A 55,843-nucleotide genomic window follows, 5' to 3' on the forward strand; every position below is an offset into this window, starting at 1 on the left:
GGCTCTGTCCCAATTACGTGTTGAAAGGCTAATCTTGAAGTAGGCCATCACCTTGAGGTCTACCATCATGGATACCCCAGCCTTTCAACACCTGTTGTCCCTTTTTCCCCAGTTAACCCTGCGCCAGCGCCGTGTTGCTCAGCAGGAGCTTACTGCACCCCACACCATTACCTCGCTCAATACTCAGTTACCGGCATGCAGTGGCTGCCCCCATTGTCAGGCCGATGTTACCCAGCTGGCGCCTTGGGGATGGAGTCGGGGACTGCGCCGCTACCGTTGCAAACTGTGTCTGCGCACCAGCACCGTTCTGACCAAGACGCCCTTGGCCAGATTGCGTAAAGCACAGTGCTGGGAAGACTACGCGCAAGCTCTCATCGAAGGACTGACTGTCCGCCAGGCCGCGCGGCGCTGTGGGGTCAGCAAAAACACCGCGTTCCTCTGGCGTCACCGATTCTTGCGCGCGATGGCAACCCATCAGGCCACCCGGGAAGAGGGCATTGTTGAGGTGGATGAGACCTTCTTCCTTGAATCGTTCAAGGGGCAGCGGGGACTGCCGCGTCCACCACGTCATCGCGGTGGTAAAGGTCGAACTCGTGGAACCGGGCCAGATTACATCCCGGTGATGGTGGTACAAGACCGTGCAGGCCACCATGCGGATTTCCAGTTGGAGAAAATAAATGCCGATACGGTCATCGCAGTGTTGAAGCCGTTGGTGTCACCGGATGCGGTGCTGTGTAGCGATGGGGCGGGTGTGTATGCCTGTTTCAGCAAGGAACAGGGTATAACCCATCAGGTGGTGCGCAATCGTCAAGGCGAACGGGTAGTCGGTGCGTATCACATCCAGCATGTGAACGGATATCACCATCGGTTGAAAGAGTGGATGGAGCGGTTCCATGGCGTGGCGACGCACTACCTGAAGAACTACTTGGGTTGGCGCCGGATGCTGGAGCGTTACGGAAAAGGCGTAAATATCAAAACATGTTTGCATGAGGCGCTGGGGCGCCCCATGCAACACGTAATTGGGACATAACCTTTTTTATCTGCTCCCCCTGAATGACAGCAACCCTTCGCTATTACTCCATTGGCGGCAAGAAGCGGCGCATCACCTCATCCGTATGCCCCCCTTCCTGAAATGCCACCAGAGACTGATTGAGGATATTCACCAGCTGGTGGCCGCGCGGGGAGCCCTTGCTCACCAGCAGATAGAAGCCCTTGCGGCTGGGCAGGGCGAGATTGAGCAACCCGCTCTCGCTGCGGTAGATGCCAAGGCTGATGCCTGCCACCAGAGGTTCGATTTCGCTCGGCAGAAAGTCGCAGCGATCCCGCTCCAGCATATCGAGCGCCTGCTGCAACTGCTTGACCCGGCGTGGCTCCTGCGCAAGCCCGTAGGGGGTGTAGTTGTAGCCAATCACCCCGCACACCCGGGAGCGATTGACCGTCTGCAGATCCGGCGGTTCGGGGTAGCGGCGCTTGAGATAGAAAAAACCGAGGTGGGTGTAATAGAGGGGAACGCTGTAGAAGGCAAACTCGGCCCGCTCCGGCTTGTAGCTGGCATCCCAGGTCAGCTCGCACAGACCATTCTGGCGAAAATCCGCCAGCTCCTGCTGCACCCGCGCCCAGGGCAGATAGCGGATCTGGTGCGAGAGCCCGCTCTGTTGCAGGGCATCGAGCACCAGCGTTGTCGCCGAACCGGTCAGGCGGCTGGTATCGGGCACCCCGTCCTTGCGCTCCCAATAGGTAAAGGGGGCCCACTCATTGCCCTCCCCCAGACAGATCTTCACTGGTGGCTCTTGCCCCCATAGCGCGGGGGACAAGATGACCATCGCCAATCCCGCCCACCATGTTACCGCTCGTTTCATCTCCCGCTCCCGAACTGTTTATCCCTCTTGCAGCTTAGCCCAGAAGGGATTTTGCTCACTTTGCAGGGGCGCTTTCATGCCACAACGCCAGCAAATTGGCCGGAATGGCACCATAACGGAGCTGCGGTGTCTGGTGCCAGTCAGCCAGCTTTTGCAGGGCTTTCGCCAGATCCTGTGCAAGGGTGCGGGTCACTCTCACCCCGGCCTCCAGATAGAGGCTCTTGATCTCGAAGATCCCCTGCTGACGATGAGCCTTGGCATCCATCCTGCCCACCAGCTTGCCGCGATGGAGCAAGGGCAACACGAAGTAGCCGTATTGACGCTTGGGGGCCGGGGTGTAGCACTCGATGCGATAGTCAAAATTGAACAGTTCACTGGCCCGCTTGCGCTCCCATACCAGCGGATCGAACGGCGACAAGGCGGTGGTATGGGTCGCCTTGAGGGTGCCCGCCTGTGCCCTTGCCAGCTCATCGGCCAGAGATACGTGCACAAAAGCGCCGTGCTGCCATCCCTCCACTCGTACCGGCAACAGCTCCCCCTCATCCGCCAGTTGATGGAGCAGGTCATCGTATTTGCCACGCCGCAGCCGGTAGTAGTCCGCAACCCAGCCAGTTTTGACCAGCCCCAGCGCCCGGCAGCTGGCGCGCACCATATCCCGCTGGGCATGCTCGACGCTTGGCAGATCCCGCTGGTCACTCCACTCGGGGATGACCCGCTCGGCAAGGTCATAGACTCGCTGAAAGTTGCGCCGCTCCCGCACCATCAACTGACCGGTGGTAAACAATACCTCCAGATGGCGCTTCTCCGGCTTCCAGTCCCACCAGCCATTCCCCTTGCCGGTTGTACGCTCAAAGTCGGCCGCCCGCACCGGACCATGCTGACGAATGCGCTCGATAAGCCGGTCGATCTCCTGCTGATGGGTGGTGAGCCAGTTGGCCGAAAACTTCCAGCCCATGGCGGCGGGGTCGAGCATCCGGTGGCGCAACAGCCGGTAATCTTCGCGGGGCACAAAGCAGGCCTCGTGGGCCCAATATTCGAAGATCTCGCCGTCAGCCAGCAGTTGCTCCAACCAACGCTGTTCATACTGGCCAAGCCGGCTAAAGAGCACCAGATAGGGGCTGCGTGCCACCACCGAGATGGTATCAATCTGCAGCAGCGCCATGCGGCGAATGGTGGCCAACAGATCGGCCGGGGTCGCCTTGCAGCGACGGGGGGCAAGCAGCCCCTGCGCCGCCAGTTGCAGATGACGGGCATCTTGCAGTGACAAATGGGTAATCGACATCAACAACCGCTCCCTGGTATCTGGCTATCGCGCGCCCGGCGGATAGCCAACAAAACAGGGGGAGGCACCACGCTGGCATGCCTCCCCTCCCTTGTGTACCTGCGCCGCTATGAATGGGCCGGGGGCAAGACCAGCTGATTGACCACCAGCATGATCTCTTGATAAGTGGCCTCTACCGCTTCGGGGGTCGGCTCCAGAATAAGGTCATCGGCATAGCCGTTGATGAGCGAGGTGATCTGGCGCGCCAGTCGCCGGGCATCGCCCGCTACAAACTCGCCGCTGTCGATCCCCTTTTGCAGGATCTGCTCTAGCACCTCCCGCCACGCCAGAATGATTTTGCGGTAGCTCTCGGCAAACACAGGATCGCGCAGTGACTCGTTCCAGGCATCCAGATAGATGGCCCAGGAGGCATCCTGACTGGTCGGCAGGTTGTCCCGCACAAAGAGCGGCAACGCTTCGCGGGCTGGCAGCGGCAACAGCCACTCCCGCTGCTCGGCGATCTCCTGATAGGTGAAACGCTCCACGGCGCAGAGGCAGAGCTCCTTCCAATCCTTGAAGTAGTGGTAGACGTGACTGCGCGCCAGACCGGTGCGCTCGGCAATATCACGGGTTGACGATGCCGCCATCCCCTTCTCTCGAAACAGGGCCAGTACGGCCTCGATGATCATCTCTTTGCGCTGTTCTGCTGATGGGCGTGCCATCTGACCTCCTGCGATATCAATCGATCTGCTTGACTTTGAGCACTCGCTCAAACTAAGCATTTCCGACATCTTAGGAGATAACCCATGACAACACCAACCACTTCGGCAGCCAGTTGCGACGAGCAGGCCACGCCGTTGCCACACTCGGCCGGTCGTTCGCTGGGGGCGATTGCACGGGCCAATCCCCTCAAGCTGGCGGGCACCTTCTCGCTGGTGGCCCTCGAAAACATCCTGCTGGTGGTCTATCCCCTGTTCGCCGGCTTTGCCATCGACGCCATCGTCAAGGGCCAGTGGTGGCAGGCTTCAAGCTACGCCCTCATCGTGCTGCTGTTCTGGCTCATCGGTGCCCTGCGCCGGGCGGTCGACACCCGCACCTTTACCCATATCTATGCGGCACTGGCGGTGCCGGTGATCCTGACCCAGCGCCAGCAGCAGGAGGGGCAATCCACCATAGTGGCGCGGGTCACCCTGGCGCGGGAGTTTGTCGACTTCTTCGAGAAACATATCCCGATCCTGGCCACCAGCTTGATCTCCATCGTCGGGGCGGCCGTGATGCTGATGGTGATCGAGTTCTGGGTCGGCATCGCCTGCATGGGGGTATTGCTGCTGTTCGGCCTGCTGCTGCCCGGCTTTTCGCGCAAGAACCAGCTACTGCACGAGTGGCTCAACGATCGACTGGAACACGAGGTCAAGCTGGTCACCCATGCCCAGTCAGCCAGTCTCGCCCGCCACTACCGCGCGCTGGCCTGGCTCCGCATCCGGATTTCGGATCGGGAGGCGCTCGCTTTTCTGGCGGTCGGCATCAGCGCCTCACTGCTGTTCCTGCTGGCCATCACCATGCTGATGGCCCAGCCCCAGGTCTCGGCAGGCCATGTCTATGCTGTGATGACCTACCTCTGGAACTTTGTCACCAGCCTGGATGAGGGGCCCGGTCTTGCCGATCAGCTGGCCCGGCTGCGAGACATAGGTCGCCGGGTCAATACCGCCCAACCCGATGAACTGATTTGACATTTTGTATCTGTAACCGGAGTAGAAGATGAATCCGCCCCCCCTTTACCAACGAGCGTTGACCATGTGTATCAGCTGTTTTTTCCTCGCCGCCTGCGGCCCCAAGATGAGCGACTTTGAGCCCAACACCAGCTACTGGTTCAAGGAGAAACCGACAGAGGAGAGCGCCCCGCTGGCACAAGACATGAAGGTGGATATCGCCATCGTCGGCGGCGGCTACAGCGGCCTCTCCAGTGCATGGCATCTGGCCAAGGCCAACCCATCGCTCAAGATCGCCATCTTCGAGGCCAAGCAGGTGGGCAGTGGTGCCTCGGGCCGCAACGGCGGCATGGTATTGCCGGGCTCCGAGGTGATGGATCTCTACGAGGAGGGGGAGGCGAGCAAGCGCCACTACGACCTCACCGTCGCCAGCATGCGCAAGCTGCAGGCGCTGGTCGCCTCAACCGGCGTCGAGGCCGATCTCAAGCTCGATGGCTATGTGGAGGCGATCCTCGATGAGGAGGATATCGCCGAGTACCGCGACTATGTGAAAACCGCCAATCGCCTCGGCATCCCGCTCCAGTACTGGAACGCCGATACCACCGAAGAGAAACTGGGCACCGACCGCTATGTGGGGGCGGTCTACGACCCCAATGGCGGTCAGGTACACGCCATGAAGCTGGTCAATGCCCTGCGCAAGGCGGTGGAGCAGGCGGGCGTCACCATCTACGAGCAGAGCCCGGTTCTCGGGATCAAGGAGGGCAAGCAGATCGAGCTCAATGTGGCCGACAAGTACAAGGTGGCCGCCGACAGCATAGTGCTGGCGACCAACGGCTATACCTCAAAACTTGGCTACTTCAGCGGACGGGTCTTTCCGGTGCACGCCCAGAGCGCCGTCACCGAGCCGCTTACCAAAAAACAGCTGGCCGCCATCCAGTGGCAGAGTCGGATGCCCTACTACGACACCCGCAACATCCTGTTCCATCTGGTATTGACCCCGGATAACCGCATCGTCATCGGTGGCGGCAATGCCGAGTACGTCTTCAACGACGGCCTCAACTACAAGGGCGATCTTAACCGGGTCAGCAAAATGATGATGACCGAGCTGGTGACCCTCTATCCGGCCCTCAAGGGGATCAAGTTTGAACAGGTGTGGGACGGGGTACTCGGCATGACCGGCGACAGCACCGAAGCGGTGGGGGTAATGGGGGATCACAAGAACATCTACTACGCCCTCGGCTACAACGGCCACGGCATCAACCTCTCCTTCCTGTTTGGCGACATCGTGGCCAGCCTCTATCAGGGCAAGGAGCATCCCTGGTTCAACCACGCAGAGCAGACGCTGCCAATGTGGCTGCCGCCAGAGCCGTTCAAGTCAATCGGCGTCAAATCTGCCCTGATGTACTACCAGTGGCAGGACAAGGGCTACAAGGAGTAGCGTCGGGCGAACCCGACGAGTAACAGACGAAGGCACGCCTCAGGGCGTGCCTTTCTGCAATACCGCCACATCTGCGTGGGGGAAGCTGAGTTCGGCCTGCCAGCTGGCGGCCAGCACCTGAAACGATGCCTCGGCAAAGAAGACAATGTGGGTCGGGTCGTGGCGATAGCGCCAGTTTTTAAACCGCTCGTCACTGAGCACCCGCTGGGTCTGCAGCACCAGCAGGCCACCGGGCTTGAGGCAATCCCACAACTGCGCCAGCACCGTGCGCGGCTCGGCGATATGCTCGATCACCTCGGTACTGGTGATGAAGTCATACTGACGCGTCAGTAACTCGGGAAAATCGGCGTAGAACTTGTCATACCCCGCCATCTGGTAACCCGCCTCGCGCCCCATCGCCACCAGCGCGGGGCCCGGGCCACAGCCAAAATCGAGGCCGCAGGCAGGAGTTGGCACCCGACTCAGTACCTCGCCAAATGCCCGCATCAGAAAGGTGCGATAACGGGGATCATCAACCTGGTTGTCGTGACCGTCATAGACCGCCTTCTCCGCCGCCTCATCCAGATGATCCGCCAGATCCAGCCAGACCAGCTCGCACGCGAGGCAGCGATGATAGCGTTTGCCCGCCACCGGCAGGGGATAACTGCGATGGCTGGCACACAGGGGGCAGCTGACGGTGGATGACATGGCGGTTCCTCTTGGGGGATTCCTGTTGGATAACAGCGGCGCAGATTGCCTGCCCGTCGCGTCGCTGACAACTTTTTTTGCTCCTTAAGGGTTTCTTAAGTTTGCCCTTTTACTCTCAAACCATCGCAAGAGAAGGAGTCACCCATGACCATCGAGATCCAGGCCCCCTACCGATTGCTGCTAGCCAAGTCCCCGCAGCAGGTCATGGCGCTGCAAACCTATATCCAGGCCGCCTATACCCTCGAGTTCAACGCCCGCATCCCCCATTTTCTCCCCTGCCTGCTGGGGCTCTATCGGGCGGACGGGACGCTGGTCGGTGCCTGTGGTCTCAATCATGCCAGTGAGGGGCCTCTCTATCTGGAACAGTATCTGGAGCAACCCATCGAGGCCGCCATCAACACCCGCCTCGGGGTCTATCCGGCACGCAACCGCATTATCGAAGTAGGCAATCTGGCCTGCAGCGAACCGGGCAATGCCCGCCTGATGTTCGCGGCCCTGTGTCGTCTACTGTGTGAAAACGCCCTCGACTACGTGGTCTTTACCGGCACGGCCAAGCTGCGCAACAGCTTTGCTCGCCTGCAACTCAACCCGGTGGAGCTGGCCCCCGCACAGGCCCATCAGGTGGGGGCCGACGCCGATGCCTGGGGTGAGTACTACCGCTGCCAACCCAAGGTGATGGTGGGTGACATCAATCAGGGGCGCGAGGTGCTCGCCCAGAGCAGCCTGCTGCTCAATCTGCTGGCCCCCATGCCAACCATGTTTGACGATGCCGGCGAGAGCAGTGATAACCAGACCCATCAAAAAAGGTGCGCCCAATGAGCCTGTTCGACGCCATCGCCAAACATGCCCGCGAGGATCCGCAATCCCCAGCGCTGCTGAGCAGCCCGCAGCGTCTCGATTACCAGACCCTGTGGCAACAGATCCAGCGTCTGGCCAGCCAGCTGCAACAGCTCGACATCAGCCGTCTGGCGCTGCAACTGGACAACGGCCTGCCCTGGGCGCTGCTGGATCTCGCCTGCACCCGCGCCGGTATCGTGGTGATCCCGGTGCCCCACTTCTTCAGTCAGGCCCAGCAGGCCTGGTTGCTGGAGAGCAGCGGCGCCGATGCGCTGGTGGGCCCATATCATCAGGGGTGGCATGCCGCCGAGCCGCTCTCGCTGATCACCGGCGAGCTGCCGCTGTGGCGCCATACCCCGGCCAATCGACTGGCGCTGCCCAAGGGCACCGCCAAGATCACCTACACCTCCGGTACCACGGGCCAGCCCAAGGGTGTCTGCCTGTCACTGACCCAGATGATGGCGGTGAGCCATGCGCTGGCCGAGCGAGTCGCGCCAGCCAAGGTGGAAAAACACCTCACCCTGCTACCGCTGGCGACCCTGCTTGAGAACATCACCGGCCTCTATGTGCCGCTGCTGACCGGCGCCTGCAGCCGCATTCCGTCCCTCGGGGAGCTCGGTTTCACCGGATCCAGTTCGCTCAATCCAGCCATGCTGGGGGAGGCGCTGCTACGCTGGTCGACCCACAGTCTGGTGCTGGTGCCCGAACTGCTGCGCCTGCTGCTGGCGCTCTGCACCAGCACCCCGACGCTGGCCCAACAGCTCAAGAGCCTGCGCTTTATTGCCGTCGGTGGCGGCAAGGTGGCCCCCGACCTGATCAAACACGCCCGCCAGCTCGGCCTGCCGGTGTATGAGGGATATGGCCTCTCGGAGTGTGGCTCCGTGGTGGCTCTCAACAGCCTGGATGCTGACAAGCCCGGCAGCGTCGGCCGCCCCCTGCCCCACTGTCAGATCACTATCGCCAGCGATGGCGAAATTATGGTGAGCGGCAGTGCCATGCTGGGCTATCTCGGCAGCAACGAACCGGCTCCCGAACAGATCGCCACTGGCGAACCTTCTGCCATGCAGATCGCCACAGGCGATCTGGGTCATCTTGATGATGAGGGCTACCTCCATATCACCGGGCGCAAGAAGAATGTCCAGATCACCGCCTTTGGCCGCAACTTCTCGCCAGAGTGGGTGGAGGCCGAAGCACAGCTCTGCCCCGCCATCGCCCGCATCGTGGTTTTTGGCGATGGTCAGCCTGCCAACGTGGCGCTGATCCAGCCCCTGCCGGGCAAAGAGGCGGATCTGCCCCGCCAGATCGCCGGTCTGAACCAGCGACTGCCCGATTATGCCCGCCTGCACCACTGGTTGCCGGTGGCGCTGGATCAACATCCCGGCCTGCTGACCGCCAACGGGCGCCCCCGTCGCAACGAGATTTACCAACACTTTTCCCGGCAAATCAGCCAATGCCTTACAGGAGAATCGTCATGAGCTTCTACCAGACTCTGCAACAAGCCACAGCCCAGGAGCGTGAGCATCTGTTCAACGCCCCCATCATCGAAGCCTGCCGCCGTGGCGATATCAGCCGTGACACCTATCTCGCCTTTCTGGCTCAGGCTTACTACCACGTACGCCACACAGTTCCACTCCTGATGGCAACCGGCGGCAAGCTGGGTCAGGAGTACGAGTGGGTGCGCGGCGCCATTGCCGAGTACATCGACGAGGAGTATGGCCATCAGGAGTGGATCCTCAATGATATCCGCGCCTGTGGCGGTGATGCCGAGGCGGTGCGCCACGGCCAGCCCGGGCTGCCCATCGAGCTGATGGTCGCCTTCCTCTACGACCAGATCCAGCGCGGCAACCCCATGGGCTTCTTCGGTATGGTGCAGGTACTGGAAGGCACCAGCGTCGCCATCGCCCTCACCGTCGCCGACCAGCTGAAAAAGGGACTCGGCCTGCCACCGCAGGCGATGAGTTACCTGAGCTCCCACGGCGCCCTGGATCAGGAGCACCTCAAATTCTTTGAATCCCTGATGGATCGGGTCGAGAGCCCGGCGGATCAGGCAGCCATCATCCACGGGGCCAAGGTGGTCTACCGCCTCTATGGCGAGATGCTCTACAACCTCACCGCCACACCGTAAGTTGGCAGCGGATCAGCAGACAGCAAAAAGGGAACCCACACCATGAACCTTGAAGGGAAACTCGTGCTGCTCACCGGCGCCAGCGGTGGCATAGGTGAGGAGCTGGCACAGGAGCTGGCGGCCCAGGGGGCACACCTGCTGCTGCACGGTCGTCGCGGCCCGGCACTGGAGCGGCTGTGCAAGTCACTGCCCCATCCCGAGCGCCATCAGGTGGTGCTCGCCGACCTCGGCTCTGCGCAGGAGCGGGCCAAGCTGTTGCAACACCCTGCGCTGGAGGACGGGATCGACATCCTGATCAACAACGCTGGCTGCAACCAGTTTGCCTGGCTGGAAGATCAGAGCTTCGAGCAGGTGGAGCGCCAACTGCTGCTCAATATCGAGGCGCCCATCCAGCTCACCCGTGCCCTGCTGCCAACCATGCGCAAGCCGGGGATCATCATGAACATGGGCTCGAGCCTGGGCAGCATCGGCTACCCCGGTTACAGCGTCTACTGCGCCAGCAAATTTGCCCTGCGCGGCTTTAGCGAAGCACTGGGACGGGAGCTGGAGGGGAGTGGCATCAAGGTGCTGCATTTTGCCCCCCGCGCCACCCGCACCAAGCTCAATTCTGAGGCCGCTTACGAGATGAATGCAGCGCTCGGCACCCAGACCGACAGCCCGCAGGAGGTGGCCGAAGAGGCGGTCATCGCCCTGCGCAACGAAACCCGCCGCAGCTGGCTCGGCTGGCCGGAAAAGCTGTTCGTGCGGCTCAACGCCCTGCTGCCCGGCATCGTCGACAAGGCGCTGGCCAGACAGCTGCCGATCATCAAACGTTATGCCCGTCATCTTCAGCCAGGGACGGCTGATGCCGGCGCAAACAGTGCGCCACAACCAGACTTGTCCCGCCCGATCCCGACCAAGAAGGAGCATTAATATGAATTTTGTCCGTCAATCAGTGACCTCTTGTGCCATCGCCATCCTGCTGGGGTCCTCCTCGGTCATGGCCGCGGGTGATGCCCTCGTCCCCATCCAGCAACAGTGGGCCGTCTGCCAGTATCAACAGACCGGCAAGGCAAAAGAGAACTGCCTCGAAACACTGAGCACTCAAGCCGAAGCGGCCAGCGCCAAGGAGCCTTTTCGCGCCGATCTGCTGATCTGGTCGGCCATCGTCAAGAGCACCTGGGCGGGGGCCAAAGGGGGGCTGGGGGCACTGGGTCTGGTGAAAGAGGCCAAAGCCAAGCTGGAGCTGGCACTCAAACAGGATCCCAAGGCGCTGGACGGATCCGCCTACACCAGTCTGGGCTCCCTCTACTATCAGGTGCCCGGCTGGCCGGTCGGCTTTGGCGATGACGAAAAGGCAGAGCAACTGCTCAAGCAGGCGCTGGCCATCAATCCGGATGGCATCGATCCCAACTTCTTCTATGGCGACTTCCTGCTGGATCAGGGTCGCAAGGCCGAGGCCAAAACCTACCTCGACAAGGCGCTGGCTGCCCCGGCCCGCCCGGGTCGCGAAGTGGCCGACGAAGGGCGCAAAATGGAGATCCGCGATCGGCTGGCCAAGCTATAAAACCCTGATGGATCAAAGAACTATTTAAACTCTGCCCACCAGCTTGCATACTGGTGGGCAGGGTTGTTTATGCCACGGCACACCCTGGCGCTGAGCCAGATCGCCACACCCAACAAACAGGGAGAAAAGAATGCGGATCCTGCTGGTGGAAGATGATGTGATGCTGGGGGATGGTATGCAGGATGCACTGCGCCATAGCGGCTATACGGTGGACTGGCTGCAACAGGGGTTGCCCGCTCTGGCAGCCCTCAAGAGCGACGAGTTCGCCGCCCTGATCCTCGATCTCAATCTGCCCGACATCGATGGCCTCAGCCTGCTGCGCAAGTTGCGGCGTGAAGGACACCAACTGCCGGTGCTGATCCTCACCGCCCGCGATGCGCTGGACGATCGGGTGGTCGGCCTCGATGCCGGCTCCGACGACTACATGGTCAAGCCCTTCGCCCTGCAGGAGCTCAACGCCCGCCTGCGCGCCCTCGTTCGCCGCAGCAAGGGACAGGCGCAAGCGGTGCTGGAGTATGGCGACATCCTCATCTATCCCGAATCCCAGCAGGTCACCTATCAGGGGGAGGCGGTCAAACTCACCCCCCATGAATACAAGTTGCTGCAGGAGCTGATCAGCCAGAGCGGCCGGGTGCTGAGCAAGGATCAGCTGCAACAGAGCCTCTACGGCTGGGATGAAGGGGCCGAGAGCAACGCGGTGGAGGTGCATATCCACCATCTGCGCAAGAAGTTCTACAGCGACCTTATCCGCAATATTCGCGGGGTCGGCTACATCATTCCTCAGCTCGAACAGCCAAGCCGGACACCCGCACGATGAAACGTCCCCGCTCCATTCGCCGTTTTCTGCTCACCGGTATCCTGACGCTGGTGAGCCTGAGTCTTACCATCAGCGCCTTTATCGGCTACATGGAGGCGAGCCACGAAATGGAGGAGCTGTTTGATGCCCGCCTCGCCCAGTCGGCCCGCATCACCAACCAGCTGCTGGCCCGCTATATGGCCCAGCAGGGGCAGTTGCCCGCCAACGGCACCGTCTATCAGGAGTGGGAGGCACAGAACCCCGATGAGTGGCAAAAAGACCCCAGCCTCAACCTGACCGGCGAGGATCGGGAGATCACCCCCTACGGCCACGAGTTCGAACGCAATCTCTACTTCCAGCTGCTCGATGAAAAGGGCGGCTTGCTGCTGCGCGCCCCCAGCGCCCCGGATCAGCCGCTGGTCACCCTGGCTATCGGCTTTGACACGGTCGAAAAAGATAATCACCAGTGGCGCACCTTCACTCTCTACAACCAGCAGGAGCAGACCTGGCTGGTGGTAGCCGAGCGGGACGACGAGCGCAGCGAACTGGCCAGCAAGATGGCAACCCTCACCATGCTGCCGCTGCTGATCACTCTCCCCTTCCTGCTGGCCCTGCTCTGGTGGCTCATCACTCGCGGGCTGGCCCCCCTGCGCCAGCTGGCCCAGGCCATCAGCGAGCGTCACCCCGCCAACCTGAGCCCCCTCAGCCTCAAGATAAGCGCTCAGGAGCTGACCCCCCTCACCAACGAGATCAACCGGCTGATGCAGGCACTGGCGGAGACCATAGAGCGGGAGAAGCAGTTCACCAACGAGGCGGCCCACGAGCTGCGCACCCCGCTGGCGGTGCTGCGGATCCACAGTGAAAATGCCTTGGCTGCCGATGATGACACCAGCCGCCAGCACTCCCTGCACAAGATGCTGCAGGCCCTCGACCGCAGCGATCGGCTGATCCGCCAACTGCTGACCCAGGCCCGTATCGACAACCAGCAGGGACTGGTACTGACCGAGCTGGAGGTGGGCCACCTGCTGCAAGGCACCCTGGCGACGCTTGCTCCCATCGCGCTCAAAAAGGATCAGCAGCTGTCGCTGGAGTGTGAATTGCCGCAGCTGGTGATGGGGCAGGCCACACTGCTCGAGCTGCTGTTCAGTAATCTCATCGACAATGCGCTGCGCTACACCCAGCCGGAGGGCGAGATCAGGGTGCGGGTTCAGCGAGAGGGCAACCGGGTGAGGGTGGATGTGAGCGACAACGGCCCCGGCATTCCCGCCAGCGCCTTGCCCCGGCTGTATGAACGCTTCTTTCGGGTCAATCCCCAGCAGGGGGATGGCGTGGGTCTCGGCATGGCCATCGTTTCGCGCATCGCCCAACTGCACGGCGCCGACCTCGATGTCCACAACCGGCCGGAAGGGGGGCTGGAGGTGAGCGTCTGGCTACCGACCCACACCCACTCCCAGCCCTGATCCGAAAATGACAACGCCTCCAGAGGGAGGCGTTGTTTATAGATAATTAGCACGCTGACGCTACGCGACTTGTTGCGGCGCCATCACCGGCAGATCAGGCAAGCAGCGCATCCAGACCTGCCGTCACCGCCTCCATGCGATGCCCGCCAGAGTGCTCAATCACATAACGCTTGCCCACCTGGGAAGAGGCATCCAGCCCGAACACACCGTGCTCCACCTTCTGGCTCAGCGGATCCCCGCTGGTGTTGACGTGGGTGACATTGGCATCGTCCAGCTTGTGAGCGAGGCGATCCCGCAGCCCAACATGCAGCCCCATGCTGTTGAACGCCGTAACCTTGAGTCCATGCTTGATGCCGGCATACTGCGCCAGACCGCCCCCCAGCGAGTGGCCCAGCACCTCGACCTTGCCGCCATACTGCTGGGCAAAGGCCTTGACCAGCCGGTCGGCATCTTGAAACGCGCTGTCCTTGATGCCAAGGGCCGCGCCAGCATCGCTCTTCAGGGTGCCGGGGCGTTTGGCAGGCTGAGTGCCCACAAACGAGAGCACCATGGTATCGCCACGCTTGTAAACGGCGACCTTGAGCGCAGACCAGGCATCACCTGTCAGGATAAAGGGGTCATTCTCGTTCTTGTCCGGGGTGACATGAAGTGTCAGGGCACTCCCGGTGCCACCGGAACCATCTTCACGGCGGGCCAATATCGAAGGGGGAATATCTGCCAGCGTGGCGTGACTGTAGCCTGCCGGCATCTCCCGATAACTGCTGGAGCAGCTGACCCGCGCCAGCTGGGCCGCATCCATCACCGCTCTCGCCCCCTCGGCAGTCAGCGGTTCCTGCTGCGCCTTCGCCACGAAGGCCGGTTTGATGATCCCCTTGGCGGCACTCAAGGCCTGCTGTGAGCCCTGTTGCAACCGCTCTGACATACCGAGCGGCAGATGGGAGGCCCCCTTCATCACGCTCCCCGCCAACCCCAGAGAGGAGGATGCCACCAGACGCGCCGCTGACTCGCCAAGGTTTTTCACCCCGGCCACTCCTGCCGTCACCGCACCGCTGGCCACGCTGCTGACACCACCGGTGATATTGGCCAGCCCTTTGATGATGGCGCCAGTCCAGTAACGAGCTTTGCCCTTGGCGCTCTGGGCATGGGAGTCATGGCCGCCCTGGATGGCGATGCCAATCTTGCGAGCCGGGGCACTGAGGGTCAACCACTTGAGCGAGGTATTCAATACCTTGCCCGGCTGAACCCGGGAGCCGAAGCCGAGGCTGGTATAGTGAGAGGCCAGATTGTGATGAACCGAGTGCTGGCGAGATGAGGATTGCACCTCGCCATGCTCATGAGAGGCCACAGCGGTAGCGCGCTGGGGTTGTCCAATGCTTTGAATAGACATCTTCTACTCCTGATTAATACCAATGACGATCCATCAACACGGGATCATGGCGCCAGATAACGGGGAGGGAATGGCAGCTGTCTCCTGCCGGGCGCTCAACGCCTGCAACTGCGTCTGCAAGGTGACGCCGAGATCAAGAAATTCACCCAGGGTTTGCATAAACAGGGTTTTATCGAGCATCTCGATGAGAGAGGAAAAGGTCAGCACCAGATGATTGCTGCGACTGTCCAGACTGATCTGACTTCCCCCCGTGGCCAAACCAAACATGTTCAGCTCAAGGGCCGAGCGGGTCAGCTGCAACTGACTGACCGCATCGTCAGGCAGACGCAGCAAGGGGATATAGAGGTAGCATGCCTGCAGCTCATCGTTATCGGGCACTTCGACCAGGCACTCGCCATCCAGACCGAATGGCACACGACAGTGGCCATCGCTGCCCAGACTCAAGGCTACGCCCTGCTGTTCGCCCGCGAGCAATAGCCATTCAGATACGATTTGTTGATAGGGTTTCACTATGATGCACTCCACGCTCAAGCCCTTGCTGGCGAACGAGCTCGCACGCTTCAGGGTATGGTGGAGATGCTACCTCTGGTAGAGGGGCGGGGATTTAGCTGTGAAACGGCGTTTTTTAGATTCACGCCGAAATTGCCCCTAACGGCAGGCGGGCTGCAGGGTAAAGGTTCGACTGGAATCCACCGGGCCCAGCTCCGCCAGCAGACGTCGGCCCAGCAGCACCGGATAGATCATCTTGCTGCGATCCCGCAGGGTGAACCACTCCTCATACACCTTGTCCCCCAGACAGATGGACATGGTCACCGTTGGCCGCTGCTCCATGCCGCCCGCCCCGCGCACCGTCACGCTGCGCTCGACCCTCCGTTCGAACTGTTGTTTGACCAGTTTGCCGCTGTCGGCATCAGTTACCACCAGCATGAAGCGCACCCAGGGCTTGCCATCCCGTTTGAATCTGGTGATGGCGCGAGCATCGAGGGAAGAGGTGAGCGCCCCGGTGTCGAGTTTCATCTTCACCGCCACGCCGGTGGGCAAAATAAGTCCCTTCTCGATCCAGCCATAGCTGGTCGGGGTCTCTGCCAGCACACTGCCACACAGTGCCAGCATCAGGGTGATCCCCACCATCATCTTGCCCATTTTACTGCCCTGCCTTGTCAATCCTGCGCCCAGATCTACCACAGTCCTATTGTGGGTCAATCCGATTTATTTCAGCTACTTGGATAATATCTGGCAGGTCAGGAGAGAGACGACAAAGAGTGGCCGAACGGCGGCCCAAGCGAGCGGGAATATCGTAGGAGAGCAAGGCACCGAACGGTGCTGGATGAAACTGGTGGTTAACCTCAGGTTGTGACGCCAAAGGCTACCACAAGGATTTACAAATTATCAGTCTTGTTCTAAAGGGATTTTTGCCTACACTGTTGTAAACCGGAGGGCCTGAAAACCACCGGTTTTTTTGCGCCTGCCGAAAATTTGCCACTGCAAAAGTGACTTTCAACAAGGCTCAATAAGGAATTTGTAATGCGTATCGAAGAAGACTTGAAGCTCGGTTTCAAGGATGTCCTGTTCCGCCCCAAGCGCTCTACTCTCAAGAGCCGTTCCCAAGTAAGCCTGACCCGTCAGTTCACCTTCAAACACACTCAGACCCAATGGCAAGGCGTACCCGTCATCGCCGCCAACATGGATACCGTCGGCAGCTTTGCCATGGCGCGCACGCTGGCCGGTTTCGAGATGATGACCGCGGTACACAAGCACTACAGCCTTGAGCAGTGGCAAGCTTTCGTCAACGAGACCGACCCGGCGCTGCTGGGCCATGTGATGGTCTCCACCGGCACCTCGGCTGAAGATTTCGCCAAGACCCGCCAAATCCTCGCCATGTCCGAAGCGCTGCGCTTCATCTGTGTCGATGTGGCCAACGGCTACTCCGAGCACTTCGTCGAGTTCGTGCGCAAAATTCGTGAAGCCTGCCCCAACCACGTCATTCTGGCGGGCAACGTGGTGACCGGCGAGATGGTCGAAGAGCTGATCCTCTCCGGCGCCGACATCGTCAAGGTCGGCATCGGCCCGGGCTCCGTCTGCACCACTCGCGTCAAGACCGGCGTCGGTTATCCGCAGCTCTCCGCCATCATCGAGTGTGCCGATGCGGCCCACGGCCTCGGCGGCCAGATCGTCGGTGACGGCGGCTGTACCTGCCCGGGCGACGTCGCCAAAGCCTTCGGCGGCGGTGCCGACTTCGTGATGCTGGGCGGCATGCTGGCTGCCCACGAAGAGTGCGGTGGCGAGATCGTCGATGTAGACGGTGAGCCCTTCATGAAGTTCTACGGCATGAGCTCCTCCAGCGCCATGGACAAGCACGCCGGTGGCGTCGCCGAATACCGCGCCTCCGAGGGTAAAACCGTGCTGCTGCCCTACCGCGGCCCGGTCGAGAACGCCGTGCGCGACATTCTGGGCGGCGTGCGCTCCACCTGTACCTACGTCGGCGCCAGCCAGCTGAAAGAGCTCACCAAGCGCACCACCTTTATTCGGGTACGTGAGCAAGAGAACAACGTCTACGGCAAGGAGTAACCTGCCGCAGCGACCGTCACACGCTGACGGTTAGAAGCCAGTCAACCGGTGTGCTACCCTGCGCACCGGTTTTTTTGCATTTGGAACCCCGAGCCATGACCACTCCCCTGCCCCCGTTTGACTGGGACATCTTCTGCTGCGTCGTCGACAACTTCGGTGACATCGGCGTCACCTGGCGACTCGCCCGCCAGCTAAAACGGGAGGGGAATATTGCGGCACATGGCAATGAGGTTCAGGTGCGGCTCTGGGTCGACGATCTGCCAAGTTTCGCCCGCATTTGCCCCGGACTCGACCCGGCGCAGGATGGCCAGTGGGTCGATGGCATCTATATCCAGCACTGGCATGAGACCCTGCCGACCGACATGACCCCGGGCAAGGTGGTGATCGAGGCCTTTGCCTGCGAACTGCCCGCCCCCTTCATAGAGCTGATGGCGAGCCAACCCAGCCCCCCATGCTGGATCAATCTGGAGTACCTCTCGGCGGAGAGCTGGGTAGAGGATTGCCACGGCCTCGCCTCGCCACAGCGAGTTGGCAACCAGAGCCTCAACAAATACTTCTTCTTCCCGGGCTTTACCGCTAAAACCGGCGGCCTTTTGTGCGAGCACGACCTCATCGCCGAACGGGAGCAGTGGCAGCAAGATGATGCGGGACTGGCAGCCTACTGGGCAAGCCTCGGTTTGCCGCCCAGACAAGATAACGAGCTGCGGGTCAGCCTCTTTACCTACGAGAGCGATGCGCTGCAAAGCTTGGTCGAGAGCTGGTGCCAGAGCACCACGCCCGTCACCCTGCTGCTGCCGCTGGGGCGTTCTCTCAACGATGTGCTCACCGGCGCCGGTCTGGCAGATGCCATCCCTGCGGCCAAAGCGGGGGAGCTGCTCCACTCGGGCAACCTCACCATCAAGCTGCTGCCGATGACCGATCAGGCCGGTTACGATCGACTGCTGTGTAGCTGTGATCTCAATCTGGTGCGCGGGGAGGACTCCTTCGTGCGGGCCCAGTGGGCAGCTCGTCCTTTCCTCTGGCATATCTACCAACAGGAGGAGGAGGCCCATCTGGTCAAGCTGGAGCAGTTCCTCGACCACTATCTTGCTGATCTGCCTGCCGATTGCGCCCAATGGCTGCGCCGCTTCAATCTGGCTCTCAACCGTGGTGAAGATTGCCGCGAACTCTGGGCCCAATGGCCGCAATACAGCGCGATTTGGCTGCAACATGGGCGACTCTGGTCACAGAAGCTGCTCCGGGATGGGGATCTCGTCACGAGGTTGGTGAAATTTCTGGAAAGCCGTATATAATCTGGCAGTTTTTATCCGTCCGTTTCACGAACAGGAATTTTTTACATGAAAACCGCTCAGGAAATCCGCGCTGGTAACGTAGTCATGATCGGCACCGAGCCGATGGTGGTCCAGAAGGCTGAATTCAACAAATCCGGCCGTAACTCCGCCGTGGTCAAAATGAAGCTGAAAGGCCTGCTGAACGGCAGCGCCACCGAGACTGTCTTCAAGGCCGACGACAAGCTGGACGTTGTTCAGCTGGAGCGTAAAGAGTGCACCTACTCCTACTTCTCCGACCCCCTGTATGTCTTTATGGACACCGAGTACAACCAGTACGACGTCGAGAAAGACAACCTGGGTGACGTGCTGAACTACCTGGTAGACGGCATGGAAGATCTGTGTGAAGTGACTTTCTACAACGAGAAAGCCATCTCCGTAGAACTGCCGACCACCATCGTGCGTGAAGTTGAGTACACCGAGCCGGCTGCCCGTGGCGACACCTCCGGTAAAGTGACCAAGCCTGCCCGTCTGAAAGGCACTACCTACGAGCTGGCTGTTGCCGCTTTCGTAGAGATCGGTGACAAGATCGAAATCGATACCCGCACCGGTGAATTCAAGCGTCGCGTCAACTAATTGACCACGTTGAATTGATTGCAAAAAAGCGAGCCTCCGGCTCGCTTTTTTATTGCCTGTTCGCGGCCATAACGCCGCCTCCCCCTTCAGAAAATCCCGCCGCCGCCGCTAACCCAGATAACCGGGGGAGCACACTATGGCCAGATTATCCTTATCACTGCTGTTATTGACCTTGCTGGCTGGCCATGGGGCAGAGGCGAGCGAGGTCGCGCCCCCCGTTGCCGAGCCACTCCCCCTCGATCACTGGCAAGCGAGCGACTGGAAAGGGCAACCCGAAGCCACCCAGATCGACAAACAGACGGTGCTGTTTGCCAAGCACGATAGCGACAACTATGTGGGTCTCGCCATCCTACTGCCCGACTGGCAGCGCAGCGGTCAGCTCTGGCAACTGACCCGCGCCCTCAGCCAGCTGGGCTTTGATACCCTGCTGCTGCTCCCCTCTCCCCAGCAAACCGAGCTCGACCCCGCCGCCGAGAAAAAAGCCAAGGAGAGCGATGCCTTTCGCAAACAACTGGCCGAGCGGATCAGCAAGCTGGCCGATGCCAAGCTGCAGGAGGGGGGCTTCAAGCTGATCCTGGCGCAAGGCACCGGTGCAGCCTGGACCGCCAACCTTATCGCCAGCGAACAGCTGCCCGCCCCCGATGCGCTGGTGCTGCTCGATGGCTTCTTCCCCGACCAGCAGAGCAACCAGATCCTCGCAAAAGAGATAGCGCAGGGCACCATCCCTACTCTGGATCTCTATCAGGAGGATGGCGGCCGCTGGCCGCTGCTGGCGGCCGAGGCTCGCCAGACCGAGAGCCGGCGCAGCCACAAGCTCAACTATCGTCCTTACGCCCTGATGGAACTGGGCGAAACCCCCACCCGCATTCAGGGGTGGCTCAACCATCTGGGCTGGCTCTGACCAGGGCCACAAAGCACGCGCAACATCACATCTGCCGGAGAAAGCCCACCCGCCATGGCGCGGCATACTGGCTCTGATGGCGCCCTTTTTGGCATCATGACGGTTCAAACCCGAATATGGCAGGAAGGTACATGCAGCAGATTGTGTTTCTCGACAGCGATACCCTGGATGCGGGCATCACCCTGCATCATCCCGACTTTCCCCACCACTGGCAGAGTTATCCCAGCACTGCCCCGGAACAGGTGGTCGAACGGCTGAAAGATGCCAGCATCGCCATCATCAACAAGGTACGTATCGGCGCCGCTGAACTGGCACAGTTGCCGGAGCTCAAACTCATCGCGCTTGCCGCCACCGGCAGCGACAACGTGGATCTGGAGGCGTGCCGCGCGGCCAACGTCGGGGTATGCAACATCCGCAACTACTCGGGGCCCTCGGTGCCGGAACACGCCATGGCACTGATGCTGGCCCTGTCGCGCAACCTCTTCTGCTGGCGCCAGTCGCTGCTGGAGGGGCGCTGGCAACAGAGCGGCCAGTTCTGCTTCTTCGATCACAACATCATGGATCTGCACGGCAAGCAGCTCGGCATCATCGGCAAGGGAACCCTGGGTCAGGCGCTCGGCGAACGGGCCAAGGGAATGGGGATGACGGTGCGTTACGCCCAGAGCCAGATCGGTGGCAGCCATGACGAGGATCGCCTGCCGCTCGACGAGCTGCTGCAGAGCTCGGATGTGATCAGCCTGCACTGCCCGCTCACCCCCTACACCCGCAACCTGATTGGCGAGCGGGAGCTGGGATTGATGAAACCGGGCGCCCTGCTGATCAACGTCGGCCGCGGCGGTCTGGTGGATGAAGAGGCGCTGCTGCGGGCGCTGGCCAACGGCCGCCTCGGCGCTGCCGGTTTCGATGTGGCGAGCGTCGAACCCCCGCCCCCCGACCATCCCCTGATGAAGGCGCTGCAATACCCCCACTTCATCCTCACCCCGCATGTAGCGTGGGCCAGCGAGGAGTCGATGCAGCGGCTGGCCGACCAGCTGATCGACAATATCAACGCCTTTGCCGCCGGTCGCCGCCAGCACCGGCTGGTGTAACCGCACGAGCGAGTCACCGCAAAATCGAGTGACCACACAATGCAAAACGGGGCCAACAGGCCCCGTTTTGCATCTTTCGCACTCACTGCGCGCACATCAATCGTCGTCGTGCCATCTGTGCTTTTTGTGCTTCTTGTGGGGCTTGTGATGGTGATGATCGTCGTCATCGTAATAGCGATCCTGGCTCTTGTGGCCATCGCCCGTCTTGGCACCGATGGCCGAACCGCTCGCCCCGCCGACCCCGGCGCCGATCAGCTGACCGGTATCGCCACCAACACTCTTGCCGATGGCAGCACCGCCCAGCGCCCCCACCGCGCCGCCAAGGGCCGCTTCATTCTTGTTGCCCTTGTTGGCCGTCGCCGCACCACCAGCTGCGCCGCCAATGGCCGCACCAACCAGCGCACCGGTATCGCCCCCCAGCTCCTTGCCGATCATGGTGCCCGCTACCCCGCCTGCGCCACCACCGAGAATGGTGTTGAGGGTCTCGGAGGCGTGCACGGTCGTGCTGCCAGCGAGCAAGGCGCCCAACAGGGCCAGTGTGCGAAGCGCGCGCGAATTCATCTCCATGGGTACTCCTGTCCAATCTGATTAATTTCCTCTGCACTATACAAACCGGCAGGCAGCAAACCAGTGGGTGACTAGCGGCAAGCAGATCCTCACTTGAAACCCGGCAATAGGCGTGACCGGCAAGCCCGAATTCAATCTCTTGAATAACCACAAGAAATTTTTTATTTCACAGGTATGGCGTGTCCCTCGGCAGGGGTGGGAGGCTGTCGCAGCCCCACCCCAACTACTGGCGATCGGACAGCTCCTGTCACCTGCGCAGGGTTGGGTGGCGCAATCTCAGCTGGGCTGGCAGTTCAGCGCGCCTCAACCCCGTTCACTGGGGAGCAACAGGATCGCCTATGTGCGGGGTGTTAACCCTCAGTTGAAAGTGTCACCACTACATGTAAACGCCCGGAAGATAATCGGGTGGTATAGTCTATAGCTTGAACAACAGGGGATGGCTGGCCACAAGGCTGGCGCCCGGTGACTATCAAGCAAAGGAGATGTTATGAGCAGTCCGTTTATCGAGCAGATCAAAGCACGTCGTACCATCTATGCCCTGGGTGACCAGGTCTCCCATACACCGGAGCAGCTGACGGCACTGATCCAGGATGCCGTCAGACACAGCCCCTCCTCCTTCAACTCCCAGAGCTCCCGTGCTGTCATCCTGTTTGGCGCCCAGCACCACAAGCTGTGGGATATCGTCAAAGCCGAGCTGAAAAAGATTGTGCCGCCGGAAGCCTACGCCCAGAGTGAGGCAAAGGTGGATGGCAGCTTCCGCGCAGGCTTCGGCACTGTGTTGTTCTTTGAGGACACCGACGTCATCAAGGATCTGCAGCAAAAATTCGCCCTCTATGCAGACAACTTCCCCATCTGGTCGGAACATGCCACCGGCATCGCCCAGTTTGCGGTCTGGACGACGCTGGCGCAGGAGAAAGTCGGTGCCTCCCTGCAGCACTACAACCCGCTGATCGACGAGGCGGTACGCAAGGAGTGGAACCTGCCCGCCAGCTGGCTGCTGCGCGCCCAGATGCCCTTTGGCAGCATCAAGCAACCGGCAGGAGAGAAGACCTTTATCGACGACGCCACCCGTTTCCGCGTCTTCAAATAACAGTCAGATAGCAAAACGCCCCCGCATCTCGGGGGCGTTTTTATTGCAACATAGAGTGCGGATAGCGATGGTTCATACTGCAATCTGCGGTCGTAATACGCTCTATCCACCACTCAGGTGAGCAGCATCACCAGCAGGGATTCGCCTTCCCCCAACTCAATCTTCACCTCGCACCAGTCGCGGATCACCGCCACCACCGCCGGATTGAGCGGCGCATCGCCTCCTACCTGCACCACGGTGCAACCTGCACGCAGGGCACTCTCGATACCGGCCGGGGCATCCTCGAACACCAGACAACAATCGGGCGAGACGCCAAGCCGTTCAGCCCCCAGCAGATAGGGCTCGGGATCGGGTTTGCCATTGATCACAGCTTCGGCCCCCACCAGTACATGGGGCAGCGGCAAACCGGCACAACTCAGGCGATGGCGGGCAACCTGCTCACTGGCGGAGGTCACAATGGCCCAATGCTCTGGCGACAAGCGGCCCAGCAACTCGCCAGCCCCTGGGATGGCATCGCCGCCGGTATGCAGCATCTCCAGCTCGTCGAGCCGCACCGCTTCCCGCTCCACATCCAGCTGCGGGGCCAACGCCCGGATTACCTCACGTGAGCGCATACCGTGGCACATAGCCAACACCGGCTCTGGGGCAAGCTGATGATGCTGGCACCAGAGCCGCCACACCTTCTCCACATCACCGGTCGAGCAGACCAGAGTGCCATCCATATCGAGCAGCAGGGCGGATACCGACAGGGTGAGCGTGTTCATGCCAGCACTCATACAGGCATTCATACAGGCTCTCATACAGACACCCCGGCCAGCTCGGGCAGAGAGCCAGAGAGCGCATCGGCAAAGGCCTGCTGCTGGGCGGCACGCTCATAACAGGCCAGCGCCTGCTCGGCACTGCCAGCCCACACTTGCAAGGGGCCGACCACAAAACCCTGTTGCAGCAGGCTGACGAGCAGATCCCCAGTCTCCGGGGCCGCCAACGGCTGGGCCAGCACCAGCTTGCCCTTGATCAAAAACAGATAACGTTGAGTGGACATGATATGGCTCCTTATTCCGGTTCAGAGGAGGGCGATTCCCCCCTTGCCGAGCCATTAGAACAAGGCGATTAGATAATTTATAATCAATAAATCGCCACTTTGGATAACCAATTGGAATGAAATTCGACTTGAGGCAACTGCAGGCGTTTGTGACGCTGGCCGACACCGCCAACTACCGGGAAGCGGCCAGCCGCCTCTTTATCACCCAACCGGCCCTCACCAAGCAGATCCAGGGGCTGGAGCAGACGCTGGGCTGCACCCTGTTCAAACGGGGCCGCCACGGCGCCGAGCTGACGGCGCTCGGCGCCCAGCTGCTCACTCAGGCGAGTGCGCTGGTCGAGCACGGTCGGGAGTTCGAAAGCCATGCGCTGGCGGTGACGAGCGGGGTAGCCGGTCGGCTCAAGATTGGCTTCGGTCTGTCGAGTTTCGCGCTTGCACCCTCGCTGGTGGCCCGCTTCAAGCAGCAGGTCCCGGACGTGATGGTCCATCTGCAGGATATGCCCTCCGCGATCCAGCAGGAGCAGTTGCTCTCCGGCCAGTTGCAGCTGGGCTTTATGCGCAGACCTCAGATGCCGCAGTTACAGGAGCACAGATTGCTGATCGACCGGCTGGTGCTGGCGGTGCCGACACGAATGACCGAACCAGACCCGGCCGCATTCGACGTCCAGCAGGCACTGACCAGTCAACCCCTGTTGCAGATGGTGGGCCACCGCTGCCCCGGTCTCAGCCAGCAGATCGCCGGTTTTCTCGGCGCCAATCGGCTGACCGGCATGGTCCAGGAGGCCGAGGATATCCAGACGCTGGTGGCATTGGTCGCGGCGGGCATAGGCAACGCCATCCTGCCGCGCAGCGTCAGTTTTATCGCCGGGCCCGATGTCACCCTCTATCCCCTCTCTGGTCCCAGCTCCGAGTGGGAGGTCAGCATGGTATGGAATCCGGACTTTGCCGACCCCATCAGGGATCACTTCGTCAGGCAGGTGATCGCCAGCCATCCCCTGCCGGTGTCGGCCACACCCGAGCGCTGAAACCAACGCTCGCTGGTAGCTAACATCGTGCCACGTCAAAACAGTGCGCCCCCATCAAGGGGGCGCAAGCAGGACAAAAGCGGCAATGCGGCTCAACAGCTGGCGCAGTGGCTACGGTTTTTACCCGCCCCCTTGGCGCAATAAAGCGCCGCATCGGCCGCAGCCAGCAACGCCCCTTCCCCCTCCAGCGGTTGCTCTGCCGTGTAGGTGGCAATGCCAATACTGGCGCTAAGCTGAATATTATTTGCCACCACGATGTCGAGATCGTTGATGGCCTGGCGGATCTCCTCTCCAATCCGCTGGGCCGCATCTCGATCGGTATTGCCGAGGATCAGGGCAAACTCATCACCACCAAAACGGCAGGGCAGATCCGCCGGACGCTGGCAGAAGGATTGCAGAAGATGGCCCACCAGCTGGAGGGAGCCATCCCCCATCTGATGACCAAGATGGTCATTGCACGCCTTGAAGTTATCCAGATCCAGCATGATGAGGGAGAGCGGTGTGTGTTCACGCATGCTGCGCCGCCACTCGTTATGCAAAAAGCTGTTGAACAGCCGCCGATTGGCCAGTCCGGTCAAGGGATCGTGTTGGGAGAGGCTGGCAACTTCCAGCTCCAGCAGCTTGCGCTCGGTGATATTGATATGGGCGATGGAAAAATACTCGGCATCAAGCCCGGGTACCGGCGCTACTCGCATCATAAACCAGCGCTGGGTGTCGGGGCTGTGGCAGGGGTATTCCAGATAGAACTTCTCCTGCTGATGACGGATAACCCGAAGGATCCCCTCCACGGCAGCCAATCCAGAGGGCTCGGATTCAGCGTCACAAGCCCCCATGTAATTGACTCCGAGCCAGTTATATCCCTTGGGCATGCCATTTTGTTCACCAAACAGCTCCCAGGCGAGATTGGTGTAATGGATCACGCCATCCCGGTCTATCACCGATATCTGGTCTTCCAGCGCAGCCAGATAATGAGCCCGCTCGGAGAAGTGACTTCGCGGCCTCTGTATATCATCCACCATGATGGCCATCCTGTGGCAAAAGTGGCATACCGCCATCTATTAACAATAAAGCCAGCAGATAGAGTAAAGCACCCCATTCCCACTTAGCCAACTGAGACCAAATTTCACCATCGAACACCATCCGGCAAGGTTTCAGGCCAGTTTCCCTGTTCCGGATAACAAGAGCACATCATGAGCATATGTATCTGATAAGTCACAATTAATGACCACACCACTGATTTTCGCAGGGGATACCATCGCCCTCTCCGTCCATTTTGGTGTTCGGGCAATGTTGCAAAAACCAGGTTGCCTCCTCGCAGGAGGTCATCTGGGAGCAATGCTGCCGACCATCACACTGGCGAATAAAGGTCGTTGCCTGTGGCGTGCTGACCTCCTCCTGATTGAAAGAGGAGACCGGCAATGGCGCCATCGACTCGGCCGAGAAACGGGAATAGATGGAAAAGAGGCCGACGAGCACCAGCAGAGGGATCAATTTGCCACTCCAGCTGCTCTTGCGACGTCGATAGGGGTTACTTCTCTCTCTGGTCAAGGTAGGTCGTGGCGGCTGACTTGTCGTCCGAAATGATGGCGCCGCTGATGATGTGGCTGATCTTGTTGCTGATGGTGCGGCCGACGGCACGGCATCCGCCAACGTGAGCGGGCGATCGGGGAAAAAGACCTGTAACGCCCTCGGTTTGCCATCCTGGCCACTGCCGATCAGATAGGTGACACGCTCCCCCGGCTCTGGCACGCGGCCATCTGATTGCAGCGCCGTAACATGCACAAACAGCCCTGCACCGCGTGATCCATTGATTGTCTGCTCGGCGCCATTTTGCTCCGGCGTAATAAATCCAAAGCCGCGCGCCTCGTTCCAGCTCGCGATCCGTCCCTGATAACGCATCTGTCCATCCTTGTTGTTATCCATGTGAGCACTATATTGCCCGACAATCATGTTGCCCAAAAGCGCTGCGGCCCGACAGGGGGCCGCAGAGTCAATCTCAACACGGTGATCGGGCGCAGCCTGCGTTAAGGATCAAGCCAGCTGGGACACCTTGATGATCTCGGCGATGCGACCCAACATCCGCAGCGAGGTGTGATGCTCGGTGGCATCTGCGGCGGCGCAGGCATCCTCCAGAATGGTGATGGCGTAGTCGCGATCGTGACCATCCCGCGCTGCCGCCTGAATGGCCCAGCTAGTGCTCACCCCGCACAGATAGAGGTGGTCGATGTGGTTGGCCCGCAGCGCAGGCTCCAGCGCCGTGCCATAGAAGGGGCTGACCCTGGGCTTAGCCAGCACCAGATCACCGGATTGCACATCCAGATCAGGATGAAAGTCGGTGCCGCTGTCAGCCAAAGAGAGCGCCCCCAACTGGTGAGCGCGACCAAACATGGGAGACCCCTTGGGTTGCAGCTGATAGCCGCCGTCAAAGCCCACCTTGATCAGCACTACCAGCCAGCCGTTGGCGCGGGCATGGGCCAGCGCCTGATTGGCATGCGCGATGGCATCCTGCTCCAGCACATGGGCTGCGGAGGCGGCAATGCGCCCGTCGGGATGGGCAATATCGTTGATAAAGTCGATCACCAGCAGTGCCTTGTTCATCACCTTTGCTCCTTCGCGAATTCAGCCCGTGTTATCTGGTTCCGACCTGTCAAACCAGCCCCAGTGCATAGCGCAGCGCCATCTCCTTTAAGGGGCCAGCTTTATCCGCCAGATTGAGTGCCAGATTACGGGCCAGCTTGAGCGGGCCAATCTCGTTGCTGAACACCCCGTAGAAGAGATCCATCCCCGACTGCATCAGCAGGTTGTCGGGACGACGGCGCCGCTCGTAGCGCTCGGCCAGCACAAGTTGATGCCAGTCAGCGCCAGCACCTTGCAGCAAGTCGACCCAGCAGGCGACATCCTTGAAGCCGAGGTTGACCCCCTGCCCCGCCAGCGGGTTGATGGTGTGGGCAGCATCGCCAAGCAGCACCACCCGACCGACGTGATAGTCGTTGGCGTGGCGGCGCACCAGCGGGAAGCTCCCCTTGCCGGTGACGGTGAACCCGCCGAGCCGACTCGGGAAGTGGCGGCGCACTTCGGCGGCAAGCCCTTCGTTGCTCATGGCCGCCAGCGCCCGGATCCGAGCCGGACTGTCATACCACACCAGAGAGCCGTGCTGGCCTGGTAGTGGCAGGAAGGCGCGCGGGCCGCTCGGGGTGAACTGCTGCCAGGTGATATCTTCCTGCGCAAAGTCGGTGTCGATATTGATCAGCATGCAGTGCTGGCGGTACTCGAAGCGCGATACGCCGATACCCGCCAGCTTGCGGGTGTGGGATTCGGCGCCGTCGCAAGCCAGCACCCAGCGGGCCGCCAGCTCGGAGCCGTCGTCCAGAGTCAGCACAGCTTCATCTGCACTCTGGCGCAGGCTGGTCACAGCCGCCGGGGTGTGGGTCTGGATGGTGGGAAAATCCTCCATCCGTTTGAGCAGGGCGAGCTGCACCAACCGGTTTTCGATGATGTAGCCAAGCTGGGGCAGACCGAGATCGGCGGCATTGAAGCGGGTGGCAAAACCGTCCAGCTCCCAGGTCTCCAGCCGGCGGTAGGGGCAGAGCCGCATCTGCTGCAGATGGTGCCAGGCACCGGCCTGCTCCAGCAGCGCCACCGAGGCCTGACTGATGGCGGAGACCCGCAGATCCAGCGGCTGCTCCGGCGCGTAATGTTCCGGCAGTTGGGTCTCGATGACCCGCACCGAGAGACCCTGAGCCGCCAGCAGACAGGCGGTGGCGGCGCCCACCATGCCGGCGCCGACGATGGCGATATCACACTGTTCCATACATTTATTCCTGAAAGGGTGCGTCCGGCGACAGCGCCCGGACGTGAACCGGATGGCTGCATGATAGCGCAAGGGCGACTGATAAACAGTGAGACAAACGGGGAATTGCTGCGTCAAATCAAGGAGAAAGCTTATTGAGCTTGCTGGCAACAGGTATCGGGTGAGCACCATTGCCAGCTGGATATTAGCTAGGCAGTATCCAGATTGCGGAGTAAAATGCGCGGTCCTTTGACCATGCCGATTTCAAAACAAGTCAAGAGAAGCAATGAGCAAGAAACTTCACATTAAAACCTGGGGTTGCCAGATGAACGAGTATGACTCGTCCAAAATGGCCGACCTGTTGGATGCCAGCAATGGCTACACCCTTACCGAAGAGCCCGAAGAGGCAGATGTCTTGCTGCTGAATACCTGCTCCATCCGCGAAAAGGCGCAGGAGAAGGTGTTCCACCAGCTGGGACGCTGGAAAAAGCTCAAGGCCAACAAGCCCGGTCTGGTGATCGGCGTGGGTGGCTGCGTTGCCTCTCAGGAGGGCGACGCCATCCGCCAGCGCGCTCCCTATGTGGATATCGTGTTCGGCCCGCAGACCCTGCATCGCCTGCCCGCCATGATCAAGGAAGTGCAAGAGGGCCGTGGTGCCCAGGTTGATATCGCCTTCCCCGAGATCGAAAAATTCGACAGCCTGCCCGAACCGCGCGCCGAAGGGGCTACCGCGTTCGTCTCCATCATGGAAGGCTGCTCCAAATACTGTACTTACTGCGTGGTGCCCTACACCCGCGGTGAAGAGGTGAGCCGACCGCTGGACGACGTGCTCTACGAAATCGCCCAGCTCGCCCAGCAGGGCGTGCGCGAAGTGAACCTGCTCGGTCAGAACGTCAACGCTTACCGCGGCCCGACCTTTGATGACGGCATCTGCACCTTCGCCGAGCTGCTGCGTCTGGTGGCCGCTATCGACGGTATCGATCGCATTCGCTACACCACCAGCCACCCGATCGAATTCACCGACGACATCATCGAAGTCTACAAAGATACCCCGGAAGTGGTCAGCTTCCTGCACCTGCCGGTGCAGAGCGGCTCTGATCGCATCCTGACCATGATGAAGCGCCCGCACACCATCCTGGAGTACAAATCCAAGATCCGTCGCCTGCGTGCCGCCCGTCCCGACATCACCATCAGCTCCGACTTCATCGTTGGCTTCCCGAACGAGACGGACGAAGACTTTGAAGCGACCATGAAGCTGATCGAGGATGTGGGTTTCGACATGAGCTTCAGCTTCATCTTCAGTCCGCGCCCGGGCACCCCGGCCGCCGACATGCCCGACGATGTCGACATGGAAGTGAAGAAAGCCCGTCTGGCCCGCCTGCAGCACGTCATCAACAACCAGGCGATGCAGATTGGCCGCGCCATGCTGGGCACCACCCAGCGCATCCTGGTGGAAGGGCCCTCCAAGCTCGACCCGATGCAGCTGTGTGGCCGCACCGAAAACAACCGGGTGGTCAACTTCGAAGGCCAGCACACCCTGATCGGCGGCTTTGCCGACGTGGAGATCACCGAGGTACGTCCCAACTCCCTGCGCGGCAAGTTCATCCGCGGCGAGAGCGAGATGAACCTGCGGATCGCCACCGCACCGAGCGAAATCCTGGCCCGTCGCCCGGATAACGTACCGGACGAGCTGGGCGTGGCCGCCTTCACTCCCCATTAATCCCCTCCTCCCCATTCGCCCGGCGGATGGGGAGCGCCTTGAGACGAGGATATTTTGAGCCGACACATCTCGACCCTGAATCTGCATCTGGAGCCCGCCGACAACCAGCGCCTTGCCAGCCTGTGCGGCCCCTTCGATGACAACATAAAGCAGCTGGAGCGCCGCCTCGGCGTCGAGATCAGCTACCGTGACAGCCACTTCCAGTTGGTGGGCAAACCGGCCCAGCTGGATGCCGCCGCCGTCATCCTCAAACACCTCTATGTGGAAACCCAGCCCCTCAAGGGTGGCAAGGTGACCGACATCACTCCCGACATGGTCCATCTGGCCATTCAGGAGTCGCGGGTGCTGGAGCAGGATGACGAACCGGCGCCGAGCATCCCCTATGGCAAGGAGGTGACGGTCAAGACCAAGCGCGGTCTCATCAAACCGCGCAGCCCCAATCAGGCTCAGTACATCGCCAATATCGTGCGCCACGATATCTGCTTCGGCATAGGCCCGGCCGGTACCGGCAAGACCTATCTGGCGGTCGCGGCAGCCGTGGATGCGCTGGAGCGTCAGGAAATTCGCCGCATTCTGCTGACCCGTCCGGCGGTGGAAGCGGGTGAGAAGCTGGGCTTCCTGCCTGGCGATCTCTCCCAGAAGGTGGATCCTTACCTGCGCCCGCTCTACGACGCCCTGTTCGAGATGCTGGGCTTTGAGCGGGTCGAGAAGCTGATGGAGCGCAACATCATCGAGGTGGCGCCGCTCGCGTATATGCGCGGAAGAACCCTCAATGACGCCTTTATCATTCTCGATGAGGCCCAGAACACCACCACCGAGCAGATGAAGATGTTCCTGACCCGCATCGGCTTCAACTCCAAGGCGGTGGTCACCGGCGACATCACCCAGGTAGACCTGCCGCGCAACGCCAAATCCGGCCTGCGCCACGCGCTGGAAGTGCTGCCAGGGGTCGATGGTCTGTCGTTCAACTTCTTCGAGTCCAAAGACGTGGTGCGCCACCCGGTGGTGGCCCGTATCGTGCAGGCTTACGAGGCATTCGATGCCAAACAGGCAGCCGAGAAGGTGGCCGGCCAAACAAACTCCAGCAAAGAGAGCGAGCAATGAGCGTAACCCTGGATCTGCAACTGGCCAGTGCCAGCACCGACGGCCTGCCCACCGAAGCCCAGCTGCAAGGCTGGCTCGACGGCACCATTCTCGGCTTCCAGCAGGAGGCTGAAGTGACGGTGCGCATCGTCGACGAGGCGGAGAGCAACGAGCTCAACCTCACTTATCGCGGCAAGGACAAGCCCACCAACGTGCTCTCCTTCCCGTTCGAGGCGCCGCCCGGTCTGGAGCTACCGCTGCTCGGCGATCTGGTGATCTGTCGCCAGGTGGTGGAGCGCGAGGCACAGGAGCAGGGCAAGCCCCTGATGGCCCACTGGGCCCACATGGTTGTGCACGGCAGTCTGCATCTGCTAGGTTATGACCATATCGAGGATGAGGAAGCCGAAGAGATGGAAGCGCTTGAGCGCGACATCATGCAGGAGCTCGGTTTTGCCGATCCTTATCTGAACGACGAAGAGTAAAGAACCGGATGGTCATCGTCTTGAAACAGCAGATGGCCATCCTTATATAACCCGAACTATTTCAAGTGTGTTCATACGAGTAACCAAGAGAGAAAATGACCGACGATCACCCTAGTACCGGCTCGCCGAAGAAAACCTGGCTCGACAAACTCAGCCAACTCTTCCAGGGCGAGCCAAAAGACCGCAATGATTTGGTAGACGTGATAGCCGATGCCGAAGAGCGCGACCTCATCGATCAGGACACCAAGGACATGATCGAGGGGGTGCTGGAGATCGCCGATCTTCGCGTGCGCGATATCATGATCCCCCGCTCCCAGATGGTGACCATCGAGAAGTCCCAGCCGGTGGATGCAATCCTGCCGGTGATCATCGAGTCCGGCCACTCCCGCTTCCCGGTGATCAACGAGGACAAGGATCATGTGGAGGGCATTCTGCTCGCCAAGGATCTGCTCCCCTTCGGGTTTGGCGGCCATCACGCCAGCGAGCCGCTGCAGCTCGAGAAAATCTTGCGCCCCACGGTGATCGTGCCGGAAAGCAAACGGGTTGACCGTCTGCTCAAGGAGTTCCGTGAAGAGCGCTACCACATGGCCATCGTGGTCGACGAATTTGGTGGCGTCTCCGGTCTGGTGACCATCGAAGACATACTGGAACTGATCGTTGGCGAGATCGACGACGAGTTTGACGACATCGAGGATGAGCCGGACGAAATCCGCCGCCTCAGCAAGCGGGTCTTCTCCATCAGTGCCCTGACCGAGATCGAGGATTTCAACGACTTCTTCGGCACCAAATTCAGCGATGAAGAGGTGGATACGGTAGGCGGTCTGGTGATGCACGCCTTCAGCCACCTGCCAAAGAAGGGCGAGGAGATCGAGCTGGACGGCTACCTGTTCAAGGTGATGCATGCCGACCGGCGCCGTCTGCAGCAACTGCAGGTGAAGATCCCCGAGCACCACGCGGCGGCGCAATCCGAGCCGCAATAAGCAGGTCTGCTCGATGTGTGAAACAACGCCCCGACCTCGGGGCGTTGTGCTCTCTGCCACCGGCATCGAGGCTCGCCGTTGCCCCGCTTACAGGTTAAGATACCGGCCATTCGACCCCAGTTGCACACCAAGACGAGCACCATCGCCCGTGAGATTATCCCCTGTTACTTCCAAAATTCTGTTAAGCCTCAGTGCATTGGCCTCTGGTGCCACCGCCGTGCTGGCCTTCTCCCCCTTCGGCTACTGGCCGCTGGTGATCCCCTCCCTGCTTGGCCTCTACGCTCTGCTGGACAAAGCCACGCCGAAACAGGCCACCTGGCGCGGTTTTGGCTACGCCATGGGACTTTTTTTGCCGGGGCTATGGTGGATCCACGTCAGCATGACAGAGTTTGGCGGCATCCCGCTGCCGGTCGCCTTCGTGCTGCTGGCCGGGCTCTCCGCCTATCTGGCCCTCTACCCGACTCTCGCCTGCTGGGCCTTCGCCCGCTTCTTTGGCGGCCGTCACTGGAGCCGCTGGCTGCTCGCCTTCCCGGCCCTGTGGTTAGTGGCTGACTGGCTGCGCGGCTGGGTGATGACCGGCTTCCCCTGGCTCTGGTTTGGCTACAGCCAGATCGACGGCCCCCTCAAGGGCTTTGCCCCCATTCTCGGGGTGCAAGGCATCACCCTTGCTCTGCTGTTCTCCGCTTCCGCTATCTGGCTGGTGTGGAAATCCCGCTCCCCGCTCTGGCTGGCGGTGCCTGCCCTGCTGGTTGCCGGTGCTCACGGCCTGATGCAACTCAACTGGGTGACCCGTGGCGAACCGGTCAAGGTGGCACTGGTGCAGGGCAATATCGCCCAATCCCTCAAATGGGATCCGGAGGCGCTGGCCCCCACGGTGCGCACCTATCAGGACTTGAGCCGCGAGAATCAGGATGCCGACATCATCGTCTGGCCGGAGTCGGCGATCCCGGCCATCGAGAAGGCGATGGGCCCCTATCTGGAGAATCTGGACAAGGCGATGAAGGTGAACGATACCGGCCTGCTGGCTGGGATCATTCACTACGACGAGCAGCAACAGCGCTTCTACAATACCGTGCTCGGCATGGGGGTGCAGGATGCGGATGGCAAGGAGTCCTACTTCTACAACCACTCCAACCGCTACAACAAATACCACCTGCTGCCCATCGGCGAGTTCGTGCCGTTTGAAGATCTGCTGCGCCCCATCGCCCCCTTCTTCAACCTGCCGATGTCCTCCTTCAGCCGGGGTGACAAAGTGCAGCCAAACCTGATCGCCAAGGGGCTCAAGTTTGCCGCCGCCATCTGCTACGAGATCATCTTCCCAGAAGAGGTGCGCCGCAACGTCAATACCGATACCGACTTCCTGCTGACCGTCTCCAACGATGCCTGGTTCGGCACCAGCATCGGCCCCTGGCAACATATGGAGATCGCCCGGATGCGCGCGCTGGAGCTGGCTCGTCCGCTGCTGCGGGACACCAACACCGGCATCACCATCGTGACCGAGATCGATGGCAGCATCATCGGCCAGATCCCGCAGTTTGAAGCGGGCGTGCTGCGCAGCGAGGTGCGTCCCGCCCACGGCGAGACCCCCTACATGCGCTTTGGCAGCTGGCCCCTCTACGGCCTGACCGTGCTGCTGCTGGGTCTGGCGCTGGCGCTGCGCCCCAAGGCTCACCCCTGGGCCCGCGAGCTGTAATGGCCATCCGCAATCCCTGATAAACAACGAGGCGCCCGCAGGCGCCTCGTTTTTTTTACGACAACTGATCAAGTATCTTTTTGCAGGCAGCAGATCACATAGCCGTAACTGCCCAGATATTGGCGGTGGATGGCTACTTCCCGGCTCAAGTCCTGCCAGGCAGCACTCTCCCCCAGCTCGTCTCGATAGCGCACCAGATTGACCTCGATAGGGTCCAGATAGTTGTTCCAGGCGCTCATCGGCAAGGGAGTGTGTGACAGGCAGCGGTAGCCTGCCGCTTGTACCGTCTCAAGCAGGCCCGCCAGCGTCTGCATGGCGGGATAATCCTGCTGCCAGAATGCCAATGCCTCCTCGGGCGGGTTATCGGTCAGCCAGACCGCATCACTCAGCACGATGCAAGCCTGTGGGCTCGCGAGCAGCGGGCGCCACGCCTTCAGTGCATTGGCAACCCCCATCACGTAAGCACTCCCCTCTGCCCAGATGAGGTCGGCCGGGGCCAGATCGTCCGGCAGTGCCGCCATGTTGGCGCAGAGGGTGGAGACATGCTCAAAGCCCGCTGCACGGGCGGAGTGCGCCACGGCGGCCAGCGCCTCCTCTTCCAGATCGATGGCCACAATGGCGGCATCAGTCACCTGAGCCAGCGCCATGGTCGAGGCACCGCGCCCACAGCCCATGTCGAGGATCCGGCGCGGCCGGATGGGCAAGGCGGCAAACTGCTGCTGGGTGAAGGCGCGATCCCCCGGCCCCCAGTAACTCATGCCATCCAGCAGCTGGATAAAGTCCTTGATGTAACGCTCATGTTCATTCATGTCTTTGCTCAACCATTGCAAGTGGTAGCGATCTTTCTCGCTAAAACCCTGTTTCATCACCCACGCGAAGTAGGCCTCCGGTGCCTCGCGCTGCAGTTGCAGCTGCCAGGCCTTGAATTCCTCACCAGAGCGCGGTCGCAGCCCTGCCAGATCCGCCAACAGATCCCGGGCGCGCTGCATCCGCGCCAGCTCCTCATCCAGCTCCCTGACCCGGGCCTGCAATGCCGCCTGATCTATCTCGCCAGCCAGACAGGCGAGGCACTGCTTGAGGCTGAGACCACCCGCCTGCAGGGCCTGCACCATCTGCAGTCGCTGCAGATCCTCCTCGTCATAGTGGCGATAGCCGTTGGCGGCCCGGGTGCCGGCAATCACTCCCAGTTTCTCGTAATAGAGCAGGGTGGAGCGGGCGAGACCGCAGCGGCGGGCCAGTTCGGATATTTTCATGGCAATCACTCACGGTGCGGGCCATCAGGTGGCCCGATAGAGACGAGCTTAAACTGTGAAGCTATAGACGGGTCAACGCCCTTTTCCAGAAATCCGCCAACAAAAACGGCCACCCGAGGGTGGCCGTTGTCAGCGATAGGGCTGCGATGCTCTTGACTCAGAGACCGGCCGCCTCCAGATGCTCCACCAGCAGCTGCACGCTGCGGTTGCCACGCCACTCGTTGACGTCAAGCCGATAGACAAGCCGCACCCGCTTCACCGAGGCATCGGGCCAGCGCTTGAGATCGACGCCAAAGGCGATGGCATCCACCGCGTGACCGGAATCGGTTGTCAGCATCATCTTGAGGTGCTTCTCCCCCACCAGCCGCTGCTGCACCAGCACGAATTCGCCGTCAAACAGTGGCTCGGGGAAGGCCTGACCCCAGGGGCCGGAGGCGCGAATCAGCTCCGCCAGCTCGAGGTTGAGCTCATCCGGCAACAACTCGCCATCGGTGAGCAGCACCCCGGTCAAAAGCTCCGGTGTCACCAGCTCACTGATGATCGCCTCAAAGGCCCGACCGAAGGCCTCGATATTGGCCTTGGGCAGGGTCAACCCTGCCGCCATGGCATGGCCGCCAAACTTGCCCATCAGGCCCGGGTGGCGGGTATCGAGCAGTTCCAGCGCATCGCGCAGGTGCACGCCGGGGATGGAGCGGCCGGAGCCCTTGAGCTCGGTCTCGCTGCTCTCGGCAAACGCGATGACCGGGCGGTAGTACTTCTCCTTCACCTTGGAAGCCACCAGCCCCACCACCCCCTGATGCCACTCGTTGCGGTGCAGCACTATGCCCGACGGCACCTCGCCATCGCGAAAACGGATCTGCTCCAGAGTGGCGAGGGCCTCCTGCTGCATCCCCTGCTCGATCTCCTTGCGCTCCTGATTGAGGCTGTCCATCTCGGCCGCAAGCTGGCGCGCCAGATTAAGGTCATCACAGAGCAGACAGGCGACCCCGAGGGACATGTCATCGAGACGGCCCACCGCGTTGAGACGCGGCCCCAGCGCAAAACCGAGGTCAGCGGCGGTGAGGCGACGACCATCGCGGCCCGACACATCCACCAGCGCCTGAATGCCGGGACGACAACGGCCGGCCCGGATCCGCTGCAAGCCCTGATGGACCAGAATGCGGTTGTTGCCATCGAGCGCCACCACGTCGGCGACCGTGCCGAGGGCCACCAGATCGAGGTAATCCGCCACATTGGGGGCTCGCAACCCTTGCCGTTCGTACCAGCCGAGCTGACGCAGATGGGTGTTGAGGGCCGCCATCAGGTAGAAGGCCACCCCCACCCCGGCCAGCGACTTGGAGGGGAAGTCGCAACCGCGCTGGTTCGGGTTGACGATGGCATCGGCGTCAGGCAGCTCCTGACCCGGCAAATGGTGATCGGTAACCAGTACCTGCATGCCCGCCGCCTTGGCAGCCGCCACCCCGGCGATGCTGGAGATGCCGTTATCCACCGTGATCAGAAACTCGGCGCCGCGCGCCACCGCCAGCTCAACAATTTCGGGGGTGAGGCCGTAGCCAAACTCGAAGCGATTGGGCACCAGAAAATCGATATGGCGACCGCCCATGGCGCGCAGGGCCAGCACACACAGCGCCGAACTGGTGGCACCATCGCAGTCGAAGTCGCCGACAATCAGAATCCGTTTCTGGACAATCAGGGCATCCGCCAGCAGCGGCACCGCCTGCTCCATCCCATAAAGGCGCTGGGGCGGCAACAGCTGGCTGGCGCTGCGCTCCAGCAGGGCGGGATCCTCTACGCCACGACTGGCGAAGATTTGGCGAAGCAGAGGATGCAAGGTGGCAGGCAGATGGGAATCATCAACTCGCGGACGACGACGGATTTGCAGGGACATCAATATGATCCAGTATCTTGAGCAGCTGTTCGGGGCTCTGATACCCGCGCACCAGATCCCCGTCGGAGGAGACCCAGGCCGGCAGTACCTTGACCCCCAACCATTGGCTCAGGCCAATATTTTGGATAAGGGTCTCACTACATGCCGTTTGAGGCAAATAGGCTTTTAACGGATCATTTTGCAGCAGGGGATCGCTGCACCAGTCGGCGGCCCGTTCGGCGTGATCAATCACCGGATAGAGTGCCACGCTCACCCCGGATGCCTGCAGGTGTTGCAAGGTGCCGGAGAGCTGACGGCGCTTGGCATCCTGCTCGCCGAGAAACAGTGCAACCCGGTGACGCTCATCACGGGCCTTGAGCACGATGGGGGCATGAGCCACCTGTGCCAGCCCAAGCCGGCGCTGCTCGCGCATACCCGAGATGGTCAGGTTCTTCATGTCGCGAGTCATATCCAGCATGACCCCCTGCACCACATAATCCCCTTTGGCATCGCTGTAGAGCACCCCCTGTGAGGTGCCCAGCATATACAACCCCGCAATCGGGGTCGGTTCAACCAGATAGACGGGGACCCCCAGCCGGGCCGTGATGGTCTGTTTCAAGGCTTGGGTATCCATCCCCGCTCTGGCAGCAAATGTGCACAAAAGCATCATTCCCAGTAGTAAATACTTCACTTGTTTACTCACATGGTATGAATGAATCGACCCAGCAAACTACAGCAGCACAGCTCATCATTCAACCAGCTACTTACCAAAAAATTAATATCACTTTGTACCAAAAAAATGGTTCCCCCCGATTGCCAAGGACTCATAACGCCCGCAAGCTAGTCAGGACGACAGGAACAACGCGGCTTAGCCTCTGTTTTTCCTGACAAGAGTTCGCCCTTTGGCAAGGGTAATCAACGCGCTATCTTGTTTAATTTCGGAGGAAATAATGAGTCTGATTCAAGAGTTCAAAGCCTTTGCCGCCCGCGGCAACGTCATCGACATGGCGGTCGGTATCATCATTGGTGCCGCCTTCGGCAAAATTGTCTCCTCTTTTGTCGGTGACGTGATCATGCCGCCCATCGGCCTGATCCTGGGCGGCGTGGACTTCAGCGACCTGGCGGTCACCCTGAAGGCCGCAGAAGGTGCAACACCCGCCGTAGTTATCGCCTATGGCAAGTTCATCCAGACCATCATCGACTTTCTGATCATCTCTTTTGCCATCTTCATGGGACTGAAGGCCATCAACACCCTGAAGAAAAAGCAGGAGGAGGAAGCCGCCGCCCCGGCAGGCCCGACCAAGGATCAGGAGCTGCTGACCGAGATCCGTGATCTGCTGAAATCCCAGCAAGGGAAATAAGCGCCATCTCCTGTCGTGTAGAGATAAAAAAACCGCCTGCTGGCGGTTTTTTGTTTTTGGGAGGCCAGCCACTCAGGCTCTGGGGTGGTGCTCCCCGTGCAGCGCCTTGAGCCGTTCGTTGGCCACATGGGTGTAGATCTGGGTGGTGGAAAGATCCGCGTGACCCAGCAGCATCTGCACAACCCGCAGGTCGGCGCCGTGGTTGAGCAGATGGGTGGCAAAGGCGTGGCGCAAGGTATGGGGGGATAGCTCGCCGTTAATCCCGGCCCGCAGGGCATAGAGCTTGATGCGATGCCAGAAGGTCTGGCGGGTCATCATACGGGCCTGCTTGGAGGGAAACACCACATCCGAGCTGGTGCCACCCAGCAGCAGGGTGCGAGCCTCCCGGTAGTAACGCTCCAGCCAGTGCATCGCCTCCTCGCCCATCGGCACCAACCGCTCCTTGTTGCCCTTGCCCACTACGCGCACCAAGCCCTGACGCAAACTGACATGCTCAGCAGTGAGCCCCACCAGCTCGGAAACCCGCAAGCCGGTAGCGTAGAGCAGCTCCAGCATCGCCTTGTCCCGCAACTCCAGCGGGTCATCCACCAGCGGCGCGCTCAAGAGTGCTTCCACTTCCGCTTCGCTTAAATCAGAAGGGAGTTTTTTCGGCAGCTTGGGCCCCTCCAGCAGCACGGTCGGATCGTCGCTGCGCAGCTTCTCGCGGTTGAGATACTGGTAAAAACGGCGCAGGGCCGACAAGAAGCGGGCTGTGCTGCTCGCCGCAAACTGGTGATCGACCCGCCAGGCGAGGTAGTGCTGGATCTCGTCCATCCCCGCCAGCAGCAGCGAGCTCCCCTGCGCGTCGAGCCAGAGGGAGAACTTCTCCAGATCGCTGCGATAGGAGCTGACCGTGTTGTCAGACAATCCCCGCTCCAGCCAGAGGGCATCGAGAAAGGGTTCAATCAGGGGATGGGGGTCGGGCTTGCTCATGGTGCGCTGCAATCAGGGGAAAGATGGCCCATTGTAACGCGCCAACTCCTTGGGAAGACAAGGCACTTTCATTGGAAAGATAAGGCACGTTTGCCACGCCCCTTGCCGGGCGGTGAAGGTCGAATGGCAATCTGCTAGACTGGCGCCCTCCCCTTACGTTACCCATCGTGTTGCCAACATGGCGCAGCCCACACGAGCATGCGAGAACGCGCCAAAAGCAAGCGAGAAAGCGCCAACAGAGAGAAGAGCGATGAAGATTGGTCTGTTTTACGGTTCCACCACCTGCTACACCGAGATGGCAGCCGAGAAGATCCGCGCCCTCATCGGCCCCGAGCTGGTGGATATTCACAATATCAAGGATGTCTCCCTGCGCCGGATGGAGGATTACGAGATCCTGATCCTCGGCATCTCCACCTGGGATTTTGGCGAACTGCAGGAGGACTGGGAGTCCCGCTGGGAAGATATCGCCGACCTCCATCTGGAGGGGCGCATCGTGGCCCTGTTTGGCCTCGGCGATCAGCTCGGTTATGGCGAATGGTTCCAGGACGCCCTCGGCATGCTGCACGATCAGCTGGTGCCAAAAGGGGTCAAGCTGGTGGGCTACTGGCCCAACGAAGGGTACGAATTCGATGCCTCCAAGGCACTGATCGACGATGGCCGTCACTTCGTCGGGCTGGCCCTCGATGATGCCAACCAATATGACCAGACCGATCCGCGCATCGAGCAGTGGGTCGAGCAGATCCTGAGCGAAATCCACGCCCTGCTCTGATCTTTCCCACGTTTTGGCAAAACGACCCTGAGCGCCTGGCCCTGGCCGCCGGGCGCAGTTATCGCACCGATTTTCTCAATCGGTATCATCGCATGACGCTATAGCGACTTTTTTGTGCTGGTCTGCAACAATGGACTCGACATCCCATAACAATCAGAGCCGGATGTCGGAAGCAAACGGACAGACCAGAAAAGGATATTCTATGACCCCATTCTCCCTGTTGGCCCCCGCCATTGCCCGTGACGTGCTCGATCACGCACTCGCGCTGGGTGCCGATTTCGCCGAGCTGTTTGTCGAGCGCAAGCGCCGCAGCCAGCTCAGCCTGCTCTCCAGCCAGATAGAGAACATCAGCGGCGGCCTCGATTTCGGCATCGGTGTGCGCCTCTGTTACGGCCACAAGGTGCTCTACGGCTACACCAATCTGGCCAGCCGCGACGAGCTGCTGCGCATCGTCACCCTGCTGGCGGCCAAAGACCGCCGCGACCCGGTGGTGACCGCCACCGCCTTTGATTTCACCCGCCTGACCGACCGTAACCCGGTCGCCCTGCCGCTCTCGGCAGACAAGCTGCTGGAGCAGAAGATCGCCTATCTGCACGCCATGGATGCGGTGGCCCGTGCCGAGAGCAGCAAGGTGAGCCAGTTCTCCGGCAACGTGCTGGGCTGGGAGCAGGAGGTGGAGATCTTCAACAGCGAAGGAGTGCAAGTGGCCGATCGCCGCCACTACAACCGCATCATGGCCCAGACCATCGCCATGGAAGGGAGCGAGCAGAGCGTCGGTTACGAGGCCCCCGGCGCCCTGATGGGCTGGGAGCATGCCGATCGCATCGATCCGCGCGAGCTGGCCCTCACCGCCACCCGTCAGGCACTGGTGAAACTGGGCGCGGCTCCCTGCCCGAGCGGCACCCTGCCGGTCATCATGGAGAACGGCTTTGGCGGCGTCATCTTCCACGAAGCGTGCGGCCACCTGCTGGAGACCACCTCGGTAGCCAAAAAGGCGTCGGTATTCCACGACAAGATGGGCCAGCTCATCGCCAATCCGGTGGTCAATGCGGTGGATGAAGGACTGCAAGGCAATGCCTGGGGCTCCATCAACGTCGATGACGAGGGGATGGCGACCCAGCATACCCAACTCATCAAGGACGGCGTACTGACCGGCTTTCTGGTGGACAGAATGGGGGCCCTCAAGACGGGCTACGCCCGCACCGGCTCCGGGCGGCGCGAATCCTACAAGTACGCCCCCACCTCGCGCATGCGCAACACCTATATCGAGCCGGGCAACCACAGCCTCGACGATATGCTGGCCACCGTCGAACATGGCATCTACGCCAAGAAGATGGGGGGCGGCTCGGTACAGCCCGGCACCGGCGAGTTCAACTTCAATGTGCAGGAGGCCTACCTCATCGAGCACGGCAAAATCACCAAACCGCTCAAGTCGGCCACCCTGATCGGCACCGGCCCGCAGGTGCTGAAAGAGATCTCCATGGTGGGCCGCAATCTGGCACTGGCCGCCGGCATGTGCGGCTCAGTCTCGGGCTCGGTCCCCACCTCGGTGGGCCAGCCGGCGCTGAAAGTGGACAATATTCTGGTGGGAGGGAACGTCTGATGAGCCAGCTCGACATGAACCAACTGCTCACTCGCCTGCTCGACAAGGTGGCCGACCTCAACGCCGAGGCAGACATCATCGCCAATCAGGAGAAGGCCTTCTCCCTCAAGGCAGACAAGGGCGAGCTGGGTGAATACAAGGTCACCAGCAGCCAGCAGCTCGGCATTCGCCTGATCAAGGAGGGTCGGGTCGGCATCGCCTACTCGGAAGCGCTCGATGAGCTGGCGCTGGATGCAATGCTGCAAGATGCGCTCGATGCCAGCCGCTTTGCCAAGGTGGATGCGGATCAGCGCATCTCGGTGGCCAATAGCCGGATCACCACAGATTGCGCCGAGATCAACCAGCCCGATACCACGCCGGTTGAGGAGAAGATCGCTCTGGCCCTGCGTCTGGAATCTGACATGCTGGCCATGCCCGATGTGAGCGGCGCCCCCTACAACAGCTTCTTTGAAGGGGAGAGCCAGATCTGGCTCGCCAACAGTCAGGGCACCCTCTGCCAGCACGGCGAGTTCAGCGTCGGCTGCTACACCTCGGCGCTGGTGGAACGGGATGGCCGCCAGTCGATGCACTCGCAGGGCCAGTATGGCCGTCGCTTCGACGAGCTGGATAGCCAGGCCCTGATCGAGCAGATCTACGCCATCGCCGATGGACTACTGCCCGGTGAAGCGGTGCCGAGCCGTCGCTACAGCGTCATCTTTAGCACCAACTGCTTCGCCAGCCTGTTTGGCTGCTTTCAGGGCGTTCTGTCGGGCAAGTGGGCCCAACAAGGGATCAACCCCTGGCGCAGCAAGGTCGGCCAGAGCGTGGCGTCACGCTGGCTTACTCTGGAAAGCCGGGTCTATATGCCAGGCGGCATGAACATCAAGGCGTTTGATGGCGAGGGGGCGGCCAGCTCGGATCTGCTGCTGATTGGCGAAGGGGAGCTGAAAACCCTGCTCCACAACAGCGCCACCGCCCGCCACTTTGGCGTCGCCAGCAACGGCTCGGCCGCCCGCGGCGCTCGCAGCGCCCTCGATGTGACCGCTCGCCATCTGGTGTTCGGCGCGGGCCCCCATAGGGAAGCGGAGGTGCAGAGCGGCGACTATCTGGAGCTGGTCAAGCTGGATGGCCTGCATTCGGGTGCCGATGCGGTGAGCGGCGACTTCTCCTTTGGCGCGTCAGGGTTCCTCTGTCGCGATGGAGTTCGCCTGCAGTCGGTGCGCGGCATCACGGTAGCAGGCAACTTCTACCGCCTGCTGGGCGAGCTGGAAGCGGTCGGTGACACCCTGCACCACAACGATGGCAAGGGCTTCTACGCCCCGCAGATCCGTTTTGGCGGTCTCTCCGTCGCGGGCAAGTAAACGCCCCGACGAAACCTGCAAGTAAGAAAAAGGCGCCTGATGGCGCCTTTTTGCTCGTTATCTCGTCCGCATTGATGGCATGACTCAGGGCGAGAGCGGCTCGCGATGATACTCGGCGCAGCCGCATTCGGGGCAAGTATCGAGCTGCTGGGGATGCAGCACGGTATGACGCCAGCCGCACTGGTCGCACACCATGACCCCGAGCCCCACCCAGTCACCCGCTTCGTAAACACCCTTATGCTCCAGCTCGTCGGCCAGCTCGCGCCACTCCACCTGGGCGCGGTCGGTCACATCCGCCAGCCAGGACCAGGCGGTGTCTTTGAGGGCCAGCATAAAGGCAGACTCTTCCACCTGCGCACAATCGTCATGGCGCCCCTCGTCATAGTTGCCCAGATCCCGTTTCACGTACTCGGCGATCAGCGCCAGTTCGTCCTGAGTCAGGTCGCTGGCCGCCTCCAGATAGGCCTGCACCTTGGCAATCATCCGGTTGAGGCGCTCCCCCTGGAACTCTTCAGTCTCTTGCCACTGTTTTTGCAGCTCGGCAATGAAGGCTTCGTACCCTTTTTGACGTTTGTCCATGGCTCTAACTCCTCTACTAAACCCTGATCTGGCCCGGCTTAAGGCCCAAGGGACGCTGGCGGTTGTTGCCGCCGCAGGATATGGGTATTCTATTGCGATTTCCCAGCTGATTTATCTATTCATTTCACAGATCCGGATGTCACCAATGCAAGAGCAATACGTTCCCCAATCAATCGAACCAGCAGTGCAAAAGCACTGGGATGCCAAGAAAACCTTCAAGGCCGTGGAGAAGGTAGACAAGGAGAAGTTCTACTGCCTGTCCATGTTCCCCTATCCGTCTGGTCGACTACACATGGGGCACGTTCGTAACTACACCATAGGTGATGTGATCTCCCGTTATCAACGCCTCAATGGCAAGAACGTGCTGCAACCCATAGGTTGGGATGCATTCGGTCTGCCGGCCGAGAACGCCGCGATCAAAAACAATACCGCGCCGGCGCCCTGGACCTACGAAAACATCGAATACATGAAGAACCAGCTGAAGATGCTGGGTCTGGGTTATGACTGGGATCGTGAAATCGCCACCTGCAAACCGGATTACTACCGCTGGGAGCAGTGGTTCTTCACCAAGCTCTACGAGAAGGGTCTGGTCTACAAGAAGACCTCCTCCGTCAACTGGTGCCCGAACGACATGACAGTGCTGGCCAACGAGCAGGTGGTCGACAACTGCTGCTGGCGCTGTGACACCCCGGTGGAGCAGAAAGAGATCCCCCAGTGGTTCATCAAGATCACCGACTACGCCGAAGAGCTGCTCAGCGACATCGACAATCTGGAAGGCTGGCCAGAGATGGTCAAGACCATGCAGCGCAACTGGATTGGCCGCTCCGAAGGGGTCAACATCAGCTTCGCCATCGAGGGTCAGTCTGAGCAACTGGAGGTCTATACCACCCGTCCGGACACCTTCATGGGCGTGACTTATGTCGGTATCGCCGCCGGTCACCCGCTGGCGCTGCAAGCGGCCCAGAACAATCCGGAGCTGGCCGCCTTTATCGAAGAGTGCAAGAACACCAAGGTCGCCGAAGCCGAGCTGGCCACCATGGAGAAGAAGGGCATGGCCACCGGCCTCTATGCCATTCACCCGCTGGATGGCCGCAAGGTACCGGTCTGGGTCGCCAACTTCGTGCTGATGAACTACGGCACCGGCGCCGTGATGGCAGTTCCGGCCCACGATCAGCGTGACTTCGAATTCGCCACCAAATATGGCCTCGACATCAAGGCGGTGATCAAGCCGGTTGATGGCGACGTCGACGTGAGCGAAGCGGCTTACACCGAGAAGGGCGTGCTGTTTAACTCCGGCGAGTTTGACGGTCTCGACTTCCAGGGCGCCTTTGATGCCATCGCCAGCAAGCTGGAAGGGCTCGGCAAGGGCAAGCGCACCGTCAACTACCGTCTGCGTGACTGGGGTGTCTCCCGTCAGCGCTACTGGGGTGCTCCCATCCCGATGCTGACTCTGGCTGACGGTACCGTGGTGCCGACGCCGGAAGACCAGCTGCCGGTACTGCTGCCGGAAGATGTGGTGATGGACGGTATCCAGAGCCCAATCAAGGCTGACGCCGAGTGGGCCAAGACCACCTACAACGGTCAGGAAGCGTTCCGCGAGACCGATACCTTCGACACCTTTATGGAGTCCTCCTGGTACTACGCGCGCTACTGCTCTCCGGACTACGACAAGGGCATGCTGGATCCGGCGGCTGCCAACCACTGGCTGCCGGTGGATCAGTACATCGGCGGTATCGAGCACGCCTGTATGCACCTGCTCTACGCCCGCTTCTTCCACAAGCTGCTGCGTGACGCGGGTCTGGTCAACAGCGACGAGCCGTTCAAGCGTCTGCTCTGCCAGGGCATGGTGCTGGCCGACGCCTTCTACTACAAAGACGAGAAGGGCGGCAACGTCTGGGTCAGCCCGACCGACGTCAAGGTAGAGCGTGACGAGAAGGGTCGCATCACCAAGGCCATCGACAACGAAGGCCGTGAGGTAATGCACTCCGGCATGACCAAGATGTCCAAGTCCAAGAACAACGGTATCGACCCGCAGCTGATGGTCGAGCGTTACGGCGCCGATACCGTCCGTCTGTTCATGATGTTCGCCTCTCCGGCAGAAATGACGCTGGAGTGGTCCGACTCCGGCGTAGAGGGGGCCCAGCGCTTCCTGCGTCGCCTGTGGCGCGTCACCTTCGAACACGTCTCCGGTGGCGCCGTTGCCGCACTCGATGTCGCTGCTCTCACCAACGAGCAGAAAGCCATTCGTCGTGAACTGCACAAGACCATCGCCAAGGTGAGTGATGACGTGGGTCGCCGTCAGACCTTCAACACCGCCATCGCCGCCATCATGGAGCTGATGAACAACCTCGCCAAGCTGGGTAGCGACGAGCAGGACCGCGCCCTGATGCAGGAAGCGCTGGAAGCCGTGGTAGTCATGCTCTACCCCATCACTCCGCACATCGGCTTCGAGCTGTGGAAGATGCTGGGCAAGGGCGACGACATCGATCACGCAGCCTGGCCGGTGGCCGATGAAGCGGCCATGGTCGAGACCGAGAAACTGGTGGTAGTGCAGATCAACGGCAAGATGCGTGGCAAGCTGACCGTGCCGGCCGAGATCAGCCAGGCCGACGTCGAGAAGCTGGCAATGGCCGATGCCTCCGTGCAGAAGTTCACCGACGGTCTGACCGTGCGCAAGGTGATCTATGTACCTGGCAAGCTGCTCAATATTGTCGCTAACTGATCGGCTGCCAACTGATGTCATACCATTTGGCGACCTTGGCTGACTGTGTGGCCACTCATGGGTAACGACGTACCGGCCCATGACAGCTCAACATTGTCGCTAACTAATTGGCTGCCAACTGATTGGTTGCCAACTGATCATTGCCAATCTGTGACAGCAAACGGATGATAACGGCGGGCCCTGCGCCCGCCGCTTTCCCTTAATGCAAAGAGGATTTTCTATGGGCACCATCTTCACCCGCTGGATGGCCATCGTGCTGGCTGGTCTGCTGCTGCAAGGCTGCGGCTTTCACATGCGCGGCAACGGCATTCCGAGCGAGCTGATGACCATGAAGGTCGTGGGCGACAACAAGAGCGACTTCTACCGGATGGTTACCACCCGTCTGAAGGCCTCTGGCGTGACGCTGGCCGACAAGGAGGGCATTCCGGTGCTCACTCTGGGCGGTGTAGGCAGCACCAGTCAGGTCGCCTCGGTCAACGCGCTGGGGACGGACACCGAATATGTGCTGGGCTTTGGTACCCAGTTCACCATCTCGGTACCGGGCAAGCCGACTCAGGTCTTCCCCATCAACTTCAACCGCAGCTTCCTCAACAAGCCGGATGCAGCGCTCGCCTCCTCCCGTGAGCAGGAGCAGCTCAACCGCGAAATGCAGGAGCAGGCGGCCAATCAGGTGATCCGGCAGTTGAGTCAGGTCAGCTTCTGATGCGGATTTACCCGGAACAATTTGGTGACCACCTCAAAGCAGGGCTTCGGCCCTGCTATCTCGTTTTTGGCGACGAGCCCCTGCTGCGACTGGAGGCCATCGACGCCATCCGTCAGATCGCCCGCAAGCAGGGTTTCGATGAGCGCCACACCTTCGTGGTGGAACAGGGGCTGGACTGGAATCAGGTCTACGATGCCTGTCAGGCCATGAGCCTCTTCTCCGCCCGTCAGATCATCGAACTGGAGCTGCCCGCCAAGGTGGACAAGGATCTCGCTGCCCGCATCAGCGAAATTGGCAAGCAGCTTCATCCCGACCTGCTGCTGGTGCTGAGTGGCGGTCGCCTCAACCAGACCCAGATGAAGGCAGCCTGGTTCGACAAGCTCTACCAGATTGGCACCTATGTGCCGGTCAACCATCCGGAGCCCAAGTTCTTCCCGCGCTGGATGAGCGCCCGTTTTGCGCGTTTCGGCCTCAAGGCGCTGCCGGATGCCATCAACTTCATGTGCCACTCCTACGAGGGCAACCTGCTGGCCGCCAGTCAGGAGATCGAGAAGCTGACCCTGCTCTCGCCGCCCCAGCCCATCAGCGTCGCCTATCTGCAAGAGACCATTATCCGCCACGCCCACTTCACCCCGTTCCAGCTGGTCGATACCCTGCTGGAGGGCAAGGTGAACCGGGCCCAGCGCATTCTGGCCGCCCTGCGGGCCGAAGGCACCGAGCCGGGCATGCTGGCCTGGACCCTTTGCCGCGAGCTGGAGCAGCTGACCGAGCTGTCGTTGGCGATGCGCAACGGCCAGCCGCTGGGTGAGCACTTCAGCCGCCTGCGCATCTGGCAGAGCCGCCAGCAGCTCATTCAGCAAGCACTGACCCGCCTGCCGTTTGCCAAGTTGCAGCAACTGTGGCAGCTGATGGCCCAGCTGGACGACGCCCAGCGCCGCTTCGATACCGAACAGGCCTGGCTGATGCTGCAGACCATTGCCCTCGGCTTTCGTGATGGCACCCCGCTGCCGCTGGTGATGGAGAGCAGCCCGTGCTGAAGGCGCCTGTCGGTTTGCTTGGCGGCACCTTCGACCCCATCCATATCGGCCATTTGCGCCCCGCCATCGAGGCGCGCGATGCGATAGGTCTGGCCGAAGTACGGCTGATCCCGAACCATATCCCGCCCCACCGTGCCAATCCGTTCTGCTCCAGCGAACAGCGCCTCGCCATGGTCAAGCTGGCGGCAGCGGAGAACCACCACTTTGTGGTGGATGAGCGGGAGCTGAGACGGGACAAGCCCTCTTACACCATCGATACCCTGATCGAGCTGCGTCGTGAACTGCCCGATACGCCGCTCTGTTTTCTGATGGGGATGGATTCCCTGCTGAGCCTGCCAAGCTGGCACCGCTGGCAGGAGCTGCTCGACCATGCCCATCTGGTGGTGAGCGTGCGGCCGGGCTGGCAACCGGATTATCCGACCGAGGTGGCGCAGCTGCTGGCGCGCCATCACACCACGGATGCCAACGCGCTGCATCAGCGTCTGGCCGGTCATATCTGGCTGGCGGACAACCAGCCCATCGAACTGTCAGCCACCCGACTGCGGGCCTTGCTGGATGCGGGGCAAGACACCCGCTACCTCTTGCCCGAGTCGGTTGCGCACTATATTGATCAACAGGGGCTCTACCGCGCCAACCGCCGCTAGCCCCTGTCGTAATCCCGCCCCACCCGATGGGAAACGGGAGTGACCATGATATAATCCGCCGCCCTGACGCAAACGCTGCGCGCCGGAATACAGGAGAGACTCATTGCAAGGCCAAGAATTGCATGCCTTTATCATCGACAAGATCGATGACATGAAAGGCCGCGACATCATCACCCTCGATGTACGCGGCAAATCCAGCATTACTGACACCATGATCATCTGTTCCGGCAACTCCAGTCGTCACGTCAGCGCCATTGCCCACCATCTGGCCAGCGAAGCCCGCCACGCGGGTCTGGATCTGCTGAGCGTGGAAGGGCAACTGAGCGGTGAATGGGTGCTGGTAGATATGGGCTCGGTGATCGTGCATGTGATGCAGGATGAACACCGTGACTTCTACCAACTGGAAAAGCTGTGGAGCGGTGCCGCTCAAATGAATACGCAATAAGAGCACAAGTGTAACGACCATGAAGATCCAGTTGATTGCGGTGGGCACCAAGATGCCCGCCTGGGTAGAGCATGGCTTCGAAGAGTATCGTCGCCGCTTCCCCAAAGACATGCCGTTTGAACTCGTCGAGATCGGCGCAGGCAAACGGGGCAAAAATGCCGACATTCCGCGCATCCTGCAGAAGGAAGGGGAAGCCATGCTGGCGGCTGCGGGGCGCTCGCGCATCGTCACCCTCGACATTCCGGGCAAGCCCTGGACCACGGAGCAGCTGGCTACCCAGCTGGAGGCTTGGAAACTCGATGGCCGCGATGTCGCGCTGCTGGTAGGCGGGCCGGAAGGCTTGTCCCCCGAGTGCAAGGCTGCCGCCGAACAGAGCTGGTCACTGTCACCGCTCACCCTGCCCCATCCGCTGGTGCGGGTGCTGGTGGCCGAGAGCCTCTATCGGGCCTGGAGCATCACCACCAATCATCCGTATCATAGAGAGTGAGCCATGCGTCTCTGGAGTCTCACCGCTCATATTCACCCCTATCACAGAGAGTGAACAATGCAGTTCCTGCTCTTATTGCCCCCAAGGGTCTTGAGGTAAAGGCATGCTGAAACAACGCATCGAAATGCGCGATCACAGTGCCGAGGGCAATCTGTTCTTCCGGCGCACCCTGGTAGCCTACATCGGCATCGTCGTGCTGATGCTGGTGCTGCTGGGCAATCTCTATTATCTGCAGGTCGAGTCCTACGACACCTACCAGACTCGCTCCAACTCCAACCGTATCCGCGTGGTACCGGTGGCGCCGCCACGGGGCCTCATCTATGACACCAACGGTGTGCTGTTGGCAGAAAATCGCCCGGTCTACAGTCTGGAAATTGTGCCGGAAGAGACCAAGGATCTCGAAAAAACCGCCGACCAGCTGATCACCCTGCTGGGTCTGCCGGAGGGCACCAAGGAGAAGTTCCTCGCCGAAGTGAAGCGCCAGCGCCGCTTCAAGCCGGTCGCCCTCTACGAGAAGCTGACCGAATATCAGGTGGCCCTCTTCTCGGTCAACCAGCATAACTACCCGGGCGCCAGCATCGAGGCCTACCTCAAACGCTACTACCCGTTTGGTGACACCCTCACCCACGCTTTGGGCTATGTGGCCAAGATCAATACCCGTGACGTGGAGCGCCTAGAGAAGGAAGAAAAACTCGCCAACTATGCGGCCACCAAGGATATCGGCAAGCAGGGGGTTGAGAAGTATTACGAGGATGAGCTGCACGGCGTGGCGGGCTATCAGGAGGTCGAGGTGAACAACCGCGGCCGGATTGTCCGCACCCTCAAGTTCCAGCCACCTATTCCGGGCAAGGATATCTACCTCAATATCGACGTCCGGATGCAGCTCAAGGCCCAGCAACTGCTGGCTGGCCAGCGCGGTGCCATCGTGATGATGGACCCGAAAACCGGCGCCATCCTGGCCCTGGAGTCGAGCCCGAGCTATGACCCCAACCTGTTCGTGACCGGTATCTCCAGCGCCAACTACTCGGCGCTGCTCAACGATCCGGCGCGGCCGCTGGTCAACCGCACCACCCAGGGCATTTATGCCCCTGCCTCTACCGTCAAGCCCATGATGTCCATCATGGGTCTCAACGAGGGGGCCATCACCCCGGGCTACCGCTATTTCGGCGGCCCGAGCTTCTCCATTCCCGGTACCACCAAGAAGTTTCGCGACTGGCGCCGCTGGGGTCATGGCTGGCTCGACGTCTATCGCGCCATCGAGGTCTCGGCAGATACCTACTTCTACGATCTCGCCTATCGGGTCGGCATCGACAAGATCCACAGCTATATGACCAAGTTCGGCTTCGGTCAGTACACCGGGGTCGATCTTTATGAAGAGACCAAAGGAGTCATGCCGTCCCGTGACTGGAAGATGGCCCGTTGGCGCCAGCCCTGGTATCAGGGTGACACCATCTCTGTCGGTATCGGTCAGGGCTACTGGAGCGCCACCCCGCTCCAACTGGCCAAGGCGATCAGCATCCTGACCCAGAATGGTCACGACGTCACCCCGCACCTGCTCAAGAGCACAGCCTCCCAGGCGGGGGTGGTCGATGCCCCCATCAACCCCAATATCGCCCTCAAGCTCAAGAACGACAGCTTCTGGAAAGTGGCGCAGGATGGGATGTGGCGAGTCAACCATGGCAGTGAAGGCAGTGGCCGTCACTCGTTTGCCAAGGCGCCTTACTCCTCAGGCGGCAAATCGGGCACAGCCCAGGTAGTCGGTTTGAAGGAAAATCAGGTTTACAACATCAAGACGGTCAAGGCGGAGCATCGCGATAACGCTTTGTTCGTTGCTTATGCCCCCTTCGAGGCACCCAAAGCGGTGGTAGCTCTGGTACTGGAAAACTCCATCGGAGGTGGTGGTGGTCGAGCTGCATCGCCCATTGCACGCCAGATGCTGGATGCCTATCTGCTGCCCCCTGATCCGCAACTGCCACCGGCACCGGAAAAGCCGTCCCAACCGAGTGAGGTCGCTCCCAATGAGTAATTCTGCCCGCCAGCAGAGCATCTGGTACAAGCTGCATATCGACTTGCCCCTGCTGCTCGGTCTGCTGGCCGTGATGACCCTCTCCATGGTGGTGCTCTACTCCGCCTCCGGTCAGGATATGGACTCCATCGTGCGCCAGCTGGTGCGCGGCGGTCTCGCCTTTGCCCTGATGATCGGCCTGGCCCAGCTGCCCCCCTCCCTCTACGCCCGCTGGTCGGTGCCGCTGTTCGCCGTGGTGGTGCTGATGCTGATTGCGGTGGACGTGTTCGGCCACATCGGCAAGGGGGCCCAGCGCTGGCTCGATCTGGGCTTTATGAAGTTCCAGCCCTCCGAGGTGATGAAGCTCTCCATGCCCATCATGGTGGCCGCCTGGCTCAGTCGCCACTCGCTGCCCCCCAAGTTCAGCCATGTGGTGATCGCCCTCATCATGGTGCTGCTGCCCACCCTGCTGATCGCCGCCCAGCCTGACCTTGGCACCTCCATTCTGGTGGCCGCCTCCGGCTTCTTCGTCATCTTCCTGGCGGGGCTCAGCTGGTGGCTGATCGGCTTGGCGGTCCTGCTGATGCTGGCCTTTATGCCGGTACTCTGGTTCTTCCTGATGCACGACTACCAGCGCCAGCGGGTGCTGATGCTGCTCGACCCGGAGAAAGACCCGCTCGGCCGCGGCTACCACATCATCCAGTCCAAGATTGCCATCGGCTCCGGCGGCGTCTTCGGCAAGGGGTGGCTGCAAGGGACCCAGTCCCAGCTGGAATTCCTGCCCGAGCGACATACTGACTTCATCTTCGCGGTATTCAGCGAAGAGTTCGGTCTGGTGGGGGTTGCCCTGCTGCTGGTGCTCTACCTCTACGTCATCAGCCGCTGCCTGTTTATCTCGATGCAGGCCCAGAACAGCTTCGAGCGGCTGCTGGGCGGTGCCATCACCCTCACCTTCTTCGTCTATGTGTTCGTCAACATGGGCATGGTGAGCGGCATCTTGCCGGTGGTGGGGGTACCCCTGCCGCTGGTGAGCTATGGCGGCACCTCCATGGTGACCCTGATGGCCGGCTTTGGTATCCTGATGTCCATCCAGACTCATAGAAGACTGCTCGCCTGATGAAACGGGCCGGATTGCTGCTCTCGCTCGCCACCACGATGGCGACCGCCGCCGTGGCGCCGGATCGGTTGGCCCTGCTCGCCGACCAGCAGCAGGTGCCGCTGGCGGAATTGCAGGCTGCCGTCGCCCGCGCCCAGTTACGGCAGGAGGTGCTCGACACCATCAGCAAGCCGTGGGAAGCCAAACCCTGGCATCGCTACCGGCCGCTGTTCGTTACCCCGGATCGGATCCGTGACGGCCAGCTGTTCTGGCAACAGCATGCCGCCACGCTGGCGCGAGCCGAGCAGACCTATCGGGTGCCCGCCTCGCTCATCGTGGCCATCATAGGGGTCGAGACCTTCTATGGTCGCCAGATGGGCCGTCATCCGGTGCTCGATAGCCTCTACACCCTGGGGTTTCACTACCCCGAGCGGGCCGACTTCTTTGCCAAGGAGTTTGCCCAGCTGGTGGTGCTGGCCAAAGAGGAAGGGTGGCAACTCGATACCCTCAAGGGCTCCTATGCCGGCGCCATGGGAATGGGGCAGTTCATGCCCTCCAGCTATCGCCACTATGCCGTCGACTTTGACGGGGATGGCAAGCGCGATCTGTTTGCCAACCCGGTCGATGCCATCGGCAGCGTGGCCAACTATTTTGCCAGCCACCAGTGGCGCTGGGGCGAATCCGTGGTGGAACCGGCCCAGATCGGGTTGATGGCAGTCGAACCTCTACTCAGGCCTGAGCCCGAGTTAACACAACAGTGGTCAGAACTGGCGGCGGCAGGGATTGAGCTCGCCACGCCGCTGGCCCCACAGACGCCGGTCAAGTTGCTGGCGTTTGCCCAAGCCGATGGACCGGAATACTGGGTCGCACGGCATAACTTTTATGTGATCACCCGTTACAATCGCAGCCCACTCTATGCGATGGCGGTGTATCAACTTAGCCAAGCCATTCAGGAAGCGTATGCATCTTCGTCACAAACTCCTCCCGCTCAGCCTGAGCTTGTTGCTGGCCGCCTGTAGCAGCCAGCCGGAACAGAGCGCCCCCGTCGAGCCGCAAGCACCGGTCAGCAAGCCACCCGTTATCGAGATCCCGCAAGCCACCGGCGCCATTCCGCGCCCCGAGCCCCTGAGTGCCAGCGGCAACCGGGACTACTGGATCGGCAAGCAGAAGCACGAGGTGTGGCGCGACATCAAACACTACAGCGAAGAGGGCACCGCCAGCTGGTTGTCGCCGGATCTGGACGGCCAGAAGACCGCCAACGGCGATGTGCTGGACAGCAAGCTGTTCAGTGCCGCTCACCGCAACCTGCCCATCCCGAGCTATGTGCGGGTCACCAATCTGGACAACGGGCTGGAGACCATAGTGCGGGTCAACGATCGCGGCCCGTTCAATAGCCCGCGCCTGATCGACCTCTCCTACGCAGCGGCCAAGCAGCTGGAGATGGTCGATAGCGGTGAGGCCCGAGTACGGCTGGAACTGATCAGCGACACCCCGGATCAGATGGTAATCATGGAGCCAATGAAGCCCATCGAAATGACTCCGACCACCCCAGCTGCGGCCTCCAGCACACTGTCGCAAGATGGCTTCCTGGGTGAACCGACCGCGCTGGCGATGGCCACTCCCGCCGCCGAACCAGCTCCTGTCAAGGCACCCGCCGCCAAGCCCGCCAAAGCGGCACCTGTCAAGCCAGCGCCTGCCAAGGCCGCAGCGCCCGCCAGCAGTGGGGATGGCAAGATGATCCAGGTACTGGCCAGCGGCTCCCGGGATCGGGCCGAGGCGATGGGCAAGGTGATGACCCAGCGTTACGGCGTGCCTTACCGGATCGATGCTCATGGCGCCATTTTCCGGGTGCTGATTGGCCCGGTCGCCGCCGACCAGCAGGCAAGTGTGCTGGAAAAAGTACGTCAGGGCGGGCTGGAACA

Annotated in this window: 55 protein-coding genes (1 of these 55 cut by a window edge); 36 read left to right on the top strand and 19 right to left on the bottom strand. The window is 61.0% G+C overall.

What is annotated here, in order from left to right; genetic code table 11:
- Window positions 1-67 precede the first annotated feature (67 nt).
- Complete coding sequence (locus tag AB5Y73_RS08635) at window positions 68-1,030, top strand: IS1595 family transposase (protein WP_279499216.1); 963 nt, start codon at window positions 68-70, stop codon at window positions 1,028-1,030.
- A 43-nt stretch (window positions 1,031-1,073) separates the two neighbouring features.
- On the opposite strand, the gene AB5Y73_RS08640 is transcribed toward AB5Y73_RS08635, so the two are convergent.
- The 3 genes from AB5Y73_RS08640 to AB5Y73_RS08650 all read right to left on the bottom strand — a co-directional run bounded on the left by AB5Y73_RS08640 (window position 1,074) and on the right by AB5Y73_RS08650 (window position 3,842).
- Window positions 1,074-1,823, bottom strand: a complete 750-nt coding sequence (locus AB5Y73_RS08640; RefSeq protein ID WP_107683583.1) for an ABC transporter substrate-binding protein — start codon at window positions 1,821-1,823, stop codon at window positions 1,074-1,076.
- 91 nt (window positions 1,824-1,914) lie between these two features.
- A complete protein-coding gene (locus AB5Y73_RS08645) occupies window positions 1,915-3,141 on the bottom strand; it encodes a winged helix-turn-helix domain-containing protein (protein ID WP_107683582.1) in 1,227 nt (408 codons plus the stop codon).
- Window positions 3,142-3,248: 107 nt separating this feature from the next.
- On the bottom strand, window positions 3,249-3,842 hold the full coding sequence (locus tag AB5Y73_RS08650; RefSeq protein WP_107683581.1) for a TetR/AcrR family transcriptional regulator: 594 nt from the start codon (window positions 3,840-3,842) through the stop codon (window positions 3,249-3,251).
- 84 nt (window positions 3,843-3,926) lie between these two features.
- Between AB5Y73_RS08650 and AB5Y73_RS08655 the strand changes: the two genes are divergently transcribed.
- Window positions 3,927-4,850, top strand: a complete 924-nt coding sequence (locus AB5Y73_RS08655; RefSeq protein ID WP_107683580.1) for an ABC transporter six-transmembrane domain-containing protein — start codon at window positions 3,927-3,929, stop codon at window positions 4,848-4,850.
- 64 nt (window positions 4,851-4,914) lie between these two features.
- Window positions 4,915-6,267 (top strand): FAD-binding oxidoreductase, encoded by a 1,353-nt coding sequence (locus AB5Y73_RS08660; RefSeq protein ID WP_235686271.1) that lies wholly within the window; start codon window positions 4,915-4,917, stop codon window positions 6,265-6,267.
- Window positions 6,268-6,306: 39 nt separating this feature from the next.
- Here the strand turns inward: AB5Y73_RS08660 and AB5Y73_RS08665 are convergent, their stop codons facing one another.
- Window positions 6,307-6,954 carry a class I SAM-dependent methyltransferase gene (locus AB5Y73_RS08665; protein ID WP_107683578.1) on the bottom strand — a complete coding sequence of 216 codons (648 nt, stop codon included), beginning with the start codon at window positions 6,952-6,954 and terminating at the stop codon, window positions 6,307-6,309.
- Between the two features lie 144 nt (window positions 6,955-7,098).
- Here AB5Y73_RS08665 and AB5Y73_RS08670 point away from each other — a divergent pair, with 144 nt between their 5' ends.
- From AB5Y73_RS08670 to AB5Y73_RS08700, 7 genes are all read left to right on the top strand, one after another.
- Entirely contained in the window at window positions 7,099-7,773 is a 675-nt protein-coding gene (locus AB5Y73_RS08670; protein WP_107683577.1) for a thermostable hemolysin, read from the top strand.
- Window positions 7,770-9,266, top strand: a complete 1,497-nt coding sequence (locus tag AB5Y73_RS08675; RefSeq protein WP_107683576.1) for an AMP-dependent synthetase/ligase — start codon at window positions 7,770-7,772, stop codon at window positions 9,264-9,266. Before AB5Y73_RS08670 ends, AB5Y73_RS08675 begins: the two co-directional genes overlap by 4 nt.
- Window positions 9,263-9,916 carry a TenA family transcriptional regulator gene (locus tag AB5Y73_RS08680; RefSeq protein ID WP_100645292.1) on the top strand — a complete coding sequence of 218 codons (654 nt, stop codon included), beginning with the start codon at window positions 9,263-9,265 and terminating at the stop codon, window positions 9,914-9,916. The genes AB5Y73_RS08675 and AB5Y73_RS08680 overlap by 4 nt, the downstream gene beginning before the upstream one ends.
- 42 nt (window positions 9,917-9,958) lie before the next feature.
- A complete protein-coding gene (locus AB5Y73_RS08685; RefSeq protein WP_107683575.1) occupies window positions 9,959-10,828 on the top strand; it encodes an SDR family oxidoreductase in 870 nt (289 codons plus the stop codon).
- Between the two features lie 67 nt (window positions 10,829-10,895).
- The gene (locus AB5Y73_RS08690) at window positions 10,896-11,462 is read left to right on the top strand and encodes a tetratricopeptide repeat protein (RefSeq protein ID WP_235655531.1); all 567 of its coding nucleotides are present in this window, start codon (window positions 10,896-10,898) and stop codon (window positions 11,460-11,462) included.
- A gap of 130 nt (window positions 11,463-11,592) precedes the next feature.
- Window positions 11,593-12,279 carry a response regulator gene (locus AB5Y73_RS08695; RefSeq protein WP_005335091.1) on the top strand — a complete coding sequence of 229 codons (687 nt, stop codon included), beginning with the start codon at window positions 11,593-11,595 and terminating at the stop codon, window positions 12,277-12,279.
- Window positions 12,276-13,718: an ATP-binding protein gene (locus tag AB5Y73_RS08700; RefSeq protein WP_107683573.1), complete on the top strand. Its 1,443-nt coding sequence runs from the start codon at window positions 12,276-12,278 to the stop codon at window positions 13,716-13,718. The genes AB5Y73_RS08695 and AB5Y73_RS08700 overlap by 4 nt, the downstream gene beginning before the upstream one ends.
- A 94-nt stretch (window positions 13,719-13,812) precedes the next feature.
- On the opposite strand, the gene AB5Y73_RS08705 is transcribed toward AB5Y73_RS08700, so the two are convergent.
- From AB5Y73_RS08705 to AB5Y73_RS08715, 3 genes are all read right to left on the bottom strand, one after another.
- Entirely contained in the window at window positions 13,813-15,105 is a 1,293-nt protein-coding gene (locus tag AB5Y73_RS08705) for a phospholipase (protein WP_107683572.1), read from the bottom strand.
- Window positions 15,106-15,138: 33 nt separating this feature from the next.
- On the bottom strand, window positions 15,139-15,615 hold the full coding sequence (locus tag AB5Y73_RS08710; protein WP_235655530.1) for a CesT family type III secretion system chaperone: 477 nt from the start codon (window positions 15,613-15,615) through the stop codon (window positions 15,139-15,141).
- Window positions 15,616-15,753: 138 nt separating this feature from the next.
- Window positions 15,754-16,248 (bottom strand): RimK/LysX family protein, encoded by a 495-nt coding sequence (locus AB5Y73_RS08715; RefSeq protein ID WP_107683570.1) that lies wholly within the window; start codon window positions 16,246-16,248, stop codon window positions 15,754-15,756.
- Window positions 16,249-16,629: 381 nt separating this feature from the next.
- Here AB5Y73_RS08715 and AB5Y73_RS08720 point away from each other — a divergent pair, with 381 nt between their 5' ends.
- The 5 genes from AB5Y73_RS08720 to AB5Y73_RS08740 all read left to right on the top strand — a co-directional run bounded on the left by AB5Y73_RS08720 (window position 16,630) and on the right by AB5Y73_RS08740 (window position 21,566).
- Entirely contained in the window at window positions 16,630-17,673 is a 1,044-nt protein-coding gene (locus AB5Y73_RS08720) for a GMP reductase (protein WP_005348017.1), read from the top strand.
- A gap of 95 nt (window positions 17,674-17,768) precedes the next feature.
- Window positions 17,769-18,965 carry an elongation factor P maturation arginine rhamnosyltransferase EarP gene (earP, locus tag AB5Y73_RS08725; RefSeq protein ID WP_279499432.1) on the top strand — a complete coding sequence of 399 codons (1,197 nt, stop codon included), beginning with the start codon at window positions 17,769-17,771 and terminating at the stop codon, window positions 18,963-18,965.
- Window positions 18,966-19,010: 45 nt separating this feature from the next.
- A complete protein-coding gene (gene efp / locus AB5Y73_RS08730; RefSeq protein ID WP_005335100.1) occupies window positions 19,011-19,577 on the top strand; it encodes an elongation factor P in 567 nt (188 codons plus the stop codon).
- A gap of 136 nt (window positions 19,578-19,713) precedes the next feature.
- Window positions 19,714-20,478 carry a DUF3530 family protein gene (locus AB5Y73_RS08735; RefSeq protein WP_107683568.1) on the top strand — a complete coding sequence of 255 codons (765 nt, stop codon included), beginning with the start codon at window positions 19,714-19,716 and terminating at the stop codon, window positions 20,476-20,478.
- A 131-nt stretch (window positions 20,479-20,609) separates the two neighbouring features.
- Window positions 20,610-21,566, top strand: a complete 957-nt coding sequence (locus tag AB5Y73_RS08740) for a D-2-hydroxyacid dehydrogenase (RefSeq protein WP_107683567.1) — start codon at window positions 20,610-20,612, stop codon at window positions 21,564-21,566.
- Between the two features lie 96 nt (window positions 21,567-21,662).
- On the opposite strand, the gene AB5Y73_RS08745 is transcribed toward AB5Y73_RS08740, so the two are convergent.
- Window positions 21,663-22,133, bottom strand: a complete 471-nt coding sequence (locus tag AB5Y73_RS08745; protein ID WP_181497116.1) for a YMGG-like glycine zipper-containing protein — start codon at window positions 22,131-22,133, stop codon at window positions 21,663-21,665.
- Between the two features lie 487 nt (window positions 22,134-22,620).
- Between AB5Y73_RS08745 and AB5Y73_RS08750 the strand changes: the two genes are divergently transcribed.
- Window positions 22,621-23,223 (top strand): nitroreductase family protein, encoded by a 603-nt coding sequence (locus tag AB5Y73_RS08750; protein WP_107683565.1) that lies wholly within the window; start codon window positions 22,621-22,623, stop codon window positions 23,221-23,223.
- 113 nt (window positions 23,224-23,336) lie between these two features.
- On the opposite strand, the gene AB5Y73_RS08755 is transcribed toward AB5Y73_RS08750, so the two are convergent.
- Together AB5Y73_RS08755 and AB5Y73_RS08760 are read right to left on the bottom strand one after the other, a co-directional pair.
- Window positions 23,337-23,987: an HAD-IA family hydrolase gene (locus AB5Y73_RS08755; RefSeq protein ID WP_181294892.1), complete on the bottom strand. Its 651-nt coding sequence runs from the start codon at window positions 23,985-23,987 to the stop codon at window positions 23,337-23,339.
- Window positions 23,988-24,019: 32 nt separating this feature from the next.
- Entirely contained in the window at window positions 24,020-24,265 is a 246-nt protein-coding gene (locus tag AB5Y73_RS08760) for a hypothetical protein (protein ID WP_064339592.1), read from the bottom strand.
- Between the two features lie 116 nt (window positions 24,266-24,381).
- On the opposite strand from AB5Y73_RS08760, the gene AB5Y73_RS08765 reads away from it, so the two are divergent.
- Window positions 24,382-25,290 carry a LysR family transcriptional regulator gene (locus AB5Y73_RS08765; RefSeq protein WP_107683563.1) on the top strand — a complete coding sequence of 303 codons (909 nt, stop codon included), beginning with the start codon at window positions 24,382-24,384 and terminating at the stop codon, window positions 25,288-25,290.
- 92 nt (window positions 25,291-25,382) lie between these two features.
- Here AB5Y73_RS08765 and AB5Y73_RS08770 read toward each other — a convergent pair whose 3' ends face one another.
- From AB5Y73_RS08770 to AB5Y73_RS08785, 4 genes are all read right to left on the bottom strand, one after another.
- Window positions 25,383-26,309: a sensor domain-containing diguanylate cyclase gene (locus AB5Y73_RS08770; RefSeq protein WP_279499431.1), complete on the bottom strand. Its 927-nt coding sequence runs from the start codon at window positions 26,307-26,309 to the stop codon at window positions 25,383-25,385.
- 199 nt (window positions 26,310-26,508) lie between these two features.
- Window positions 26,509-27,189 (bottom strand): excalibur calcium-binding domain-containing protein, encoded by a 681-nt coding sequence (locus AB5Y73_RS08775; RefSeq protein ID WP_107683561.1) that lies wholly within the window; start codon window positions 27,187-27,189, stop codon window positions 26,509-26,511.
- 132 nt (window positions 27,190-27,321) lie between these two features.
- Window positions 27,322-27,888, bottom strand: coding sequence for a cysteine hydrolase family protein (locus tag AB5Y73_RS08780; RefSeq protein WP_107683560.1), 567 nt, complete (start codon window positions 27,886-27,888; stop codon window positions 27,322-27,324).
- A 49-nt stretch (window positions 27,889-27,937) separates the two neighbouring features.
- Window positions 27,938-29,101 (bottom strand): FAD-dependent oxidoreductase, encoded by a 1,164-nt coding sequence (locus AB5Y73_RS08785; protein ID WP_107683559.1) that lies wholly within the window; start codon window positions 29,099-29,101, stop codon window positions 27,938-27,940.
- A 265-nt stretch (window positions 29,102-29,366) separates the two neighbouring features.
- Between AB5Y73_RS08785 and miaB the strand changes: the two genes are divergently transcribed.
- The 5 genes from miaB to lnt all read left to right on the top strand — a co-directional run bounded on the left by miaB (window position 29,367) and on the right by lnt (window position 35,038).
- A complete protein-coding gene (gene miaB / locus AB5Y73_RS08790; protein ID WP_042082727.1) occupies window positions 29,367-30,800 on the top strand; it encodes a tRNA (N6-isopentenyl adenosine(37)-C2)-methylthiotransferase MiaB in 1,434 nt (477 codons plus the stop codon).
- A 54-nt stretch (window positions 30,801-30,854) separates the two neighbouring features.
- Window positions 30,855-31,904 carry a PhoH family protein gene (locus tag AB5Y73_RS08795; RefSeq protein ID WP_005354086.1) on the top strand — a complete coding sequence of 350 codons (1,050 nt, stop codon included), beginning with the start codon at window positions 30,855-30,857 and terminating at the stop codon, window positions 31,902-31,904.
- Complete coding sequence (ybeY, locus tag AB5Y73_RS08800) at window positions 31,901-32,365, top strand: rRNA maturation RNase YbeY (RefSeq protein ID WP_069554113.1); 465 nt, start codon at window positions 31,901-31,903, stop codon at window positions 32,363-32,365. Before AB5Y73_RS08795 ends, ybeY begins: the two co-directional genes overlap by 4 nt.
- Window positions 32,366-32,460: 95 nt before the next feature.
- Window positions 32,461-33,345: a CNNM family magnesium/cobalt transport protein CorC gene (gene corC / locus AB5Y73_RS08805; RefSeq protein WP_005354092.1), complete on the top strand. Its 885-nt coding sequence runs from the start codon at window positions 32,461-32,463 to the stop codon at window positions 33,343-33,345.
- 148 nt (window positions 33,346-33,493) lie between these two features.
- Window positions 33,494-35,038 carry an apolipoprotein N-acyltransferase gene (gene lnt / locus AB5Y73_RS08810; RefSeq protein WP_107683558.1) on the top strand — a complete coding sequence of 515 codons (1,545 nt, stop codon included), beginning with the start codon at window positions 33,494-33,496 and terminating at the stop codon, window positions 35,036-35,038.
- 68 nt (window positions 35,039-35,106) lie between these two features.
- Here lnt and AB5Y73_RS08815 read toward each other — a convergent pair whose 3' ends face one another.
- From AB5Y73_RS08815 to AB5Y73_RS08825, 3 genes are all read right to left on the bottom strand, one after another.
- On the bottom strand, window positions 35,107-36,291 hold the full coding sequence (locus AB5Y73_RS08815) for a MerR family transcriptional regulator (RefSeq protein WP_107683557.1): 1,185 nt from the start codon (window positions 36,289-36,291) through the stop codon (window positions 35,107-35,109).
- 157 nt (window positions 36,292-36,448) lie between these two features.
- Window positions 36,449-38,179: a single-stranded-DNA-specific exonuclease RecJ gene (gene recJ, locus AB5Y73_RS08820; RefSeq protein WP_107683556.1), complete on the bottom strand. Its 1,731-nt coding sequence runs from the start codon at window positions 38,177-38,179 to the stop codon at window positions 36,449-36,451.
- Window positions 38,145-38,792, bottom strand: a complete 648-nt coding sequence (locus AB5Y73_RS08825) for a disulfide isomerase DsbC N-terminal domain-containing protein (protein ID WP_005335146.1) — start codon at window positions 38,790-38,792, stop codon at window positions 38,145-38,147. The genes recJ and AB5Y73_RS08825 overlap by 35 nt, the downstream gene beginning before the upstream one ends.
- 316 nt (window positions 38,793-39,108) lie before the next feature.
- Between AB5Y73_RS08825 and mscL the strand changes: the two genes are divergently transcribed.
- Window positions 39,109-39,519: a large-conductance mechanosensitive channel protein MscL gene (mscL, locus tag AB5Y73_RS08830; RefSeq protein ID WP_047438040.1), complete on the top strand. Its 411-nt coding sequence runs from the start codon at window positions 39,109-39,111 to the stop codon at window positions 39,517-39,519.
- Window positions 39,520-39,591: 72 nt separating this feature from the next.
- Here mscL and xerD read toward each other — a convergent pair whose 3' ends face one another.
- Window positions 39,592-40,491 (bottom strand): site-specific tyrosine recombinase XerD, encoded by a 900-nt coding sequence (gene xerD / locus AB5Y73_RS08835; RefSeq protein WP_107683705.1) that lies wholly within the window; start codon window positions 40,489-40,491, stop codon window positions 39,592-39,594.
- Between the two features lie 250 nt (window positions 40,492-40,741).
- Here xerD and fldB point away from each other — a divergent pair, with 250 nt between their 5' ends.
- From fldB to AB5Y73_RS08850, 3 genes are all read left to right on the top strand, one after another.
- Window positions 40,742-41,260 carry a flavodoxin FldB gene (gene fldB, locus AB5Y73_RS08840; RefSeq protein ID WP_005335151.1) on the top strand — a complete coding sequence of 173 codons (519 nt, stop codon included), beginning with the start codon at window positions 40,742-40,744 and terminating at the stop codon, window positions 41,258-41,260.
- Between the two features lie 202 nt (window positions 41,261-41,462).
- Entirely contained in the window at window positions 41,463-42,863 is a 1,401-nt protein-coding gene (locus AB5Y73_RS08845; RefSeq protein ID WP_107683555.1) for a TldD/PmbA family protein, read from the top strand.
- Window positions 42,863-44,203 carry a TldD/PmbA family protein gene (locus tag AB5Y73_RS08850; RefSeq protein ID WP_107683554.1) on the top strand — a complete coding sequence of 447 codons (1,341 nt, stop codon included), beginning with the start codon at window positions 42,863-42,865 and terminating at the stop codon, window positions 44,201-44,203. Before AB5Y73_RS08845 ends, AB5Y73_RS08850 begins: the two co-directional genes overlap by 1 nt.
- An 84-nt stretch (window positions 44,204-44,287) precedes the next feature.
- Here AB5Y73_RS08850 and AB5Y73_RS08855 read toward each other — a convergent pair whose 3' ends face one another.
- Window positions 44,288-44,782 (bottom strand): zinc ribbon-containing protein, encoded by a 495-nt coding sequence (locus AB5Y73_RS08855; protein WP_107683553.1) that lies wholly within the window; start codon window positions 44,780-44,782, stop codon window positions 44,288-44,290.
- Window positions 44,783-44,927: 145 nt separating this feature from the next.
- Between AB5Y73_RS08855 and leuS the strand changes: the two genes are divergently transcribed.
- From leuS to AB5Y73_RS08905, 10 genes are all read left to right on the top strand, one after another.
- Window positions 44,928-47,504: a leucine--tRNA ligase gene (gene leuS, locus AB5Y73_RS08860; protein ID WP_107683552.1), complete on the top strand. Its 2,577-nt coding sequence runs from the start codon at window positions 44,928-44,930 to the stop codon at window positions 47,502-47,504.
- Window positions 47,505-47,724: 220 nt separating this feature from the next.
- Entirely contained in the window at window positions 47,725-48,207 is a 483-nt protein-coding gene (gene lptE / locus AB5Y73_RS08865) for an LPS assembly lipoprotein LptE (RefSeq protein ID WP_005335160.1), read from the top strand.
- A complete protein-coding gene (gene holA, locus AB5Y73_RS08870; protein ID WP_107683551.1) occupies window positions 48,207-49,244 on the top strand; it encodes a DNA polymerase III subunit delta in 1,038 nt (345 codons plus the stop codon). Before lptE ends, holA begins: the two co-directional genes overlap by 1 nt.
- On the top strand, window positions 49,238-49,888 hold the full coding sequence (gene nadD / locus AB5Y73_RS08875) for a nicotinate-nucleotide adenylyltransferase (protein WP_107683550.1): 651 nt from the start codon (window positions 49,238-49,240) through the stop codon (window positions 49,886-49,888). The genes holA and nadD overlap by 7 nt, the downstream gene beginning before the upstream one ends.
- Before the next feature lie 103 nt (window positions 49,889-49,991).
- Entirely contained in the window at window positions 49,992-50,333 is a 342-nt protein-coding gene (rsfS, locus tag AB5Y73_RS08880; RefSeq protein ID WP_005335165.1) for a ribosome silencing factor, read from the top strand.
- 19 nt (window positions 50,334-50,352) lie between these two features.
- Window positions 50,353-50,820, top strand: a complete 468-nt coding sequence (rlmH, locus tag AB5Y73_RS08885) for a 23S rRNA (pseudouridine(1915)-N(3))-methyltransferase RlmH (RefSeq protein WP_005335166.1) — start codon at window positions 50,353-50,355, stop codon at window positions 50,818-50,820.
- Between the two features lie 103 nt (window positions 50,821-50,923).
- On the top strand, window positions 50,924-52,846 hold the full coding sequence (gene mrdA, locus AB5Y73_RS08890) for a penicillin-binding protein 2 (protein WP_005335168.1): 1,923 nt from the start codon (window positions 50,924-50,926) through the stop codon (window positions 52,844-52,846).
- Window positions 52,839-53,942: a rod shape-determining protein RodA gene (rodA, locus tag AB5Y73_RS08895; RefSeq protein WP_005335170.1), complete on the top strand. Its 1,104-nt coding sequence runs from the start codon at window positions 52,839-52,841 to the stop codon at window positions 53,940-53,942. Before mrdA ends, rodA begins: the two co-directional genes overlap by 8 nt.
- A complete protein-coding gene (gene mltB / locus AB5Y73_RS08900) occupies window positions 53,942-54,940 on the top strand; it encodes a lytic murein transglycosylase B (protein ID WP_107683549.1) in 999 nt (332 codons plus the stop codon). Before rodA ends, mltB begins: the two co-directional genes overlap by 1 nt.
- Window positions 54,882-55,843: the 5' portion of a septal ring lytic transglycosylase RlpA family protein gene (locus AB5Y73_RS08905; RefSeq protein WP_181497114.1), read on the top strand. It continues 19 nt past the right edge of the window; only the first 962 of its 981 coding nucleotides appear in the window; its start codon is at window positions 54,882-54,884; its stop codon lies beyond the right edge, outside the window. The genes mltB and AB5Y73_RS08905 overlap by 59 nt, the downstream gene beginning before the upstream one ends.

Origin of the sequence: Aeromonas sp. s7(2024), from assembly GCF_040907825.1 — a bacterium.
In the GTDB taxonomy this organism is placed as follows: Bacteria; Pseudomonadota; Gammaproteobacteria; order Enterobacterales; family Aeromonadaceae; genus Aeromonas; species Aeromonas veronii.

What these genes read in the sequence shown, in the direction of transcription:
- AB5Y73_RS08675 (WP_107683576.1), top strand. Translation starts at nt 7,770, where the DNA reads ATGAGCCTGTTCGACGCCATCGCCAAACATGCCCGCGAGGATCCGCAA.
- AB5Y73_RS08660 (WP_235686271.1), top strand. Translation starts at nt 4,915, where the DNA reads ATGTGTATCAGCTGTTTTTTCCTCGCCGCCTGCGGCCCCAAGATGAGC.
- efp (WP_005335100.1), top strand. Translation starts at nt 19,011, where the DNA reads ATGAAAACCGCTCAGGAAATCCGCGCTGGTAACGTAGTCATGATCGGC.
- xerD (WP_107683705.1), bottom strand. Translation starts at nt 40,491, where the DNA reads ATGAGCAAGCCCGACCCCCATCCCCTGATTGAACCCTTTCTCGATGCC.
- AB5Y73_RS08715 (WP_107683570.1), bottom strand. Translation starts at nt 16,248, where the DNA reads ATGGGCAAGATGATGGTGGGGATCACCCTGATGCTGGCACTGTGTGGC.
- rodA (WP_005335170.1), top strand. Translation starts at nt 52,839, where the DNA reads ATGAGTAATTCTGCCCGCCAGCAGAGCATCTGGTACAAGCTGCATATC.
- AB5Y73_RS08705 (WP_107683572.1), bottom strand. Translation starts at nt 15,105, where the DNA reads ATGTCTATTCAAAGCATTGGACAACCCCAGCGCGCTACCGCTGTGGCC.
- miaB (WP_042082727.1), top strand. Translation starts at nt 29,367, where the DNA reads ATGAGCAAGAAACTTCACATTAAAACCTGGGGTTGCCAGATGAACGAG.
- AB5Y73_RS08760 (WP_064339592.1), bottom strand. Translation starts at nt 24,265, where the DNA reads ATGTCCACTCAACGTTATCTGTTTTTGATCAAGGGCAAGCTGGTGCTG.
- AB5Y73_RS08720 (WP_005348017.1), top strand. Translation starts at nt 16,630, where the DNA reads ATGCGTATCGAAGAAGACTTGAAGCTCGGTTTCAAGGATGTCCTGTTC.
- earP (WP_279499432.1), top strand. Translation starts at nt 17,769, where the DNA reads ATGACCACTCCCCTGCCCCCGTTTGACTGGGACATCTTCTGCTGCGTC.
- AB5Y73_RS08745 (WP_181497116.1), bottom strand. Translation starts at nt 22,133, where the DNA reads ATGGAGATGAATTCGCGCGCGCTTCGCACACTGGCCCTGTTGGGCGCC.
- AB5Y73_RS08645 (WP_107683582.1), bottom strand. Translation starts at nt 3,141, where the DNA reads ATGTCGATTACCCATTTGTCACTGCAAGATGCCCGTCATCTGCAACTG.
- AB5Y73_RS08845 (WP_107683555.1), top strand. Translation starts at nt 41,463, where the DNA reads ATGACCCCATTCTCCCTGTTGGCCCCCGCCATTGCCCGTGACGTGCTC.
- AB5Y73_RS08855 (WP_107683553.1), bottom strand. Translation starts at nt 44,782, where the DNA reads ATGGACAAACGTCAAAAAGGGTACGAAGCCTTCATTGCCGAGCTGCAA.
- AB5Y73_RS08755 (WP_181294892.1), bottom strand. Translation starts at nt 23,987, where the DNA reads ATGAACACGCTCACCCTGTCGGTATCCGCCCTGCTGCTCGATATGGAT.
- AB5Y73_RS08635 (WP_279499216.1), top strand. Translation starts at nt 68, where the DNA reads ATGGATACCCCAGCCTTTCAACACCTGTTGTCCCTTTTTCCCCAGTTA.
- mltB (WP_107683549.1), top strand. Translation starts at nt 53,942, where the DNA reads ATGAAACGGGCCGGATTGCTGCTCTCGCTCGCCACCACGATGGCGACC.
- AB5Y73_RS08690 (WP_235655531.1), top strand. Translation starts at nt 10,896, where the DNA reads ATGGCCGCGGGTGATGCCCTCGTCCCCATCCAGCAACAGTGGGCCGTC.
- AB5Y73_RS08770 (WP_279499431.1), bottom strand. Translation starts at nt 26,309, where the DNA reads ATGGTGGATGATATACAGAGGCCGCGAAGTCACTTCTCCGAGCGGGCT.
- fldB (WP_005335151.1), top strand. Translation starts at nt 40,742, where the DNA reads ATGAAGATTGGTCTGTTTTACGGTTCCACCACCTGCTACACCGAGATG.
- AB5Y73_RS08670 (WP_107683577.1), top strand. Translation starts at nt 7,099, where the DNA reads ATGACCATCGAGATCCAGGCCCCCTACCGATTGCTGCTAGCCAAGTCC.
- AB5Y73_RS08640 (WP_107683583.1), bottom strand. Translation starts at nt 1,823, where the DNA reads ATGGTCATCTTGTCCCCCGCGCTATGGGGGCAAGAGCCACCAGTGAAG.
- recJ (WP_107683556.1), bottom strand. Translation starts at nt 38,179, where the DNA reads ATGTCCCTGCAAATCCGTCGTCGTCCGCGAGTTGATGATTCCCATCTG.
- AB5Y73_RS08665 (WP_107683578.1), bottom strand. Translation starts at nt 6,954, where the DNA reads ATGTCATCCACCGTCAGCTGCCCCCTGTGTGCCAGCCATCGCAGTTAT.
- mrdA (WP_005335168.1), top strand. Translation starts at nt 50,924, where the DNA reads ATGCTGAAACAACGCATCGAAATGCGCGATCACAGTGCCGAGGGCAAT.
- AB5Y73_RS08780 (WP_107683560.1), bottom strand. Translation starts at nt 27,888, where the DNA reads ATGAACAAGGCACTGCTGGTGATCGACTTTATCAACGATATTGCCCAT.
- AB5Y73_RS08850 (WP_107683554.1), top strand. Translation starts at nt 42,863, where the DNA reads ATGAGCCAGCTCGACATGAACCAACTGCTCACTCGCCTGCTCGACAAG.
- AB5Y73_RS08695 (WP_005335091.1), top strand. Translation starts at nt 11,593, where the DNA reads ATGCGGATCCTGCTGGTGGAAGATGATGTGATGCTGGGGGATGGTATG.
- AB5Y73_RS08825 (WP_005335146.1), bottom strand. Translation starts at nt 38,792, where the DNA reads ATGGATACCCAAGCCTTGAAACAGACCATCACGGCCCGGCTGGGGGTC.
- holA (WP_107683551.1), top strand. Translation starts at nt 48,207, where the DNA reads ATGCGGATTTACCCGGAACAATTTGGTGACCACCTCAAAGCAGGGCTT.
- rlmH (WP_005335166.1), top strand. Translation starts at nt 50,353, where the DNA reads ATGAAGATCCAGTTGATTGCGGTGGGCACCAAGATGCCCGCCTGGGTA.
- AB5Y73_RS08740 (WP_107683567.1), top strand. Translation starts at nt 20,610, where the DNA reads ATGCAGCAGATTGTGTTTCTCGACAGCGATACCCTGGATGCGGGCATC.
- ybeY (WP_069554113.1), top strand. Translation starts at nt 31,901, where the DNA reads ATGAGCGTAACCCTGGATCTGCAACTGGCCAGTGCCAGCACCGACGGC.
- AB5Y73_RS08785 (WP_107683559.1), bottom strand. Translation starts at nt 29,101, where the DNA reads ATGGAACAGTGTGATATCGCCATCGTCGGCGCCGGCATGGTGGGCGCC.
- AB5Y73_RS08650 (WP_107683581.1), bottom strand. Translation starts at nt 3,842, where the DNA reads ATGGCACGCCCATCAGCAGAACAGCGCAAAGAGATGATCATCGAGGCC.
- mscL (WP_047438040.1), top strand. Translation starts at nt 39,109, where the DNA reads ATGAGTCTGATTCAAGAGTTCAAAGCCTTTGCCGCCCGCGGCAACGTC.
- corC (WP_005354092.1), top strand. Translation starts at nt 32,461, where the DNA reads ATGACCGACGATCACCCTAGTACCGGCTCGCCGAAGAAAACCTGGCTC.
- AB5Y73_RS08655 (WP_107683580.1), top strand. Translation starts at nt 3,927, where the DNA reads ATGACAACACCAACCACTTCGGCAGCCAGTTGCGACGAGCAGGCCACG.
- AB5Y73_RS08750 (WP_107683565.1), top strand. Translation starts at nt 22,621, where the DNA reads ATGAGCAGTCCGTTTATCGAGCAGATCAAAGCACGTCGTACCATCTAT.
- AB5Y73_RS08685 (WP_107683575.1), top strand. Translation starts at nt 9,959, where the DNA reads ATGAACCTTGAAGGGAAACTCGTGCTGCTCACCGGCGCCAGCGGTGGC.
- leuS (WP_107683552.1), top strand. Translation starts at nt 44,928, where the DNA reads ATGCAAGAGCAATACGTTCCCCAATCAATCGAACCAGCAGTGCAAAAG.
- lptE (WP_005335160.1), top strand. Translation starts at nt 47,725, where the DNA reads ATGGGCACCATCTTCACCCGCTGGATGGCCATCGTGCTGGCTGGTCTG.
- AB5Y73_RS08815 (WP_107683557.1), bottom strand. Translation starts at nt 36,291, where the DNA reads ATGAAAATATCCGAACTGGCCCGCCGCTGCGGTCTCGCCCGCTCCACC.
- AB5Y73_RS08700 (WP_107683573.1), top strand. Translation starts at nt 12,276, where the DNA reads ATGAAACGTCCCCGCTCCATTCGCCGTTTTCTGCTCACCGGTATCCTG.
- AB5Y73_RS08775 (WP_107683561.1), bottom strand. Translation starts at nt 27,189, where the DNA reads ATGCGTTATCAGGGACGGATCGCGAGCTGGAACGAGGCGCGCGGCTTT.
- AB5Y73_RS08680 (WP_100645292.1), top strand. Translation starts at nt 9,263, where the DNA reads ATGAGCTTCTACCAGACTCTGCAACAAGCCACAGCCCAGGAGCGTGAG.
- AB5Y73_RS08735 (WP_107683568.1), top strand. Translation starts at nt 19,714, where the DNA reads ATGGCCAGATTATCCTTATCACTGCTGTTATTGACCTTGCTGGCTGGC.
- AB5Y73_RS08765 (WP_107683563.1), top strand. Translation starts at nt 24,382, where the DNA reads ATGAAATTCGACTTGAGGCAACTGCAGGCGTTTGTGACGCTGGCCGAC.